Source organism: Streptosporangiales bacterium (genome assembly GCA_009379955.1).
Lineage (GTDB): Bacteria > Actinomycetota > Actinomycetes > Streptosporangiales > WHST01 > WHST01.
Window position 1 is genome coordinate 1 of record WHST01000050.1, and the last position, 42,095, is coordinate 42,095.

Below are 42,095 nucleotides of genomic sequence, written 5' to 3' on the forward strand. Positions count from 1 at the left end.
CCGTCAACGCACCCCACCTCGTCGCCCTCGTCCGAACAGGAGCGACCTTCAAGAAAGGCAAACTCGTCGAACGACCCGACGACCAACCGAGTCAGCAGCAAGCTGCATGACACACCTATCCACAGGTATTGACAATTGCTCATGGAGCAGCGGCGCGTAGTGCATCAACGCGACGCGGCAGCGGCTTTCGATCCCATCTCCGTACCTCTCCTCACGGCCCCGTTCGCCGATGATCGGGGCGTCCGGATCGCCAAGCAGGATCCGCACCCGGCAGCCGCTGCCGGCCTTGCCTCGGAGCACGTCGGTGAAGCCGGGCCACTGCTCGTGCAGGAATGCGCCCGCGTAGACGAGGACACCGATCTCCCGCTCGGCCTTCTCGAACAGGGCGCGCCACAGGTCGAACGGTGCGTCGGCGCGTGTCGGGTGGACGGCGACGAGATCGGGGTGCGCACCGCGACGCCGGCGGCCCCTCTCGATCGAGGGCCATAGGTGACTCAGGTCCTCGCGGAGCACAATCGCGGCACGATGCGCCTTCGCGCGGTGCGGGGTTCGTCCGGTGCTCACCCACCGCTCGACGGTCTTGGCGTCGACTTCGACTGCCTCGGCGAGGTCCTGGTAGGTCAGGCCCACACGTACGAGCGCGGCGCGAAGCCGCTCGTTCACAGCCATAGGGACGTTTATACGCTACATAAGACGTCCTCGCGTCGTCCCGGTCCGTGGTTCAACCGTCCTTGATCCGTGGCTAAGGCTTAGCCTCGATCCGTGTAGCCGCTGAGGTGATGGCTTGGTCGCGGGCAGGTGGTGGTAGTTGCCGGTTGGGCAGGTCGTGGCTGCTGGTCTGCCCAGCTTTCCATTTGGTTCTCCGGTCGGGCCTGTGCGGCGGTGGTCAGGTCAGGCGGCTCGTGGTGGTCCGGTGGCGTGGCCGAACACGTTGTGCCAGAAGGTGTTCCAGTGATCGGCCCATGGCCAGTGGGCCGGGAGGTGCAGCATGGGGCGGCGTTGTGGTCGGGCGATCCGGGCGGGGACGGTGACGATCTGGCGGCGCAGGGTCGCGCCGCGGGCGCGTGCATGCTGGTCGCTGGTGAGGGTGCCGGCGGCGCGCAGCAGGTTGTGGGTGATCGCGGCGCAGATCGCCCACGCGCTGTTCGCGGCGAACCGGCCAGACGGCAGGTGCGCCAGCGGTCCGTCGATCAGGTCGGCGAACACGGTCTCGATGATCGCGTGGCGGCGGTGGGTGATGTCGGCCTGCGCGGTCGGCTCGACGCTGTTGGTGAAGAACGGGTGGTACCGCCAGACCGGGAACAGCTCGGCTGCCTTGGCGCGGTCGCGGACTCGGCGCACCACCAGCCGCGCGGTGACCGGGTGGCGGGTGGAGGCGAACGCGGTGAACTCGACTTCGGCGACCTCGGCGTCGGAGATCAACTCGCCGATGTCTGGGTCGACGACGGCACCGGGATAGTGCACCGGTGTCCACTCGGTCTCGGCGATGGTGCCGATCGCCCGGTTCACCGGGCGGTTCTTGGTCAGCACGACCGAGAATCGCGCCCCTGCTTTGATGCAGGCGCGCACGATGGCGTTGGTGCCATATGCCGAGTCGCCACGCACCAGGATCTGCCCGCTGGCCCCGGCGACACGGGCGACGCCGATCGCCTCGCGCACCATCGACGCCGCGCCCTTGCCGGAGCCGGCGCGCCCGGCGCGTAACCGGATCCCGGCGACCACCGGCGCACCCTCGCTCGTGCTGATCGTGGTCGCCAACGGCGACAGGCCCTTACGGAGCACCTGCCGCCCGGCGATCTTCGTGTGTCCATAGCTGGCGCCCTGCTTGGCGTGTCCGAACACCGGACGCAGCAGCGAGTCGACGTCGATGAACGCCTGTTCGGCCAAGCCGGGCAGCAGGTTACTGTGCTCGACGAGGTTCACCAGGTGCGCCCGGGCGACCGACGCCAACTGCAGGCCATGGCCGTGCGTGAACTCGCGCAGGAACTGCCCCACCGTGGCCGGCGCATACACCTGGTCGAACAGCCGCGACATGCCACCGGAACGGACCACGTCCAGATCATCGATGCAGTCCGCACCCGCGGCCATCCCCGCGACGACCGAGGTGAGCTTGCCCGCCGGGTTCACCGCCGCCGACTTCACCCTCGTCGCCCTGATCGCAACCCTGTCCGAGACCAGCTCCGACAGGCCCGCCCGCTCGGCCAGCGCCATCACCGGCACCAACCCCGCGCACGACACCAGACGCTCGTCATCGAAGATCGGCGTGCCATGTGACCACCCATGCGATAGTTTCACCATCAGTGCCTTCTGGATCGGGCCGGATCAGGACATCAACACTCCAGATTCTCCCGACCCAGAAGGCACTTCCTCCATCACCGCGCCGAACGATCAGCTACTCGGTCCGTCAAGTCGGCCTGGGGCGCGGTGCCGGGGTTGCTCCCGGCCCGTTTCCCCAGGCCGCTCGCCGAACCCGGCGTGCGTGTCTCCACGCACCGGGCTCTCCACGGATATTGTCGTTATGCGGGAGTCAAGGCCCACGGCGATGGGATGTTGTTGCTGCGCCAGCGATAGCGGGTCACGGGGACCGCTTCGAGGTTGAACAACGTGGTCCCATTGGCGGACAGCGGTTTCCATGTCCCTTGCGGGGTGGTGAACCGGCGTCGGAAGTCCTTCCATCCCCACCGGTGCAAGGTCCGCAGCCAGCAGGTCACCCGCCACCAGACGAAGTGGGCCAGCCGACCGAAGGTGTGCTTGCACACGGCATGCCGGAAATAGTTGGACCAACCGCGGATGACCTGGCCAAGCCGGGTCAGGACGGTCCCTGGGTCCTGCTGTGACGTCCTGTTCGTCAGTGCACGGATCTTCGCCTTCAACGACCGGATGGGCCGGTCAGCGATGAAGGTGTAGACGTGCCAGGTGTTCGTGCCTGGTTTGCGGCGCCACTGGATGCGGAACCCCAAAAACTCGAACCCCTCGGCCAGGTTCACCACCCGGGTTTTCTCCTCCGAAAAGGACAGTCCCATGGTGGCCAGCACGGCCGCGACATCTTCGCGCAGGTCATGAACATCGTCCTCGGTGCCATGCACGAGTACGGCGAAGTCGTCTGCGTACCTTACGATCCGCCAAGTCGGCAGGCCCTTGGAACGACGCCATGCACGCCGTGAACTGGTGGACATTGTCCCGCCCGGTTGCCACGGCCGGTGAACATGCTCATCGAGCACGCTCAGGGCGATGTTGGCCATCAACGGCGACAGAATCCCGCCCTGCGAGGTGCCGGTGTGGGTGTCCTGAAACCGACCGGACTCGGTCATGATCCCGGCCTTCAGAAACGCCTTCACCAACGCCACGACGCGTTTGTCCTTGACCCGTGCCCGCACCCGATCCAAAAGAGCGGAGTGTGAGATCTGGTCAAAACACGCCTCGATGTCCGCGTCCAGCACCCACTGATAGCCGTGGGTGCCGAACTGGTGTATCTCAGCGATCGCGTCCTGAGCCCGCCGGTTCGGCCGGAACCCATAGGAGACCGGCACGAAGTCGGCCTCAAAGATCGGCTCCAGCACCAGCTTAAGCGCAGCCTGGACCACCCTGTCGGCGATGGTGGGGATGCCCAAACTTCTCAGTTTCCCCGACCCGCCGCGCTTAAGGATCATCCGCTGACGCACCGGCACCGGACGAAACGATCCGTCCTTGATCGATGCGCGCAGATCGTCCAGGAACCCCGGGACACCGATGCTCTGCTCCACGGCGGCGGCAGTGAGACCGTCGACCCCGGGAGTGTTCGCACCGGTATTGCCGGCGACCCGAGCGAACGCCATCAGCAGCGTCGCCGGGTCGTGCACAAAGTTGAACAGGTCGTCGAACCGGCGACCGGGATCGGCCACCGCCCAACGGTGAAGCTTGGTCTGCATACCCGATACCCTGTTCCAAGGTTCACGCCCTGGAGCAGGATCGCCAGGATTCCCTGGCGCGTCTTTCGGCATCGCAGTGTCCTTCCCTTCTCATACCCACTGCCGCCCTTCCCCATGTGACCGGCTCTCCCGGCCTCGGAGTACTACGACGGCTCCGCCCCTTCCCGACCCGATCGGTCGACGGTGGACCCAGCCCGTCCGACCCGCGCTGGCAGCACGGACGGCAGGCAGCATCGGGAAGGTTCCCGTGTTCACTGCTGCTCGCTCGACGAAGGAGGAGCCCAGTTGTGCCCCTGCGGCATCGCCACGGCTAACCCGCAGCACTTCACCGTGGCCTCCCGGCAGCCATCCACAAGACCACCCAGGAGTTCCCCACCGACCAGACCTTCGGTCCGACCAACAGGTGCGCACCGCACCCGGCCCATATCCACCAGATTTGAGCCGGCAAGCCTTTAAGGGACGTAGAAACTGGTTCCTGTCCGTACTCCTCTCCATCACGCTCGCCGGACCCGCACCATCTGGCAGTGCTGACACGTCCCGGCTTTGTCAGGGCTGCTCCCACCCACCCCGGCACCTCCCGGAGCAGGCTGCCCTCAGCTTCACCGCCCTGCTGCGACAGGGTCAGCGGCGAAGGCCTCTCACCTCCTACACAAAACAGCAGCGCCTCACGGCGCACACGGATCGAGGCTTAGGCATGCGACGCGATCTGGTGTGGGAGTGATGAGGATGCACGCGATGGACGATCTGGCTACCGACGACGACCTCGATGCCCAGCAGCTCGCGGCGATGCAGTCTCTCGACGAGGCCCGTCGCGCCGATGAGGTTACGGCATCCGACGCCGTGGTGATCGAGCGAAAGATCCGCATCGGACGAGTCGCCGGAGCGCGTAAGCGCCTTACGGCGGCAAGGCGCCGCACCTGAACCGGTAGGTCAGCCTCGGGGATGACCGGCCCACCGTAGGGCCGCGGGCGAGGCGGTCCCGGCGGGGGAGTGCCGCAGCGGAACGAACGGGTCGCGGCGATGCTGCAGTGGCTCGTCAGGGCACCGGCAACGCCGCGGCGGTGCTCGGTGACGAGATGCTCGCTGTGGCGCATGATTGGTGCAGACCAGGGCGGTCGGCGGGAAGACGTGCGGTGTCGGGCGTGTGGCCGGCCGTGCACGGAGGCGGAGTACTTCCTGGCGGTGAAGCGGCGGCTCGAAGAGAAGGCGGGGACGGCGTCGTGACCGAGCTCGTGGAGTTCTTGCTGGCCCGTGGGCCCGATGACGGCCTGCCGAATTGGGTCGGTGAAGTCGGTGGGCTCGTGGGTACCGGTCTCAGCCTCGTCGCGATCATCATCTCCCTGCTTGTTCGCCACGACAACAGACGCCACACGGAAGAAGCACCAGCAAGGCAGCGGTTGCAGGCCCGGCTCGACGACGTCACGAGGGAGATGGCGGATCTGGTTCCAGCGGTGCAGGCAGCGGGAAGACTCCTCCAGGAGGAGGACGATTTCGCGGCGGCGGTAACGGGGCTTCGTGAGTCCGCAATGACGATCCGGCGATGCGTGGGGGCAATGAGGGAGTTGACCATCCCCCCTCTCAGCCCTCAATTAGAGTCTCTCGGCGCTGCGACGGTTGATCGGGGCCCGGACGGTGAGCCCAGCGTCGCGGACGGGCTGGTCTCCGCCGCTGCGTGGATGGAGCGTGTGGTCAGGTTGCGCAGGGACGTCGAGGACGGCTCGGGCGGCACAGCCAAGGTCCGTGACCTCATGCAGGCGAGTCGAGGCTTGGAGACGACATCACGTCACTTGGGTGTGAAGGTTGGCCGGGCCGAAGAAGCGGCCCTTGTCGTCAGTGACAGTGTCCGGCAGCTCGAGTCACGCGGAATGGGGAAGCTCCCTTGACCGGTTGACCTGCAGCCCGCATGATCCGCGACAGACGGGCAGCACCATTGATGCACAGCCGCATCCGTCGCTTCGTACGATCGTTCACCACCGACTGACAGACCCGAAGCGGCAGGAGGTCGAATGGGTACCGCGGCGCTGGTAATCGCGATCTTGAGCCTCGTCATCGCCGTGTTCTCGTTGGGCTGGCAGGTCGCCGCCTGGCTCCTGGAAACCGGACGCGTCCGGGTGAAGTTGCAGCACGGCGTGGTCGGATGGAATGGGATCGTCGTCGGCGACGTCCACCGGGACGGTCGCCCTCGCGACCTAGCCCCTCTACGCAGTCAGGGCGCCGAGGGCCCCGAGATTCTTGCCATCAAGGTCACGAACGTCGGCCGAAGCCATGTGACCGTCACTCGGTACGGAACCCGAGCGCCCAAGTCCAAGAACGAACTCGTGCCAGTAGCGGACGTGATGGGACCGTCGTTGCCGCACCGCTTGGAACCAGGCGAGAGCGAGACGTGGTGGATGAACATGGACGGGGTGCGCGCACTCGTCCACGCATCTAAGGTCCTCGCGCCACGCGAACGGAGGGTGGACATGTTCGTCGAGACCGGCTTGGGCAGAACGCTCTACACGTCGCGTCGTATCGTGATCAAGTGACCGGAACGACGGCCAGGCTGGGTGTCGATGCGTACGTGCTGGCGGCGTTCCTGTGGCCGGACGAGCAGCCCGAAGTCGGGGCGGCGCGGATCCGGCAGTGGGCACAGCGCGGACACGTCGAGGTCGTGGACTACGCGAGGGCCGGGCGGACGCGGCGGGCGCTGTTCGATCCGGCGGCGGTGGCTCGACACGCCGCCCAGAACCGCACTGCTTGACGATCATGAAACGGGCTGTCACAGTGCGCGTGGATCAGTGCGCCCCGAATCTGGGCACTAGTCCCGTCGTTTGAGCATATACAGGATCACGGCGTACAACAGCCCCAGGCTTCCGTACACAACCGCTGTCTCGAAGACGTCGATGACGCCGTGTACTGAGAGTGCCGCGGTTATGAACGGCGTGGCCAGCAGGAGCCACAGAACTGTCTCCTCGATGGGATCGATCCGGCGCTCGCGCTCACCGTCCGCCTCGTCCCCCGATATCGTGGGGTCCTCGACAACGCGTTCCTGCAGCAGTGGCTCACTCGCGGCCGTCAGCTGGTCGACAAGCTCCTGTACCGCGGTCCCGGTTTCAGGGTCGGACAGCACGTCCTCAGCGACTTCGTTGAGCAGGTCGACGTCGACGTCCTGCACCAGGGCTTCCAGATCCTCCGCGACATCATCGGCATGGTCTGCGAGTGTCGAGAGTGTGCTGGGGTCCTCGCGCAGCGCGGTCCCGATCGTGCGGAGGGCGTTCACCCGGTACGTGGTGCTGAAGACGGAGAGCGCCGTGCCGCTGGAGAGCACCTGGTCGCGGTTGTAGGCGGACATCGCGGTGGAGATGCGGTCCAGTCCAGCGGCGCGCACGGCCATCGAGCTCGTGATCGCCGCAGCGTGTCGCCCGATCGCCGTGATATCTCGGAACTGCGACTCGAAGATCTTCGTGCTGAACGCCTTGTGCGCCATGCCGGCAGAGGCAATGTTGGTCGCCGCGAGGGCTTTGACCTCGGGCATGACGGGGCCGACGATGTGGGACCACTTCGCCAGGTCGAAACCCGACGACTTGTATAACCTCGTCGCGTCGATCCCGAGCATCCGCGCGTATGAATGCCGCCATGGCGCGATGTCGCGTGCGAACTTGCTCGCGATGTCCGCGCCGATCCTCTGGCTGCTTCGGGTCACGTCAGCCGACCACGTGTCGTTCGTCGCCGAAGTCCGCGACGACCCGGAGCCGGCCGCCGAGGGCCTGAACGTATGACTGGATCGTCGCGATCTCCGACCGGCTGAGCTGCCCTCGCTCGATCTGCGACACGCGGCGCTGCGATACGCCCATCTGCTCGGCGACGTCAGTTTGTGTGAGGCCCTGCCGGTTGCGGAGCTCGGCGAGCCGGTGCAGACGGACCTCGGCGAGCATGCGGTCACGCTCGGCGGCGACGGCGTCCTCGTCGACGTCGAGTTCGGCGCGGATCTCGTCCCAGCTGCGAGTGGTCATCGTGTCCTCCTCAGGTGCTCGTCGTAGCGGTCGTCGGCGATGGGGACGTTCTTGCGGTACCAGCGGTCCCAGTTCCCGGCCTTGTCGCCTGCGACGAGCAGGACACCTTGGCGGTGTGGGTCGAATGCGAACAGGATCCGCATCTGGGATCGCCCTCCGCTGCCTGGTCGTAGCTCCTTCATGTTGTGGTGGCGGCTCGTGGTGACGCGGTCGGCGAGCGGGCGGCCGAGCTGCGGGCCCTCGATGCGGAGGACCTCGATCGCAGCGACGACTTGGACGCGCGTCTCGGGGTCGAGGCCGACGAGCCACTGCTCGACTTCCTTGACCGCGAGAACCGTCCACATGATCAGATTCTAGAACGTATGCGTAGTAGTAGTCAAGCATTCTTAGAGTCTGATGCAGAACGCCCGGGGCATCGATCACAACTCCACCCAGGAGACCCCCGTGCCGATCACTGACGTCGACATCCTCTACAAGCTGTTAGCTCTGTGGCGAGATCGGGTGCGGCCATGCTGGCTCGTTCTCGTAATCGAAGTCTGCCGAGAATCTGCCATCGCTCGTGAATCGCAGCCTCGCGGTTAGCCACCCTCCCTTACCCGGTCGGTAGGTGCGTTCGCGGAGCGTCTCCAGCAGGTCATCGAGTTCGAAGCCAGGACTACCGACAGACTCCGCGCGAGCTAAGGCGGACAGCTGGTTACGCGGTAGCGTCGGTGGACGTGAGTTGCTCACACCATGCTCACGGACGCACCAGCACCTATGCGGATCCGGCGGCTTGCCCCAGCACCCAAGTCAGCTTCTGACCTGCGGGGATGTCATTTTCCGGCATCGGGAGGCACGTCCTGAGACGTCTCAGACGTGACTTTTAATCCGCGGGTTCTGGGTTCGATCCCCAGGCGGCCCACCCATGACCTGCACAAACGCCTAGGGTTGTTCTTGGGTGTCTTGATTCGCACTGGTGGTGGTGCCGCTCGCCCGGCTCACCTGGGCCGTCACGATCAGTGGCGCGACCGCGGCTGCGAGAGCGAACGGCACCCTTCCCGTCCAGGTCGTGGCTGTCGTCTGCGTCATCTCCTCGCACGGTTGCTCGTATCCGTGGCCGGCCGGACCATGGTCCGGCGTACTGGTTGCCACACGGTTGCCATGTGGTTGCCGGCATCGGGGCAGGGTGTCGTGCGGTGACGTCGAGCGCCGGCCGCGCCCTGTCGTCAGACGTGGAAGAGTTTTCGATCCATCCAATCCGCGGCGACCTGGAGCGCGCCGCTGCGGAGGCAGGTCGCTCCGAGATCGGAGTAGACGATCCTGGTGTCGCTGTGGAGGGCCGGGGCGAGCGCCTTGCGGAACGCGTCCATGAACACGTCGCCGGCGTTGACGACCTCGCCGCCGACGACGATCACCGGTGGATCCAGGACCAGCAGCTCGCGGACCAGCTCGGCGATGTCGGCCGCGTAGCGGGTGACCAGTGTGCGGGCGCGTCCGCGCTTGGATCTCGCGGCTGCGAAGACGTCGGTGAAGGTCAGCGAGTGCTCCCTGGCATGGCTGCGGATCTCCGCGTTGGTGCCGACCCACGATCTCGTCCGGTCGTCGCCGAAGAACTCGCCGGCGGCGCCGTGCGCCCCACGGTAGAGCTCCCCGTTGAGCACGAGCCCGCAGCCGATGCTGTCGTCGATCAGCAGTCCGACGACATCGGCCGGTCCGGAGAGGTTCCTGTGCTCGGCCAGGGTCGCGAGGTTGGCGTCGTTCTCCACCAGGACGGGGCACCCGAACCGTTCCCGCAGCCGATGGTGTACCTCGTCGCCGACGAGCGAAGGCAGTTCGCCGGAGTTCTGGACCACACCGTCGGCCGACACGACACCGCGCACGCCGGCCACCACGACCTGGAGCTGGTCCGCGGTGAAGGAGAACTCGGCCACCGCGCGGTCGACCGCGGCACCCAGGCACTCCACCGGGTCGGGCTCGCGGTTGAAGTCGGCGAGGCTGACCCGCGACTCGCCGACCACCCGATCGCGAAGATCGGCGATGACCACGGACAGCTCGTGGCTGGTCAGCGTGACGGCCGCAATGCAGCCGGAGCCGGCGGCGAATCGGAACTCGCGCGCAGGTCGGCCGCCGCGGGGCGAGCTCGGATTCTGCGCGGTCTCGATCACCAGGCCGCGTTCGGTGAGGTCGCTGAGGGCGAGGTCGACGGTGGGACGGGACAGTTCGGTCGCCTTGGCGATCGCGGAGATCCCGTGCGCTGCGCCGCTGACTCGGAGGTATCGCAACACCTCGTTGCGGTTGAGGTGCCGCAGCAGGGAGGACTCGGCGCCGTAGACGTCGATGGCCTGCTTGAGCGTCATGGTCGATTGCGCGATCGGCTTTTCGTCCTTCATGGTCGGCGTGCCTCCAGCAGCGAGAGACAGGCGATCGACGTGACGAACAGGTTGTCCCAGTCGCTGTCGATGACCAACTTCAGGTATCGAGCCGGAGTGACCGGGAAGGTCACGGTGTGGGCGGGCTGCTCGTTGGGCAGGATCCCCGACCACACCTGGTGCCAGTCCTGCTGTTCGTCGGCAAGCATGATCCGGATACGTCGAGCCCGCGCCCGGGTGTGGTGGAAGTCCTCGATCACGCCACCGTCCTGGCGCGGCCAGATCGCCAGACCGGCGAGCGGTCGTGGGCCACCGACGTCGATCACGACATGATGTGGCGCGATCGCCAGGTCGCGGTGCTGGGTCACCCACTGCGTCTGCGGGTCAGGACTGAGCACATGGTGAACAGACCCGTCCTCGGCCTTGATCTCCTCACTGCTGACCTCGATGACGCGGCAGGACCGTGCCGAGACCGCGGTCAGGTTGTCGTCGGCGGCTCCGATCACGTCGGCGCGCTCGTAGAACGTCGCAGCCGACGACGCCGGTGGGCCGCCCCAGGTTCGATCCGCGAGGACCTGCAGTGGGCGGTGCGAGAAGAAGTGCACCCACCCCGTGGTCCGTGCCTCCGCCTTGTCCATCCATCGGCCCAACCGGTAACCGAGGAGCAGGTCGTCACTCGGGTAGTCGTCTCGTTCGTAGACGCGCTCGGCGGGCATGTATCCCTCGAAGCCCTGGGGGGACGAGCCGCCCGGCGTGGTGCTGTAGCCGGGGGTGACGTAGTTGCTACCCCAGTTGACGCCGACGGTCTGGTAGCCCTGACGGGAGAACTCGGCCGGGTCGCCGTCCAGCCACTTGCTGATCCTGATGTCCTTGCTCGGTGCGATGCTCACCGGCTGACCGCCGTAGCACCACCACTCCCAGATCTCCGCCCGCTTGCCGCGCTCGCGCAGGGCCACGGCGAGGTCGTTGACGAAGTCGACCAGCACGTCGCCGGCATAGCGCAGGCCCTTGGAGTGTGCGTACGCGAGCAGCACCGGATCCTGGTTCTCGCTGGTCTGCAACGGGAGCTCGTCACTGCCGATATGGATGAACTCGCCGCTGAAGACGTCGGCGAGCTCCAGGACGAGCCGCCGGACGAAATCCCGAGCGAAGTCCGAGGTCATGTCCAGTGTCCAACCGCCGCCCTGACCGCCGGGCCAGCCCGCGTAGTCCATCGCCGGTGACCGCAGCCGGAGCCGCGGCTCGTAGCGGGTGAGCCAGACGGCGTGACCGGGAAGATCGATCTCCGGGACGATCCGCACGCCCCATTGTGCCGCGTAGGCGTCGAGTTCACGCAGTTCCTGCTGCGTGTAGTGATCGACCGATGCCAGACCTGGGAACTCGAGGCTCTCGAATCGGAATCCGTTCCACTCGGTCAGGTGAAGATGCAGGCTGTTCAGCTTCATCCAGGCCATCCGACGGACCTCGGATCGCAGGTACTCCATCGGCAGGAACTTCCGGCCCACGTCGATCATCTGCCCCCGGACCGTGCAGCGCGGATAGTCGAACGCCTCACCCTGTGGCAGTGCTCGTCGTTCGGGATCCTGCTTGAGGAGCTGGACGAGCGACTGGCAGCCGTACAGCAGTCCCGACCGGCTGGACGCGACGATCAGGACCGTGTCGTCGATGTGGAGCCGGTATCCCTCCTCCGGGATGTCGTGGCGCTCGGTGTCGAGGACGATCCGGACGACGCAGCCGGACGTCACCGCGCCGGAGACGACCCGGGGACGGTGTCCGCACAGCCGTTCGAGATCGCCGGCCAGCAGCCCGGCCACCTCGCGAGCGCTCTCACCGGAGCAGCTGATCGTGAACGGTGGCTCGAGCAGCAGCCGTCCCGGACGCGGGGTCCAGTGGCGGAGCGACGGTAACGTCGCCGGGCGATCCGGCGGGTCGAGCAGCGGCCCGGGCTCGGTCCGATCGCCTGTCTTGCCGTCCGAGTGAGACACACGACTCCTTACTCGATCACTGGATTGCGCAGGTGGATCCACGCTTCGACCAACCCCCACGAAGCCATGGAGCGGGCGTAGTGATGACCGCATTCGACTTCGTCGAACGGGTTTCGCCGTCGTCCGTCGTAGCGATCCCGGACATCGACGACCGTGCGGTGCGCGAGGTCCTGCTCGCCCTCTAGCAGCAGCCCGATCGCCGCGGAGTACTCGAGACCGGTCCACACCTCGGCCCAGTAGGGAAAGGGAAACGGCAGCTCGCGTCCTCGTGGGTAGCTGGCGTTGACGAGACCGCGTTCGTCGCCCAATGCGTAGCAGCGCCGCGGGTTGACGTGGTCGGCGACGCCATCGAGGCGGTTGTGGTGGGCGATGCAGCGCAGTGCGGTCGCGATGTGATCGGGATCGAGCGGGATGCCGAGACCGCTGAGCTTGGCCATGGTGACGCCGGCCAGCTGACCGCTGGTGCAGCCCGTGCCGATCTGATAGTGCGGCTGCAGGGGATCGGAGCCGCCGGGAGTATCGGTCTCCATCCGCAGTCCGTTCGCGATCCGCGAACCCGGGGCGGGTGGCATGATCGCCTGCTGGTAGTACTCGCCGTTGAAGAGGTGCTCGTCCATCCAGCGGCAGCCCGAGGCCAGCAGTCGCCGGCAGTACGAGGCGAACTCGGGCTCGGCCATGACGGTGGCGAGCTCGGCGGCCGCGGCGAGTGCGGCCAGGTACCACGACTGCACCTCAGGCGTCGGACCGTAGTACTCGACGTCCATGGTGTTGTGCTGGCAGCCCTCCATCACGCCGTCCCGGTCGGCGTCCCACCCGCCTTCGACCCAGGCGAACTCGAGGGAGCGGCGGACCGCGGGCCAGAGCTCACGGGCACGGGAGTCGTCGCCGGAGCGGCGCCAGGTGCGGTAGAACCGCAGGATCGAACCCATCTGCCCGTCCGCGGCCGCGAATCCCCAGGTCGCTCCCTCCAAGTGGCGGGGGAGTCCGGCGCGGAACGCCATCAGGCCTTCGTCGTCGAGCGAGTCGACGAACTCTGTCTCGCGCATCGACCACGCCAGGTCGGGGAACAGGGCGATGGTGGCGTACTCGTAGTTCCAGACGTGGGTGCAGTTCCCGTGGCAGCTTCCGGCGTCGTCCTCGGTCCCCTCCCAGCCGTAGAAGCGGCCGTCGGCGCCGCGGAAGACGGTGTTGGACTTGAGCACGGAGAGATTGGAGAGCGCTGCGTCGGCCATGGCCGGCGGCATGCCCAGGGCGATGACGGATCGAACGAATCGGACCGACTCGTGCAGGAGATCGGGGAGTGCTCGTCCGAAGTTCCTGGCGCACTCTCCCGCGTCGGCCGCCCGAGTGGCGTAATGGTTGCCGACGAGGTGCTGGCTGGGACGGTCGGTCTCCCGCAGTCCGTGCGTCCAGGCACGACGGTACGGGAAGTGCCAGGCGATGACGAAGTCCAGTGACGCTCCGGCCCCCGGCTCGAGAACGTCGGTCAGGACGAGTGAGCCGACGGGATCACGATCATGGCGTACGTGGTCGCTGACTGCGCCGTCGTGACCGAAGTCCTCCCAGAACTCGGCCAGCGCATCGCCGGATGGGGCGTCGAGCCATCGGGTGCGGAACGAGTCTGCCTGCCTGCCCGGCGTATGCAGTGCGATGGTGCCGTCGGCGGGGGAGCCGTCGCGCCGGGGGTTGCTGCCGAGGAGGACGCTTCCGTCTCGGTGACGGTCGTGCTCGAACCGGGTGCCGGGCCAGGCCGGGGAGTTCAGGGTGGCGCCGATCAGGTTGGGCATGTTGCCGACGACCGCCACCGTCTGGCGCACACGGGTCGGGTTGGTCAGCCGCACCCGGTAGAGCAGGGCGGGGTGGCCGGATGCGTCCGCGTCGCCGGGAACCAGGGGATTGGCGACCTCGACCGCCACTCGGAGCGGAACTGCCGGATCGGCCAGCTCGATGCGTGCGAACGGGTACGCCGCCGAGAACGTGCAGTCGTGGAAGCGCGGGAGCCCGGGCTGGGGGCTCGGACTGCCGTGCGGTCCTTCGTATTCGTGGTCGAACAGCCGTCCCTCCAGGACGCGGGTGTCGACGGTCCCGTCGGCGCCGGCGACGTGGAGCGCGAAGAACAGATGCCTGGGCGTGAACCCGTGGGCTGCCGTGTTGGCGACCTCGACGTCGACGAGCCGGCCGCGGCCGTCGACACTGATCGCTCCGGTGCCGAGCCCGCCCACCGGGAATCGGATCCGCCGCCGAGCGTCTCCCCGATAGTCCCGGACCGTGGGCCAGTCCGAACCGACCCGCCCGGGATCGGCGGGGTACCTGTCAGCGCTGTGCTGTTCGATCGGCATGGGACTCGGCTTCTGGTATCGGGCGGATGATCTCGTGCTGTCCACCGCCGACGATCGTGCGGTGGCCGTCGGGCGTCTCGATCGTGCATCGCGATTGCGGAGGAATCTCCACCTCCAACTGGAAGGTGTCACCGTCGATCGTCCAGCTGCTGGCGAACGTTCCATGTGCGGTTCGGTAGCTCGCCTGGGCCGCGGTGATGCCGCCGCACGGTTGCGGGCGGACGATCAGCTCGCGGAAGCCACGGCTGGTCGGAGCCTGTCGCAACCCGGCGACATGGGAGTAGAACCAACCGTCGACGGCGCCGAGCATGAAGTGGTTCTGGCTGATGCCGTACGTCGGCCCGTCCCAGGTCTCGGTGAGCGAGGTCGCGCCGTGACGCAACATGTAGCCGTAGCCCGGCCGGTCCGACTGGCACGCGAACCGGTAGAGCGTCTCGTGGCGATCGTGTGCCGCCAGGACATCGATCAGGGCCGGGAGACCGACCTCGCCGACGTCGACGAAGAACTCGTCGGAGGCGATCCGCTGTTCGAGCCGGTTCACGACCGCGACCGTCCGGTCCGGTGGCACGATTCCGTACCGCAGCGCGACGGCGATCTCGCCGACCGTGTCCGTGCCGACGGTCGAGTCGTCGTCGTTCCAGAACTCGGTGCGGACGCGTGCGGCGATGCGGTCGGACTCATCGCGCCAGCGCGCGCTGTCGCCGAGGTGGCCCAGCTCGCCGGCGACCTGCGACAGGACCGACAGCATCCGTGCCAGCGATGCGGTCGCGACCAGCGGGACGGCGCGCGCCTGCGTCCCGTCCCAGTCGCCGAGGCCGTACCGCACCAAGCCGTCGACGCGGGAGTCGAGCAGGTGTCGTGCGTATCGGGTCATCGCTTCGTAGTTGTCGTGCAGGACGGAGAGATCGGCGTAGCACAGGTGGAGCTGCCAGGGCACGTGGACGACGGCGCCGCCCCAGTTCACGTCACCGCGCCAGGGGTCGGGGAACGGGTCCCATTCGGGGACGTACAACGGCAGGTGGCCGTCGGGTCCTTGGGCCTCCCTGATCAGCAGCATCGTGTTCGTCAGGAGCGCCTGTACGTCGTAGTTCCACTGCAGTACGGGGAACGCGAGGTGGAGCTCCTCGAGGAAGCAGAGCTTCTCGCGGTGCGGGCAGTCGGTGAAGACCGAGTACATGTTCGAGGTGACGGCCCGGTGCACGATGCGGTGGATCCGGGTGAGGGTGGGATCCGAGCACGAGAACTCGCCGGTGGCTCGCGCGTCGGCCGAGATCACGAGCCCACGCACGTCCTCGACGCCGAGCGGCTCGTCCTGGCCGGAGACCTCCAGGAAACGCATGCCGTTGTAACAGAATCTCGGGTGCCATGTCAGTGGGCGTGGCCCGGATCGGACGGCGTGATACACGGGGTCCCATCCCTCGGTCCGGGCGTCGATCGTGCCGTCGTCGTGGAGGAGCTCCGCCGGCCGTAACGTGACTCTGGAGCCGGCGGGGAGATCCACCTCGGCCCAACCGGCGAAGTTCACACCGAAGTCGACGATCTGGGTACCCGCGGCGACGTCACGGATACCGATCGGATCGATCACCTCCCGTACCCGCAGCGGCGGTGTCGTCTTCGCGCTGACCGTGATGCCCGCGGGTGTCGCGGCGGCGACGGCTCGCGGCCAGGCGCGCACCCCGGCGACCGAGGTGTCCAGGGGTACGCGCGCGTCGAAGTCCTCGCCGCCGGTCCAGTTCGACGACCGGGTCTGTCCGAGGGTCGCCCCCCACTCCGTGTCGGTGACGACCTCGCGCGTCGTTCCGTCAGGGTAGGTCAAGGTCAACGAGGCGCAGGCGGCGAGGTCGCCGTGGTCGCTGATGATCTTGGTCCACCGGTCGTCGTGCCGCTGGGAGCGGTACATCCCGGTGCCGAGCTCGATGACCACGACGTTCTCGCCCTCGGTGACCAGAGGGGCGATGTCGTAGGTGCAGTACTCGACGCGCTTCGCGTAGTCCGTGTAGCCCGGCTCGAGCAGATCGGCGGATACGGGATGGCCGTTGACGCAGGCGACGAAGACACCGAGGCCGCTGATGCGGAACGTGGCGGAGCTCGGCTGTCCCGTGCAGGAGAAGCCGGCTCCGAGCACCGGAAGCGGACCGGCCGGATCGGCCTTCCACTGGGCCGAGGTGATCCAGACGGCTCCGAGCGTCGGCGGACCGTGAGCTTGCGTGTCGCTCACAGGTCCGCCTCGAACTCTTTCCGGATCTTGTCCCCGCCCCTGCTGCGCCAGCGCTTCCGCCATTCGCCGAGCTCCTTGACGGACCGCCGCCCGGTGATGATGCCGTACAAGTAGTCGTTGTTCAGCTGGTCGAGCGCCGCCGCCTGGCGCACAGCGGTCTGGGAGACCAGGCTGCTGGTCGGGTTCTTGATCGACAGCGGCACGGCCTTCTCGATGCTCGCCTGCGCCGCAGCCGCGGCCTTGGTGTCGCCAGGAAAGAAGAGGACGCCCTCCAGCGGCTGCACCAGGTACGAAGGGCCGGCGACCTCGGTCAGCGGTCGGTCGCCGTCCACGGCGGTCGGAGTGCCCCGGTCGTCGTAGGTGAAGTGACGTCCCTCGATCCCGTAGTTGATGAAGGTGTGCTCCTCGCTGCCGAACGGCGCGCACCAGTAGTCGATGATCCGGAGGAGCTCCTCGAGACGCTTGGTGTTCTTGCCGACGGCCGAGGGAATCGCCGCGATCCCGAAGTATCCGGCGGCCTGATGGACGACGGGATCACCACCGTCGTGGCCCGAGAGGGCAAGCGGCGCCACCTCGACGTCGGGATCGTTCTTCCGCAAGGTCGGCAGCATGTTGCGGTAATGGGGGGCGATGCCGGCCGGCATCAGACCGATCCGGCCGGACATGAAGAGATCCTGCGCGTCGAGGACGGGATACGTGGCTGCGTCGGGGTGGAACGCCCCGGCCTTCCACAGCTCGACGAGCCAGGCCACCGCCGCCTCGTACTCGTCGGTCTCGATCTCGTGGGTCAGCCTGCCGTTGTCATCGACGCGCCAGTCGTTGGGGACCCGGAACATCTGCGTGGCCAGGATGACGCCATGGTCGAGCCTGGCAAGGCCCCAGGTGCGGCCTTCCTTCTTGCCGCGGTGAGATCCCTTCGTATAGGCGGCGAGCAGCTCCTTGACCTCGTCGGCATTCTGCGGAGGATCGGTGTATCCCAGGTCCGATGCCCAGTCGGTGCGATACATCTTCTCCTCGTTGACGAGAGGAAGCACCCGCGGGACACCGAGGATCCGGCCGTTGATGCTGGCGTTGCGCCAGGCGTAGGTCGGGATCCGGGCCAGGTTCGGGTACGCGTCGACACCCGACCCCGCGAGAGTCTCGCTGAGGTCGGTGAAGGCGTTCTGCTGCATCGTCTTCACGACGCCGGGCGCGATGCTGCGCTCGATCCACGCGATGTCGGGAAGATCGCCGCTCGCCATCAGCGTCTGGACCTTCTGCCCGTACGAAGGGCCCGCGGCGTAGGCCGGGCGGAGCTGGACGCCGAGCCGCTTGTTGAACTCGGCGAGCCACGGGTTGTCCGATGGCGGCGGTGCCTGCTCCAGGACCTGGAAGGTCGAGACCTCCCCTCCGCGCCCCGGCGTCTTCGCGACCGACCGAACCTGCTGCCGCGGATACTGGCTGTAGGCCGGCGATACGCCCTCGATGTCGCTGATCCTGGCGCCCGCGATCTTGTCGGGGGGTCGGTAGTTGGGCGCGGTGAACCTGGAAGTCCCGTTCGAAGCCTCGCCGGTGCCCGGTGCCTGCGTGCGGCACCCACTGACCAGCGAGAGCCCGACGCCGGCGCCGAGTGCCAGCAGAGTGCGTCGGCTGAGGTCTGCGCTGGATATCGATGTGTGCTTGGTCATTGCCACTCCTGCTGGTCCGGCGATCAGCCCTTGATCGCTCCGGTGAGAACGCCCTTGGTGAAGAACCGTTGGAGGAACGGGTAGACGACGAGGATCGGAAGGGTCGCCAGGACGACGACCGCCATCTGTACCGACTTGGCGGGTGGGGGCGGTGCAGCCGGGTTCTGCAGCTGGGTCAAGGGCGTCCCTTGCAGGACGTACTGGTTGAGCACCAGCTGCACCGGCCACTTGCCGGTGTCGTTGAGGTAGATCATCGCGTTGAAGAAGTCGTTCCAGTACGCGACGCCGTAGAAGAGGGCGACGACGGCGATCACCCCCTTGGACAGGGGAACCATGATCTGGCTGAGGATCCGCCAGTCACTGGCCCCGTCGATGCGGGCGCATTCGAGCAGCTCGCGCGGGATGCCCTGGAAGAAGTTGCGGAGGACCACCATGTTGAAGGCGCTGATGGCTCCGGGGAGGATGAGCGAGGCATAGCTGTCGAGGAGGCCCAACCCCTTGACCAAGAGGTAGTTCGGGATGATGCCGGCACCGAAGAGCATCGTGAACAGCACCACGTACAAGATGACCTTGCCGCCGGGCACCTCCCTGGTGTTCATCAGCCCGTAAGCCAGCAAGATGGTCAGCACGACGCTGAGGAGCGTGCCGACGACGGTCACTCCGACACTGACCATCATCGCCCGGAGCACGATCCCACCGGACAGCACCGAGGCGTACGCCTCGAGCGAGAACCCGGACGGGATGAGCCCTCCGACACGCGAACGGCCGTGAGCCTCGGCGAAGCTCTGGACGATCACGTACAGGAGCGGATAGACCATCACGACGACGGTCACGGCGAGGACGACCGTCTTGAGCACCGTGGATGCCAGCGACGGCTGGTTCCACCTGGGTCGGGTCAGGACCGGCACGCGTCGGGCGCCCATCAGAAGGCACCCTCTCCACCGAGTCGCTTCGCCGCCCAGTTGGCGCCGAGCACCAGTACGGTCCCGACCAGACCCTTGACCAGGCCGGCGGCCGTCGCGAGACCCCAGTCTCCGCCGAGGACCCCGCGGTAGTACACGAAGGTGTCGAGGACCTGGGCGACGTCGGCGCCGACGGCGTCCTGCTGCAGGATGATCTGCTCGAATCCGACCGTGAGCACCGAGCCCAGACGCAGGATGAGCAGGAGGACGATCACGGAGGTGATCCCGGGGAGGGTGATATGCCACATGCGCCGCCACGCTCCGGCCCCGTCCACCGCGGCTGCCTCGTACCGCTCGACAGGCACCAACGTCATGGCGGCGAGGAAGATGATCGTTCCCCAGCCCACCTCCTTCCAGATGACCTGGGACGTGATCAGCAGCGCGAAGGTGTCGGGGTTGGTCATCAGGTTGGCGGGGTCTCCTGTCACCCGGGACAGCAGGTCGCTGATCGCACCGGTCCCGCCGAAGAGCGCCTGCCAGATGGCGACGACGATCACCCAGCCGATGAAGTGCGGCAGGTAGACGACCGACTGGATGAACCGCTTGACGCGGTCGCTGAGGATGCTGTTGAGCAGCAGGGCCAGGAGGAGCGGCGCCGGGAAGGCGAAGACGATCTGCAGCACGCTCAGGACGAGGGTGTTGACGAGTGCGTCGGCCACCTCGGGGTCGGTGAGCAGTCGGGCGAAGTTGTCCCATGCGACCCAGGGACTCCCCCTGATCCCGAGGAAGGGACTGTAGTCCTGCCAGGCGACCGCGTTACCGAGCAGTGGGACGTATCGGAACACGACGAAGTAGATGAGCCCGGGCAGGATGAACAGATAACGCCAACGGGCTTGCCAGAGTCGCCGCCTGAGCTCCCGTTTCCGACGCGGTCTCTGCTGCACGCCCCGCCCGGCCGTCGACGCCCGAGCAGGTGATGGCGCACCGGCATACACGGCAATCCTCTCGGCCGAGGTCTCTCGTGCGTGCCCCATACAACAGGTGAGGGGTGAGGATAGTCAAGACGGTTACATATCCGGTCTTCATTTCACGGGAGGAGCTCGTCCCGAGAGTTCTCACCACTCCCGTGCCTGCCGGTTTGAGGTGACGGTTTGCCAGTCGCGCAGATCAGAAGGCCGAACCCTTCAACGAGGTCTCCATCGCGTCCAGCATTCCGTTGACGCCAGCTATCGCCTCGGTGTGGTCGCCGCCAGTCCCGACGTTGCGGTAGCTGAGCCGGGTATGACCCTCGCCCAGGTCGTCGAGGGTCAGCGTCACCTCCTCGGGCGGGTCGGTGAAGAGGAACCGCACCATGCGGTCGGGCTCGATGTCGCCGTACCGCGCGGCGAACGGGATCTCGTCACCGTTCTCCGGGGAGACGAGCACGCCGGCGATCGCGCCTCCCGGCCGGGGGTCGAGGCTGATCTTGGCCGCGGGGGTGTCGAAACCCGGCACCACGAACCAGCGGGCAAATAGCTCCGGCCTGGTGAAATGGACGAACACCTCGTCCGGCCCAGCGGGCAGCTCACGGGTCACGACGAAGCCGTCGGCGCTGATCATGGTCTGCCCGTGATGACGGTCGGATCTCCGGTGAACCAGACGCAGTCGATGGAGACCTCGCTCATCCGCCACAGCTTGTCGTCGCGGCGGGCATGGACGGCGTACATGTTCTTGAGCAGGGCGTGACGCGAGTGATCGCCGGTCGGCAGATGCTGCGCCTCAACGAGTGCGGTAAACGATGCGATGCCGTCGTCGATCTGCACCCGGGTGTTCGTGACGACATGTGTGGTGTCGATGTGAGTTCCGGGATCCATGATGATCGAGGTGATCATGTCCCTACCGGTCATCAGAGGCACCTCGATGCCGCACTTCGCCGCTGCAGCGCGGAAGTCGAGCACGGCGTCTTCGGTGAACGCCGACTCGAACAGTTCGCGAGCGCCTGCGTCATACCGACGATCCTGGGCCAAGCCGAATCGCAACAGCGCATCGACCACCGCGCTTGCCTGGGTGATGTCCGGTCGCGTGGTCGTCGAGGTGGTGATCTCGGGGTCCAGTCGAAACATCGTGACTCCTTCACGTCGATTGGCGATGCCTGTGGTCCGATGGCACGATAAAGGTGTGCACCGGTGTCAAGGTCAACCGATGGCAGGAGGGCTATGCGGGTTCAAGAGCTCGCCGAGCTGACAGGAGCCTCAGCTCGCTCGGTGCGTCACTACGATCGCGCCGGTCTCCTGGCCTCGCGCCGACTGGCGAACGGGTACCGCGAGTTCGATGGCGCGGCGATCCAGCAGGTTCGCACCATCAGACGGCTGATCGCTTCCGGCCTGACCATCGGCGACATCGTGACGCTCCAGCCGTGCCTGACCGCGCGGGGTGAGTTCGACGGCTGCGACGATGCCCGCCGCATACTGGACTCCCACATCGACCGTCTCGAACGCTCACTCGAACGCGATCGGCGCACCCTGCGGCTACTCGACGAACGCCGGCGGAACATGGCGCCTCGGCACGTGCTCCAGTCATAGCAACCCCCCGGCCTCGTCACTGGCCTACCCCTTTCCGTCGATGCACTCGCGCAACGCGAAGGGTGCCTGCCCGTCGGAGTGATGCTCGACGTCGAGGTCGTGGCCGGCGGTCGCGACCGCTGGCGGCAGCAGGGCAGGCATTCATCGGGGCCGCGGTGAGCGCGACACGGCGGCGTCGGACTCGTGCTTGGCTGACCGGCCGTCTACCGTGCATCAGACCCACGTGGCCGCGTCCCAGGACCGTCGGCGTGGTCGGCGAGGTCGGCGAACGGGAGCGGACAGTGTGGACTGTCGGCGCAGGTGATCAGGTCGTCACAGCCGGCGTCCAAGGCGGCGCGTAACCGGTCACCAATGAGCTGCAGGTCGGCGATCTTGGCCTCGACCTCGGCGAGCTTGTCCCGTGCCCGATCCTGGAGGCCCTCACCGGTTTGGTCGCGGCGGCGGCGATGGTGGTGGTGCATGCCGATGGTGAGCAGGTCGGCGACCTCGTCGAGGGTGAACCCGAGCCGTTGGGCAGCCTTGATCACCCGCAGCAGAGTCACGGTCTGTGGCGGGTAGTCCCGGTGTCCGCCGATGGTGCGTTCGGGCGCGGTGAGCAGGCCGCGTCGCTCGTAGTAGCGCAGGGTCTGTCGGTTGATGCCGACCGCCTGGGCGACCTGTCCGCTACGCATCCTCGCCACCGGCGTCGCGGGCCAGTGTCATTGCTCGGGCGGCGAGCGCGTCGAGCATCTGACGGTGGCCGGCGGCCACGGTGACGTCGAGATGCAGTGTTCCCGCGGCGGCGGTCAGGGTGAAGGTGAAGAACGAGCAGCACCCGGTCTCGCGGACCGTCAGGTCGGCGACGCGTGCGGCGACCGCTGCCGTGGCGTCCAGTTCGAACCGCAACCGGGTGTCGTCGATCTGCTCGAGGTGCTGCACCGCCTGGGCGAACACCTCGTCGAACTCCGCTGTCCGTACTGGCTGTTCGACGGTGGGCAGCGTGCAGCTGTGCGGGACCCACGATCCGGAGATGTCCAGTTCTGAAGAAGTCATGTCTCGACGGTAAACGTGTACCCAGGTACCAGATGCAAGTCCCCTGAACGCTGCCATGCAGCCTGTCACGCTGCCTGGCCCGGCGGCCCAGGGAATCCACGTCGCTCGTACACGTTGGCAATGACGTGGAGACGGACGGAACTCAGGCGAGGCTGCATCCGCTGCTACGCAGTCGCTGGAGCCCCATGACATTCGACCTGGCGCACGAAGCCGACCCCGAGGACGTGGAGGTCCTGCTCGAAGCCGCGCGCTGGGCGCCCTCGGCGGGCAACTCTCAGCCCTGGGCGTTCATCACCGCTCGCCGCGACGATGCCATCCACCGATGCCTCGTCCGCCACCTGGCCAAGAGCTCCGCACGGTGGGCGCCGTCGGCGAGCATCCTGGTCGTCAACCTCAGCCACCGCTGGGTACAGGACACCGACTGGCCCCACTCAGAGTTCTCCCACTACGACCTCGGACAAGCGGTCGCCCACATGACACTCCAAGCACAAGCAATGGGACTCGCCTCCCGCCAGTTCCGCGCCTTCGACCGCGACGCCATCGCCAACGAGTACAACGTGCCCGAGCACTGGGAGGTCACAACGATGACCGCGATCGGACGAACACCGCGCGGCATCACACCTCACGCCCCGGTCCTTCCCGACGGGAGAGGAGGCCCACGAACACGTCGAGGGGCAACCGAACTCGTCTGGCACCGAACGAACACCCCCGGCATCTCCTGATGTCCGTTGTGGCCGCGAAGGAGGCATCATCTAGTGTCCTGCGTCGCGTCCGTATGGGAGAGGAGGACTTTCGTCACCGGCGCCACGCACACCACCGACGGCGGGTTCACCGCGAGCCGACCTGTTGACGAGGATGCCGGCATGGATCTGCATATGCATCTGGGTGAGGAGGGCGGGCTGGCCGAGCAGATCTACACACAGCTGCACGAGCGAATCAGCACCGGCGCCTTGCCCGCAGGAACGGTGCTGCCGTCCTCCCGCGAGCTCGCCGCGCGGCTGTCGGTGTCGCGGGCGACGGTGGTAACGGCCTACGAGCGGCTCGCCGCGCACGGGTTGATCCGCCCGCGCGCCGGGATCGGATCGTTCGTCACAGGGCGACGCGCGGCCGCGGCGGCCGTGCCGGCCGCATCCCCGCTGCGGCCACGGGCGATCTGGCGCGCCGAGCATCTCGCCGTTCCGGATCTCACCGTGCCGGCCACCGAGTTCAACTTCGCGCCCGGCGTCCCCGCGCGCACCCGGTTCCCGTTCGCACGGTGGCGAGCGCTGCTCAATGACCAGGTGCGCACCCGCACCGAGGTCAACTACGGCGACCCGGCGGGCTCGGCCCGGCTACGTCACGCGCTCGCACGGCATCTCGTCGTGAGTCGCGGTGTCCGAACCGCGCCCGAGCAGCTGGTGATCACGACGGGAGCGCAGCAGGCGTTCGACATCGCCGCGCGCGTTCTGCTCGAACCGGGCGACACGGTGGCAGTCGAGGATCCCGGTTACCTGCCGGCCTACCGTGCGTTCCTCGCGTACGGAGCCCGCGTCGTCGGCGTGCCCGTCGACGGCGAGGGCCTGGTTGTCGACCAGCTTCCGGCCGGGACGCGGATGGTGTACGTGACGCCGTCGCACCAGTTCCCGCTCGGCATGCCGATGTCCGAGTCGCGCCGCACCGCGCTGCTCGCGTGGGCCGCCCGGCACGACGCGGCGATCGTCGAGGACGACTACGACTCCGAGTACCGCTTCACCGGACGTCCGCTCACGCCGCTGCAGGCGACCGACAGGGAGGGTCGCGTCCTGTACGTCGGCTCCTTCTCCAAGACGCTGCTGCCGGCGCTGCGGGTCGGGTTCCTCGGCGTCCCGGCGACGCTGGGTGAAGCCGCGCGCCGCGCGAAGTTCGTCGCCGACTACGGCACAGCCGGGCACGTGCAGGCCGCGCTCGCCGCCTTCATCGAGGAGGGCGACTTTGCTCGCTACATCCGGCGGATGCGGCGCTCGTACGAGCGTCGGCACCACCTGCTGGTCGGCACCCTGCGTGAGCTTTTCGCCGGCCTCCTCGAACCGATCGAGTCCAGCGGCGGGACGCACATGGCCGCACTGCTCACGCCCGGACAACCGCATGACGCGACACTCGCCGCGCACGCGCTCGCGGAGGGAGTGAACCTCGGGACGATCTCGCGCTGGGGTATCGAGCGTCCAGGTCCGAACGGGTTCGTGTTCGGCTACGGCGCCATCTCGACCGACCGGATCCCGGACGGACTCGCCGCGCTGCGTCGCGTTATCTGATCGAGATTGGACTGGCGCAGATCACCTCGAATCGGCGCCGCCACCGGGCCGGCACCGTTCCTAGGCTGCCGCGGACACCCCTCGACAGGAGGCTCGATGAGATCCCTGCGCATCACCGCGATCGCCGTCGCCTGTGCCGGCGTCGTCGTCGCCGGCCCGTCCCAGGCCTACGCGCACCCCCGCTGCCAGCCCATCGACGCGACGATCTACGACAAGGTCGTCTCGGAGGGCTGCCCGCCCCCGAACGAGGCCTGCGTGGTGGGCACCGTCCGCGGTAAGCACGGATTCAAGGGGACGACCGTGTTCGTGCTCGGCTCCCGTGCCGATCCGCCGTCGACGTCACCCGGCTACCGCGCGGTCAGCGGGACGATCACCTACACGTTCAAGGACGGGTCGACGCTCACGGCGCTCGAGACGAGCATCGGCAATGTCGACACCGCCACCGGCCTCGGCCACGCCGGCGGAACCCAGGAGTTCACCGGCGGCGTCGGCCGCTACGTTGGCGCGACCGGGTTCACGTACCTCGATCAGCACTTCGAGGTCGACCACTTCGTCACCCAGATCCGGGGCGAGGTCTGCGGCGCGGAGAGTTAGGCTCCGCGTCATCGGCCGGTCAGCACGCTGTCGTCAGTCCGCCACGGTTGCGTTGACGGCTCAGGTCCTATACGTGGGCAGCACGGAACCGGTCGCGGTAGTCGGAGGGGGCGATGCCGACAAGACGGTGGAAGGTGCGGCGGAGGGTCTCGGCCGTGCCGAAGCCGTAGCGACGGGCGATGCTGTCCACCGGGTCGTTGCGTTCGGCGAGTGCCCGTTGTGCGGCTTCGATGCGGACTCTCTCGAGGTAGGCGGCGGGGGACATGCCGATCTCTTGGGTGAACCGGCGTTGGAGGTGGCGTGGGCTCAACCCTGCCACTGTCGCCAGTTCGGGGATGCTGTGGCGGTGGCCGGGGTTGGAGTGGATCGCTTCGATTACCTTGCGAAGTACGTCTGTCTCCGGTTGCGCCGACCAGAGCGGGATGCTGAACTGTGACTGGCTCCCGGGCCGGCGCAGGTACAGCACCAGCTCCCTTGCGACACCGAGCGCGGCCTCCCACCCAAGGTCGGCCTCGACGAGGGCGAGCGCGAGGTCCATCCCAGCCGTCACGCCGGCTGAGGTCCAGAACCGTTCATCCCGAACGAAGATCGGCTCGCGGTCGACCTTGATCGACGGGTACTCGCGGGCGAGTCGGTCGGCGTCCCTCCAATGGGTGGCCACCCGCCGTCCGTCCAGCACCCCGGCCTCGGCGAGCAGGAACGCCCCGCTGCACACCGATGTCGCCCGCCGGGCGGAACCGGCTGCCGCGCCGACCCAGTCCACGAGCTCCCGGTTGGTTCGGGCCGCGAAGATGCCGTCCCCGCCGGCCACGACCAACGTGTCGATGTCTTTCGGATCCACCTCGCCGATGCTGTGGTCGGCATGAACCCTGAAGCCGCGGCTGGACCGGGTCCCCTCGGCGTGCGCCGCCACGATCCGACACTGGTAGCCGGCCATGGCGAACACCTCGTACGGTCCAGCCAGGTCGAGCGTCTGGTAGTCGTCGAAGATCACGAACGTGACAGTGCCGGGTTCCATGACACTCACCTTGCCGCCGATCGCGCCGCGTCGTCTACGACAGATTACCCACAGATTGCGACATCAACGGCCCCGTCGTCGGCGGTGATCCTCGATGACGCGCGACAGGAGCACCCCTGAACCGCCCAGGCTGGGCATGGTCGGGCTGGGGTTCGGCGGGTCGCGTGGCGTGATTTGTGGGTTGGCTGTCGTGGACGCCGACAGCGTCTGGTCCGCAGGGTTGACGCATGTCCCACGGAGGCGTCCTCCTTCGAGATCGACCGCCGTCGCGGCGGCGGCTGATCGCGATGCTGGCGCGAGGTCGGTGGCCGCAGCTGGCCGGGCTGGGCATGTTGCTGCTCGCCGGTTCCGTGCTGCCGCTTGCCGGACCGCAGCTGCTTCGCTTGTTCATCGATCAGGTGGTGCTTGGTCGGCCGTTGTCGGCGCTGGCCGTGATCGCCGGCGCGTTCCTCGCGGTCTCGTTCGCCAACCACCTCCTCACCGTCGCGGTCGGATACGCGACCACTCGCCATGCCTGGGTCGCGACGAACGCGCTGCGGGAGGACGTGGCACGTCATGCGCTCGGGCTGGACCTGTCCTTCCACGAGGGGCATTCGCCCGGGCAGATGATCGAGCGGGTCGACGGCGACGTGTCCGCACTGTCGTCGTTCGTGTCGTCGTTCGTCGTCCAGGTCGTCGGGAGCACGCTGACGCTGCTCGGTGTGCTCGTCGTGGTCTTCGTCGAGGACTGGCGCATCGGGCTCGGCGCGGTCGGATTCGTGGTCGTGTCCGCGGCGACGCTCGCGCGCCTGGGCAACTTCGCCGTCCCGCTCGCGACCGAGCGGCGAAGGGCGTCGGCCAGGCTCTTCGGCGAGATCGAGGAGCGGCTGCACGGCGCGGAGGATCTTCGCGCGAACGGGGGAGGCGCCTATGCCGTGAGAGGGTTCCAGCGCACGCTGGCGTCCTTCATCCGGGCATCGATGCGTGCCTCGATCGCGACCCGGACGATGTGGGTCGCCACGACCGGGGTCTTCGCCGTCGGCGGGGTGCTGGCCCTGCTGGCCGGGACGCTCATGTTCCAGGCTGGTGTGGTCAGCCTCGGCACCGTCTACCTGTTGTTCCGCTACACCAGCCTGCTTCAGGAGCCGCTGGAACAGATCTCCGAACACCAACGGGCCGCCCAAGAGGCGATCGCCGGCTTCGCGCGCATCCAGCAGCTGCTCGACGAGGAACCGTCGATCCGTGACACCGGAAGCGTCGCTCTGCCCGCTGGCCCGCTCCCTGTCGAGTTGGACGGCGTGCACTTCGCCTATGCCAACGGGGCGGAGGTTCTGCACGGCATCGACGTGCGCCTGCGGCCGGGCACCGTGCTCGGCCTGGTCGGCCGTACCGGCAGCGGCAAGACCACGATCAGCCGGCTCCTGGTGCGGCTGCTCGATCCGACCGCGGGGGGTTTGCGGATCGGGGACGTCGACGTTCGCGAGGTGGGTCTGGCCGAGCTCCGACGGCACGTTGCGCTCGTGACTCAGGACGTGCAGCTGTTCGAGGCGGACCTGCGGGACAACCTCACGTTGTTCGGCGCGCACCCCGCGGACGACGGCAGGCTCGTGGAGGTGCTCGACAGCCTCGGTCTCGGCGCCTGGTACCGCGCCCTGCCGGACGGGCTCGACACGTTGCTCGGTCCCGGTGGCGCCGGCGTCTCGGCCGGGGAAGCGCAGCTGGTCGCCTTCGCCCGGGTGTTCCTGCGCGACCCGGGTCTGGTGATCCTGGACGAAGCCACCTCACGGCTCGACCCGGTGAGCGAGGAACGGCTCGAGCACGCGATCGACAGACTCCTCGCCGGCCGGACCGCGATCCTGATCGCACACCGGCTCAGCACGCTGGAGCGGGTCGACGAGATCGCGGTCATGGAGCGGGGCCGGATAGTCGAGCGGGGCCGCCGCCGTGACCTCGCCGACGACGCGAGCAGTCGTTTCGCCGGGCTGCTCACCACGGCGTCGGACGGGGTGCTCCGATGAACGTGCGACAGTCGTCGACGTGGCGAATGGCTGGACGCCTCGCCCGCTACCGACCCGGCTTGTTCGCCCTGTGCGTCCTTCAGGTGGTCGCGTGGAACGGCTCGACACTGCTGATCGGCTGGCTGCTCCAGCTGCTCCTGGACGCCCTGAGCGGCGAGGCCGCGGTCGGGTTCGGCGTGTACGAGATCCTCGCGGTGCTGGTGGCAGCCGAGGTCACCAACCTCGCCGTCGTCTGGGCCGGCGTGGTCCGGACTCGCTGCTGGGAGTACATGCGCGGCCTGGTGCGGCTCAACCTGCTGCGTGCTCAGCTGCGCAGCGGTGGGCCCGAGGCCGGAGTGCCGGCCGGCTCTCCTGGCGAAGCGGTGAGCCGGTTCCGAGACGACGTCGATGACTTCCTCGGCTTCGTCGAGACCGGGTTGCACACTGCGGGAAAGGTCGCACTGCTCGATGGTCATCATGGTCTCGATCGAGCCGGTCATCGCGATCGCGGTCGTGCTTCCCCTGCTCGCGGTCGTCGTCGCCACCAGGCTTGTCACCGGGCGGATCCGCGAGAACCGCGCGACCTTCCGGCGCGCCTCGGCAGCGGTGACGAGCCTGCTCGGTGAGATGTTCGGCGCGATCGTCGCAGTCAAGTCCGCTCAAGCGGGCTCGGGCATCCTGGAGCGACTGGCGCGGTCCAACGAAAGCCGTCGTCGTGCCGGGCTGCGGGACGAACTCCTCACGCGCCTGCTGGGCACGTTCAACCGCGCCACCATGGACATGAGCGTCGGAATCGTCCTGCTGCTCGCGGTGCCGGCCATGCACGGCGGCGACTTCACCGTCGGCGAGCTCGCGTTGTTCGTCACCTACGTGGGCAGGCTCGTCTGGCTCCCGGTCTACGGCGGTCGGCTGCTCGCCAAGCAGCGACAGGCCGCTGTGGCGGTCGAGCGCATGGCGGCACTGCTCCCGCAGACCTCGCCGACCACCCTGGTAGCTCACCGACCCATTGGCGTCCCGGAGTCGCCGGCACCCATCGAGCGTCTCGAGAAGCGGGCCATGGAGTGCCTGACCGTGTCCGGCCTCACCGCCACGCATCCGAACTCGGGACGAGGTATCCACGACGTAAGCCTTGTCCTGGAACGCGGAACGTTCACCGTCGTCACGGGACCGGCAGGAGCAGGCAAGACCACCTTGCTCCGCGCGATCCTTGGGCTGTTGCCCGCGCATGCCGGGATGCTGTCATGGAACGGCGTCGCCGTGGACGACGCTGCGGAGTTCCTCGTCCCGCCGCGATCGGCGTTCGTGCCCCAGGTGCCGCGGCTGTTCAGTGAGTCGCTGCGCGACAACCTGACACTTGGTGTCCACGATCCGACCGAGCTGACACAGGCAACACGAACGGCCGTGCTCGACCAGGACATCGCAGCGATGCCGGACGGCCTGGACACCGAGGTCGGCGCACGTGGTGTACGCCTGTCCGGCGGCCAGGCGCAGCGGGCGGCGATCGCGCGGGCACTGGTCCCGCTCTCGGAACTACTCGTCCTCGACGACGTCTCCAGTGCGCTCGACGTGGAGACCGAACGCCGCCTGTGGGACCAGCTGCAGGCCCGCGTCGACCAGACGCTGCTGGTGGTCTCCAACAGGCCCGCGACCATCGCGCGCGCCGACCAGGTCGTCCGCCTGGACCATGGCTGGGTCCAGCCTCGCTCGCTCGTCCTGCACGCGGCGGCGGACGGTGACGCGGCCTGAGCACGCACTCGTCCCGCATGGCGCCGGATCCGGCTCAGGCGAAGTCGAACACGAGCGGGAAGGCGAGGACGACTGTCCAGGCCCAGACGGCGTACACGATCAGGTAACGGGTCTGCCAGCGTTCCAGGCGGGCGAAGGGCATGCGGCCACGGACGAAGCCGAGGAACAGCCACGCCGACCACGCCAGGTTGGTGAGCAGGATGACGTTCTCGCCCAGGGCCGCGGTCTTGTTGGCGCTGAAGCCCCATTCGGTGATCCGGCCGGTGATCGCCAGCAGCACCATGACGTCGATGACCAAGGCGCTGACGACGAGCACGAGCTGCAGGCGGTCGAAGTGACCGGCCCGGGCCGTACGGTCACGGGCGGAGATGGCGTACAACAGCAGGCCCAGCACGATGACGAGCAGTAGGTCGAAGAGGATGAGCGCCTCGCGCTCGACGTCGATGCCGTTGTCGGTCAAGACGGTGGCGACCAGGAAGGCCAGCAGCGTGGCCGCGAAGAGCGGCGTGAAGACGCGGGTCAGCACCGGCGCCATGTTCTCGATGACGCTCTGCTTGGCCTCCACCAGCCATGCCGCGACGATGACCGCGGCCACGGCGCCGCACGGCAGCAGCCACGACTGGATGAATCCCTCGGCGTCGAGGCCGATCGCGTCGAAGGTGCCGAACATGAAGGCGGTGAGAACCCCGCCGCCCAGGCCGATGAGGACGAAGTAGATCAGCCACTCCCCGGTGAACCGGATGAAGTCCATCCGCCGCTGCTCGGAACGCCAGTCACCGCCCGTGTAGGCGACGCCGACGACCAGCCACAGTGCGAGCGGGAGGTGGATCGCCGTGAGCAAGAGGCTCTGCGAGCCATCGGCCAGCGGATACGCGTTCGCGGCGACCGCGCCGAGAACGAACAGCGACGCGAGCACCGCGATGACGCGAAGACGGACCCGGCGTTGCCAGGCGAAGTAGGCGGCCAGCGCCGGCAGCGCGAAGAGGCTGGCGTTGCGTACGTAGAACACGGCGTCGTCGTCACCCGCGATGTCATACCCGAACCACGCCGGCACCTTGATCGCGAGTGCCGCGACGGCCGCACACAGCACCATGACAGGCAGATCGCGGCGGGAACGGGCGGCGGGCGCGTCCGGCTCCCCGGGCAGCACGAGCTGCTTCCACAGCCGCTCGTAATGCTCGCGGGCGAACTCCCGCGACAGCTCGTCGAGGCTGCCCATGCGTTTGACGGCGATGAGGAACGCCTCGTCGGCTCGCAGGCCCGCCTCGGTCAGCTCGGTGATCCGGTTGCGAAGGTGGTCCTCCAGCTCCTCGGCATCGGTGTGGTGCAGCTCCCGGCGGCGGTGCATGTAGGCCCGCCACTCGGCGATCTGGCTCTCCAGATCGTTGTCGCTGCCGACGGTCACCGTCCCGCCTCCCAGGCCGGTGTCGTGATCGGCTTGATGGACTGTGACGACCTCCAGACGCCCCGCAGGGCGTCGACGACCGCGGCCCACTGGCGGCGCTGTTCGACGAGCTCGGCCAGGCCCTGGTCGGTGATGCTGTAGTACTTGCGGCGGCGTCCCCCGGGCGGAGTCTCCCAGGCGGACTCGACGTGACCAAGCCGCTCCAAGCGGTGCAGCAGCGGGTAGAGCAGGCCGTCGGTCCACTCCAGCTGCCCGCCCGACAGCTCGTTGACCTGCTTGAGGATCGCGTAGCCGTAGCTCTCGCCTTCGGTGAGGATCCCCAGCACGAGCGGCGTCGCCGAGGCCGCCACGAGGTCTTTCGTGATGTGCATGCGACCACCTAACCCTAGAACTGCAATGCATGATAGTCCTAGGTATGCCGATCGCGCTATATCAGGTTCCTGACGCGAGTCCTCGAGGTGCGGTCAGGCCGTTGCCGGTAGGTGACACGCCGGATCAGCACCTCGAAGGGTCCGCGACGCCCCGTTCTTCGCATCCAGTCGGCCAGCGCCACGGTGACGAGCCACGTGGTGGCGGCCAGGAGTGCCGTGGTCGTGACGGTCAGGTCGTCCGAGAGATCGAGCAGGAACGGGGTGAAGACGACGGCCCAGACCACTGACTGTGCCAGGTAGCAGGTCATCGACCGCTGACCGACGGCGGCGATCGCGTCGACCAGCGGCCGTCGGCGCGCCTGGAGCCGGGCGGCGATCAGCGACAGCAGGCAGGCGTAGCCGAAGCCGCCCAACGTCCCGGTCGAGTCGTGCAAGGGGCCCAGTAGTTCGAGCGTCTGCTGGCCGGGGGGAGTGACCACGCCGGCGAGCATCAGCGAGATCGGTTGGGCGCCGAGCACGGCGGCGCCGATCCCGACCGACGCCCCGGCGCGCAGCAGCGTCCGGTGTCGCTCCGGCTGTTCCAGGATGCGCCGGCGCCCCGCCCACAACCCGACCACGAACGGGCATACGAAGCCGAGGGGGCCCAAGAAGGCGACGAAGGCCGACGCCTTGGCCCGCGCGACGACCATGGTGCCGACGTCGGGCGGGAGCATCGAGATGTCGGGCGGTTCACTGCTGATGGTCATCGAGCCGTCGCCCGGCAGCGAGCCGAGAACGAAGAACAGGAGGGCTATCAGCAGCAGCCAGTGGTCCTTCCAGCGCACCAACCACACGCCCACGAACAGCAGCAGGCCGTACGCCGTCAGGATGTCGCCCGCGTAGAGCAGCACCGCGTGCAGGACACCCACGAGCACCAGCATCAGGCTGCGTCGCCACAGCAGCCGGCGTACGGCCCGCGGCCCCAACGCGTCGTGTCGGCGCACGATCTGGGCGACGCCGTACCCGAACAGCAGCCCGAACATCGGGAACGCCCGACCGTCGACGAAGGTCGCGATGAGCCACGTAACGGCCGAGTCGAGACTCGAGCCGTCCTGCGGGTAGCCGCCGAGCACCGATCGGCCGGGCAGGAAGTAGTGCGAGTTGGCCAGGGCGATGAACAGCAGCATGAGACCGCGTGCCAGGTCGGGCCCCAGGGCCCGCGCCTCGAGGGTGGTCGGTCGGGGCAGGTTCACCGTCATCGGATCAGTCAAGCGGCATGCAACCGGTGGGTCTATCGGCCGAAGGTCGCCCGGCCGTCAACCTTGGTCGCCGGTACGACAGCAGCCGGGACCTGCTAGAGATCCCCACAGTCGTCGACCGGGGTGGCTCGGATGTCGTTGGAGCCCGCGGCCCTGTCGTCCATCATCAGCGGGATCACCGACGACGGCGCCTGCCACATGGGGACGAACGCCTCGTACGCGGCCTCGCTCGTCGGTTGTGTGCGGACGTCCCACAGCTCGGTCCATACCGCACGGTGCGCCACCTGTGCCTCGGTGAGGAGGTAGCCGCAGGGGACCCGCATGATGTAGTCGCTCGGGAGCGGTGGGTCCGGCGACTCGGAGTTGCCGGTGAAGAAGTACGGGCCCTGCTGGGTGTAGCCCATGTCGATGTTGCGCCGCTTCGCGTTCGCCGCGGCCTCGACCATGCGCTCCTTCTGGAACCCCTGCTGGCGCAGGGTCTCGCCGATCGTGATCCGCTGCACCTCGACCCGTCGCAGCTGCGACGTCTGCGTCGTCTCGCCGGCGAGCACCGACGTGTTGGTCTCCGAGATCACGCCGTTGAGCTCGCGGAACATGGAGGCGTTGGTCAACGTCATGTTCTCGCCCGTGCCCGGGTTGGCGAGGTAGGGCCCGGTGGAGTAGCCGGCGGCCTCGGTCCGCGGCCGCACCAGGTCGTCACCCCAGGCCTCGCCGAACGCGCGCACCTCCTCGTCGATGCCGAGGTGCCGCCCCCAGACCACCTCGAGGTCGGGGCGGTCCTGGCCGCCCATCTCGTGGAGGTCGTGGACGGTCTCGGGCCGGGCGTCGCGCATCACCTCGGCGAGCATCCGGGTCTCCGGCTCCTCCAGTCGCAGGTGGTCGCGGTTGAGGTCGACGCCGTGGGCGTTCTCGCGGGTGTCGGCCATGCTGCCGTCGGGGTTGGCGGACGGCACGACCAGGACGGTGTTGTCGGCGAGGTAGTCGCGTGTCCGCGTGTCGGAGGTCAGGCTCAGGCGGCGCGCCTCCTGAAGGCACGCCTCGCGCCCGGACGGCTCGTCGCCGTGTTGCGAGCAGACGAGCAGCACCGCGTCACCCTCGATGTCGGCGAGCGCCGGCGGCGACGGCGACCCGATCCGCAGCAGGTTGTACGGCAGGCCGTTGACGGACTCGCCGAGGACGGAGACGGCGGCGCGGGGCGACGCGGACTCCAGGTCCGCGATGAACGACTGCTCCTGCTCGAAGTCCGTCCATGCCGTGCCGTCGCTGGACTCGAAGCCGGTCGGCAGGCCGTGGTCCTCGATCGTGACACCGGACCGTACGCGATCGCGCGCCACGACCTGGCCGTCGTCCGCGACGAGGCTGACGCGCACGGTGTAGTCGCCGGGCGACGCCTCCACGGGCGGCTCGGCGACCGCGGTGACCGCACCGGGACGGACCGCCTGGTTCGGCAGCTCGGTGGCGAGCGTCAGCGGGATCCAGCCACCACCGGACCGGCCGACCGGTCGGATGTCGGCCTTCAGCGTGCCGCTCCGCGACGCCTCGACGTCGATGTCGAAGCCCTCCTCCACCTGTGCTGCGGCCGGCCCCGACGTGGTCGGGTACGTGACCGCGAACCTCTCGGCTGCCGGCTCCGCGGCTCCGGCCGCCGAGGCGGGGGCGGTCAGCGAGCCGAGCGTGAGCACTGCGGCGCCGAGGATCGTCAGCGGTCGTCGTCGGGTTGCACGGCTTCCGATGTCACTCATCGTGAGCAGGTCCTTCGTGGTCGTGGCGGCGGGCGGTTCCCGGGTCCCGACACCGTCCGTCACCGAGCGGCACGAACCCGGGTGAGGCACGGGCGCTGCGCCCCTCACGGAACGTCACGATGACTTTGACGATTCTTGACTCAGGTAAAACATTCCTATTACGTCTCTCCTCACTTCCACAAGGACTCCTACGGTGCGGGGTAACAGATGACCCAGGCGAGCGCTCCTGACACCTCGATGGCCCCGGGCGGCGAGACCCGGCTGCGCCGGACCCTGAGTCAGCGGCAGCTCGTCTTCATCTGCCTCGGCAACGTCATCGGTGCGGGGATCTACGGCCTGGTCGGCGACATGGCCGGCCAGGTCGGCGGTGCGATCTGGATCCCGTTCCTGGTGGCACTCGTGCTCGCGGTGCTCACGGTGTTCAGCTACGCGGAGCTGTCGAGCAAGTATCCGCGCGCGGGCGGTGCGGCGACGTACGTCCTGCAGGCGTTCCGCAACCCGTTCCTCACGTTCATGGTCACGTTCGCGATGGTGGCCTCCGCGATCAACTCCGCGTCGACGCTGTCGCTGGCCGCGGGCGGTTACGTGGCCGAGATCCTCCCGATCCCCGCCGTCGTCACCGCCGTCGTGCTGGTCGCCGGGCTCGGCGGCGTCACCATCCTGGGCGTGCGGGGGTCGGCGAGGTCCAACACCGTCCTGACGTTCGTCGAGCTGGGCGGACTCGCGCTCGTGATCGTCGCGGCCATCGCGGCGATCGCGGTCGGCACCGGCACGACGGCGAACCTCACCGACTTCGACGCGACCGGGTCGTCCGCACCCGGAGGCGGTGCGGTGGTGGCGGTGATCGCCGCCACGAGCCTCGCGTTCTTCGCCTTCATCGGGTTCGAGGACGCGGCCAACATGGCCGAGGAGACCAAGGACCCCGCGCGTGCCTGCGCGCGGGCGCTGGTGATCGCCATCCTGGTGGCGGCCGGCGTCTACCTCACGATCTCGGTGCTGACCTCGATCGTCGTCGGTGGCGACGACCTCGCGGGCTCCAACGCTCCGCTGCTCGAGGTGGTGCGTAACAGCCCGCTGGGCGTTCCCGACACACTGTTCACCGCCATCGCCGCCATCGCGGTCGGCAACAGCGTCCTCATCAACCTGATGTCGAGCTCGCGGCTGCTCTACGGCATGGCGGACCAGAAGGTGCTGCACGCCAAGCTGGCGACCGTCCACCCGACCAGGAGGACGCCGTGGGTTGCGTCGCTCGTCGCCATCGGCGCGGCGATGGTCTTCGTCTTCACCGGTGAGGTCGCGGTGCTCGCGACGACGACGGTGACGCTGCTGCTGGCCATCTTCACCCTCGTCAACGTCTCGGTGCTCGTCCTGCGCAGGGAACGCGTCGAGCACAAGCACTTCAAGGCGCCGACCGTGCTGCCGGTGCTCGGCGCGCTCGTCTGCGTCGCGCTGCTCACCCAGCAGGAGCCCGCGGTACTCCTGCGGGCGGGCGTGATGCTCCTGATCGGGGCCGCGCTCTGGGCGGTCAACCACGTCGCGGTGCGCCGACGCCGCTGACGGTGGCGTCCGTACGTCACGCGAGTGCGGTGAGGAGGAACGCGGCGAGGAAGCCGAGGGTGGTGACGAGCCCGACGGCGCGGCCGCCGTTGTCGAACGCCTCGGGTGCCATGGTGTCGGCGAGCATGGTCAGGATCGCGCCGCCGGCGAAGGCGTTGACGAACGCGACGACGCCGCCCGGGGCGGACTCCAGGAGCACGGAGCCGAGCAGCGCGGCGAGACCGCTTGCCAGCGTCACCGCGACCCACAGGCCGAGCACCGGTGCCGCCTTCCAACGACGGGCGCGCAGGCCGACGGTGGCGGCAACCGCCTCGGGCAGGTTCGACAGGAACACCGCGGCCAGGACCGCGAGCCCGACCGTGCCGTTCGTGACCACGGTCAGCCCGAGCACGATCGACTCGGGGACGCCGTCGAGCACGATGCCGAGGACGATGGCGGGCGCGGCGGAGTTCGCCGGGTGTCCCGTGGTGCGCTTGCGGTTGTGGCCGCCCATGCGGTCGATGAGCGTGTCGCCGGCGTAGAACGTCACGGCCCCGCAGAGCAGGCCGAGCCCGACGCCGACGGCCGAGTGCTCGAACGAGTCCTCCACCAGTTCGTACGCCACGGCGCTGGTGAGCACGCCGACGCCGAACCCCATCACGAGTCCGAGCAACCGTCGCGGGATCGTGAGCCACTGCGCCAGCAGCCCGCCCACGATCAGGGACGACGCCGCGAGCGTCCCCCACCAGAACGCCGCCACTCGCTTCCTCCTCCGTTCACGGGAGCCACCGACCACGATCGCCGGAGAACCTAGCCTAGGAGCGATCGGTCGCCGTCGCCCGTGTCGTGGAGGCGGCCCGGACGATGAGGAGCTCAGGATGAAAGACGACGGCACCGTGCTCGTCCGCTACATCGTCGACGACGTCGACGCCGCAGTCGCCTTCTACACCGCACACCTGGGATTCGGCGTGGTGATGCACCCGGCTCCCACCTTCGCCATGTTGTCCCGTGGTGCGCTGCGGCTCGCACTGTCGGAGCCCAGCGGACAGGGTGGCGGCGCACAGGTCATGCCCGACGGCCGGCGACCCGAGCCGGGCGGCTGGAACCGCATCTCGTTGCCCGTCGACGACGTCGAGGCCGACGTCGACCGGCTGCGCGCGGCCGGCGTGCGCTTCCGCAACGACGTCGTCACCGGAGTCGGTGGCAAGCAGGTGCTGTTGGACGACCCCTCCGGCAATCCCGTGGAGCTGTTCCAGTCCACCCGGTGAGTCAGCTGTGCCCGCCGGGCAGGTGGGCGGCGAGCCAGATCGCGACCTGTTCCAGCAACTGCGGGTCGACCGGGCGGCGGTACTGCTTGCGGTAGGTCCGCAGCGAGCCGTGGCCTGACACCCGGCGCAGGACGTGGGTGAGGTCGGGGACGGCGCACGCCTCGACCGGGCCGGGGACGACTCGGGTGATCGTGGCGAGATCGGCGGGATCGACCTGCCGGTCCTTGGTGCCGGTGAGCGCGAGCACCGGCACCCGGATCGCGGCGAGGTCCGGCAGCGGGTCGTGGCCGAGGTACTCGCGGTAGGAGGGCGGCATCCGGATCCCGTAGACGCGGGTCACCCGGCCCGTGCTCGCCTCGATCCGGTCCGCGATCCGACCTGCGGTCTGCCGTGGCGATCTGCCCAGCAGCCGCAGGGCCAGTCGGCCGGGCGGCGGGACCTCGTCCTCGTACCACCGCGAGATCGCCCACGCCAGGACGTCCCGACCAGTCCGCGCGGGACAGCCGAGCAGGACGACCGCGGCGGCGTCGGCGTGTGCGGCCAGCCACGCGGCGTGCAACGCGGCCTCGCTGTAGCCGATCGCGCCCACGGTGCTCACCTCGGGACGCGCGGCCACCGCACGCAGCACCGCCGCGGCGTCGTCGCGTTGCCGGTAGAACCCCATCGCCTCCGGGTCTCCCGGCGTCCGTCCGATGCCACGCCGGTCGAACCGGTAGCACGCGACACCCTGGGCGGCCAGCGCGCCCGCCAGCGCCCGACCCAACGCGGTACGGGCTCTTCGCGAGTCGCCCTCCCGGTCGAGTGTGCCGGGACACAGCAGCACGACGGCCGGGTGCGGCCCTTCGCCCGCCGGAACGCTCAGTGTCCCCGCGACGAGCAGACCGTCGTCCGCGGGCACCGCCAACTCGGTCTCCCGCATCGCCTGCGTGACGTCCCGCCGCATCGCTCCTCCTTCCTGGGTACCGATCATCGGCCTCCGGCCGGCGTCGAGACGGTAGCGTCGACTCCATCCCCCGGAGAGGCCAGCCGAAATGCCCGAGTTGCAAGTGATCGCCCGCTACACGATCTCCGCCGGCAGGGAGGCGGAGGTTCTGGCGCTGCTGCCGACGATCGCCGCGGCCGCCCGCACCGAGCCGGGATGCCGCGCCTTCGACGCCTTCCGTCAGCTCGACGACGACCGCAGGATCGTCCTGCTCGAGCGGTACGTGTCGGGCGACGCCTTCGACGCGCACCGCGAGACGACGCACTTCAAGGAGCTCGTCCTCGACCAACTCGTCCCGTTGCTGGACAGTCGCGTCATCGAGGTCTACGACGTCGCGGAGTAGTCGGCATGACGTTTCGTGAGCTCCACGACGGAGAGCTGCCGCTGCTGCTGCCCAACGCCTGGGACGTCGCGTCGGCGCTCGCGTTCCTCGACGCCGGGTTCCCCGCGATCGGCACGACCAGCTTCGGCGTTGCCGCGAGCGGTGGCCACCCTGACGGTGGCCGGTCGACCGGGGGCGCGACCCGCGACCTCGCCCGGCTGCTCTCGGCCCTGCCCTGCTACGTCTCGGTGGACGTCGAGGACGGTTACGCCGACGATCCCGTGCCGGTGGCGGAGTACGTCGCCGGCCTCGGCGTCGCCGGCGTCAACATCGAGGACAGCACGGCGGAGCGGCTGATCGCCCCGCAGGCGCATGCGGCGAAGATCGCGGCGATCAAGGAGCGCAGCCCCGGCGTGTACGTGAACGCCCGCGTCGACACGTACTGGCTGGGTCACGACGCCACCGTCGCCGCGACGCTCGACCGGGCCAGGGCCTACGTCGACGCCGGTGCCGACGGGATCTTCGTTCCCGGTGCGTCCGACCCGGACGAGCTCGGGCAGCTGACGGCGGGCATCCCGGTTCCGGTCAACGTGCTCGTCGTGCCCGGCCTGTCCCTCACGCAACTCGCGGAGCTCGGCGTGCGGCGGGTGAGCACGGGGTCGTTGCCTTACCGTGCCGCGATCGACGCCGCGGTCGAGGTGGCCGCCAACGTCCGCGACGGCCGGGCCGCGCCGTCGGCGACGCCGTATCCGGACATGCAGGCACGGCTGGTCCGGTTTCACGAGCTCGTCACGCGGCGAGACGCGTAGGCGGCGACCGGCACCTCACGAACCAGGGCTCACGGGCGTCTACGCAGTGAGGCACCAACGTGAGGAGGACCGATCATGGCCACACGGCACACCCGGATCGACACCGAGCTGGGGAGGCTCACGCTCGTCGCCGACGGCGGCAGGCTCACCGGCCTGTACTTCCCGCATCACCGTCGCAAGACCGCCGGAGGCAGCAGGCACTGGTACCGCCCGTTGGACGAGGCGTTCGGATCGTTCGTGGACGCAGAGACCGATCCGCTGTTCGCGGAGGTCGCCGCGGAGCTCGGCGACTACCTCGCCGGCCGGCGCACGTCGTTCGACGTGCCGACCGCGGCCGCCGGTGACGCGTTCCAGCAGCGCGTGTGGGCGCTGCTCGACGAGATCCCCTACGGCACGACCACCACGTACGGCGACCTCGCGGAGCGGCTCGGCGACAGGTCGCTCGCCAGGGACGTCGGGCAGGCCGTCGGACGCAACCCGCTGTGCGTGATCGTGCCCTGCCACCGCGTCGTGGGGAAGGGCGGCACACTCACCGGATACGCCGGTGGGCTCCGGCGGAAGTCGTTCCTCCTCGCGCTCGAGGACGAGGCGGCGGCGAAGGTGATCCGGTGAGCGCGCGGACCACGGTCGGCGACACCTGGCGGGAGCGCGTCGACTCCGGCGACTGGGACGCCATCACCGACGAGGTGAACGAGTACGGGGGAGCGCTCCTCCCGCGCCTGCTGAGCGACGGGGAGGCGCGCGAGATCCGGGGACTGTACGGCGACTCGCGCGACGTGTTCCGCACGACCGTCGACATGGGCCGCCACCGCTTCGGGGAGGGCGAGTACCGGTACTTCAACGCCCCGTACCCGGAACCGATCGAGCGGCTCAAGCAGGCGCTGTACCCGCGCCTGCTCCCGATCGCCAGGGACTGGTGGCGCAGGCTCGGCCGGTCGACCCCGTGGCCGGACACGCTCGACGAGTGGCTCGAGATGTGCCACGAGGCCGGCCAGACCAAGTCGACCGCGATCCTGCTGAAGTACGGCGAGAAGGACTGGAACGCCCTGCACCGTGACCTGTACGGCGACCTCGTGTTCCCGCTGCAGGTGGTCGTCAACCTCAACGAGCCCGGTGTCGACCACACGGGCGGGGAGTTCCTGCTCCTGGAGCAGCGGCCCCGCGCCCAGTCCCGCGGCACCGCTACGTTGCTGCCGTACGGCCACGGCTACGTCTTCACGACGAGGGACCGGCCGGTCGAGTCCAAGCGGGGCTGGTCCGCGGCGCCCGTCCGGCACGGCGTGTCCGCGATCCGCTCCGGCGAGCGGCACACGCTCGCGCTCGTGTTCCACGACGCCGCCTGAGTCCCTCGGGTCATGATGGGTGCGTGACGTTCCAGACCAAGCGTGTCTACGACGACGCCGATCCCGGCGACGGCTACCGGGTCCTCCTCGACCGGATCTGGCCGAGAGGCGTGTCCAGGGAACGTGCCGCGGTCGACCGGTGGCTGAAGGACGTGGCCCCGAGTCACGAGCTGCGGACCTGGTTCGACCATCGCGCCGACCGCTTCGCCGAGTTCTCGGACCGGTACGCGGCGGAGCTCGACGGCAACCCGGCCGTCGACGAGCTGCGGGAGGCCGCGCGCACCCACCCGACCGTGACGCTGCTGTACGGAGCCAGGAGTCCCGAGCTGAACCAGGCCGTCGTCCTGGCCGCGTACCTGTCGCGTGACCCGGATGCCGGAGAGTCCTAGTAGTACTTTGTTATGTCGAGTCTGCGGGGGTGGGTGGGCGTGGCAGGACGGGTTGCAGGCAGAGACGGCAAGCGCCGGTCCAGACGCCGAGTAGGGCCTGGAGTTCGCGGAGGACGGCGTAAAGAGTCAGGCCG

At 68.4% G+C, this 42,095-nt stretch carries 41 protein-coding genes and 1 pseudogene; 18 read left to right on the forward strand and 24 right to left on the reverse strand.

Going from position 1 to position 42,095, the window contains the following annotated elements; all coding sequences use genetic code 11:
* Positions 1–48 precede the first annotated feature (48 nt).
* The 3 genes from GEV10_16060 to ltrA all read right to left on the reverse strand — a co-directional run bounded on the left by GEV10_16060 (position 49) and on the right by ltrA (position 3,980).
* A complete protein-coding gene (locus GEV10_16060; GenBank protein ID MQA79972.1) occupies positions 49–669 on the reverse strand; it encodes a hypothetical protein in 621 nt (206 codons plus the stop codon).
* 222 nt (positions 670–891) lie between these two features.
* Positions 892–2,295, reverse strand: coding sequence for an IS1380 family transposase (locus GEV10_16065; protein MQA79973.1), 1,404 nt, complete (start codon positions 2,293–2,295; stop codon positions 892–894).
* 221 nt (positions 2,296–2,516) lie between these two features.
* Positions 2,517–3,980, reverse strand: coding sequence for a group II intron reverse transcriptase/maturase (gene ltrA / locus GEV10_16070; GenBank protein ID MQA79974.1), 1,464 nt, complete (start codon positions 3,978–3,980; stop codon positions 2,517–2,519).
* Positions 3,981–4,432: 452 nt separating this feature from the next.
* On the opposite strand from ltrA, the pseudogene GEV10_16075 reads away from it, so the two are divergent.
* The 5 genes and pseudogenes from GEV10_16075 (at position 4,433) to GEV10_16095 (ending at position 6,648) form a co-directional block, all read left to right on the forward strand.
* A pseudogene (locus GEV10_16075) lies at positions 4,433–4,516 on the forward strand (transposase).
* A 127-nt stretch (positions 4,517–4,643) separates the two neighbouring features.
* Positions 4,644–4,829: a hypothetical protein gene (locus GEV10_16080; GenBank protein ID MQA79975.1), complete on the forward strand. Its 186-nt coding sequence runs from the start codon at positions 4,644–4,646 to the stop codon at positions 4,827–4,829.
* A gap of 299 nt (positions 4,830–5,128) precedes the next feature.
* Positions 5,129–5,791 carry a hypothetical protein gene (locus GEV10_16085; protein ID MQA79976.1) on the forward strand — a complete coding sequence of 221 codons (663 nt, stop codon included), beginning with the start codon at positions 5,129–5,131 and terminating at the stop codon, positions 5,789–5,791.
* A 123-nt stretch (positions 5,792–5,914) separates the two neighbouring features.
* On the forward strand, positions 5,915–6,433 hold the full coding sequence (locus GEV10_16090; GenBank protein MQA79977.1) for a phosphoribosylamine--glycine ligase: 519 nt from the start codon (positions 5,915–5,917) through the stop codon (positions 6,431–6,433).
* Complete coding sequence (locus GEV10_16095) at positions 6,430–6,648, forward strand: hypothetical protein (GenBank protein ID MQA79978.1); 219 nt, start codon at positions 6,430–6,432, stop codon at positions 6,646–6,648. Before GEV10_16090 ends, GEV10_16095 begins: the two co-directional genes overlap by 4 nt.
* A gap of 57 nt (positions 6,649–6,705) precedes the next feature.
* Here GEV10_16095 and GEV10_16100 read toward each other — a convergent pair whose 3' ends face one another.
* From GEV10_16100 to GEV10_16155, 12 genes are all read right to left on the reverse strand, one after another.
* Positions 6,706–7,590, reverse strand: a complete 885-nt coding sequence (locus GEV10_16100; protein ID MQA79979.1) for a hypothetical protein — start codon at positions 7,588–7,590, stop codon at positions 6,706–6,708.
* A gap of 1 nt (position 7,591) precedes the next feature.
* Positions 7,592–7,900 (reverse strand): helix-turn-helix domain-containing protein, encoded by a 309-nt coding sequence (locus GEV10_16105; GenBank protein ID MQA79980.1) that lies wholly within the window; start codon positions 7,898–7,900, stop codon positions 7,592–7,594.
* Positions 7,897–8,244: a diaminopimelate decarboxylase gene (locus GEV10_16110; protein ID MQA79981.1), complete on the reverse strand. Its 348-nt coding sequence runs from the start codon at positions 8,242–8,244 to the stop codon at positions 7,897–7,899. Before GEV10_16110 ends, GEV10_16105 begins: the two co-directional genes overlap by 4 nt.
* Before the next feature lie 861 nt (positions 8,245–9,105).
* Complete coding sequence (locus tag GEV10_16115; protein MQA79982.1) at positions 9,106–10,269, reverse strand: ROK family protein; 1,164 nt, start codon at positions 10,267–10,269, stop codon at positions 9,106–9,108.
* The gene (locus tag GEV10_16120; protein ID MQA79983.1) at positions 10,266–12,326 is read right to left on the reverse strand and encodes a family 20 glycosylhydrolase; all 2,061 of its coding nucleotides are present in this window, start codon (positions 12,324–12,326) and stop codon (positions 10,266–10,268) included. The genes GEV10_16115 and GEV10_16120 overlap by 4 nt, the downstream gene beginning before the upstream one ends.
* Positions 12,242–14,737: a hypothetical protein gene (locus GEV10_16125; protein MQA79984.1), complete on the reverse strand. Its 2,496-nt coding sequence runs from the start codon at positions 14,735–14,737 to the stop codon at positions 12,242–12,244. Before GEV10_16125 ends, GEV10_16120 begins: the two co-directional genes overlap by 85 nt.
* The gene (locus GEV10_16130; GenBank protein MQA79985.1) at positions 14,547–16,853 is read right to left on the reverse strand and encodes a Bacterial alpha-L-rhamnosidase; all 2,307 of its coding nucleotides are present in this window, start codon (positions 16,851–16,853) and stop codon (positions 14,547–14,549) included. The genes GEV10_16125 and GEV10_16130 overlap by 191 nt, the downstream gene beginning before the upstream one ends.
* Positions 16,787–18,457: an extracellular solute-binding protein gene (locus tag GEV10_16135; GenBank protein ID MQA79986.1), complete on the reverse strand. Its 1,671-nt coding sequence runs from the start codon at positions 18,455–18,457 to the stop codon at positions 16,787–16,789. The genes GEV10_16130 and GEV10_16135 overlap by 67 nt, the downstream gene beginning before the upstream one ends.
* Positions 18,458–18,480: 23 nt before the next feature.
* Positions 18,481–19,365 carry an ABC transporter permease subunit gene (locus tag GEV10_16140; protein ID MQA79987.1) on the reverse strand — a complete coding sequence of 295 codons (885 nt, stop codon included), beginning with the start codon at positions 19,363–19,365 and terminating at the stop codon, positions 18,481–18,483.
* 14 nt (positions 19,366–19,379) lie between these two features.
* Entirely contained in the window at positions 19,380–20,393 is a 1,014-nt protein-coding gene (locus GEV10_16145) for an ABC transporter permease subunit (GenBank protein ID MQA79988.1), read from the reverse strand.
* A gap of 133 nt (positions 20,394–20,526) precedes the next feature.
* Positions 20,527–20,958 (reverse strand): hypothetical protein, encoded by a 432-nt coding sequence (locus tag GEV10_16150; GenBank protein MQA79989.1) that lies wholly within the window; start codon positions 20,956–20,958, stop codon positions 20,527–20,529.
* Positions 20,955–21,461, reverse strand: a complete 507-nt coding sequence (locus GEV10_16155) for a nuclear transport factor 2 family protein (protein ID MQA79990.1) — start codon at positions 21,459–21,461, stop codon at positions 20,955–20,957. Before GEV10_16155 ends, GEV10_16150 begins: the two co-directional genes overlap by 4 nt.
* A 93-nt stretch (positions 21,462–21,554) precedes the next feature.
* Here GEV10_16155 and GEV10_16160 point away from each other — a divergent pair, with 93 nt between their 5' ends.
* Complete coding sequence (locus GEV10_16160) at positions 21,555–21,920, forward strand: MerR family transcriptional regulator (GenBank protein MQA79991.1); 366 nt, start codon at positions 21,555–21,557, stop codon at positions 21,918–21,920.
* 203 nt (positions 21,921–22,123) lie between these two features.
* Here GEV10_16160 and GEV10_16165 read toward each other — a convergent pair whose 3' ends face one another.
* Both GEV10_16165 and GEV10_16170 read right to left on the reverse strand, forming a co-directional pair.
* Positions 22,124–22,591 (reverse strand): MerR family transcriptional regulator, encoded by a 468-nt coding sequence (locus GEV10_16165; protein MQA79992.1) that lies wholly within the window; start codon positions 22,589–22,591, stop codon positions 22,124–22,126.
* Positions 22,584–22,952: a hypothetical protein gene (locus GEV10_16170; protein ID MQA79993.1), complete on the reverse strand. Its 369-nt coding sequence runs from the start codon at positions 22,950–22,952 to the stop codon at positions 22,584–22,586. The genes GEV10_16165 and GEV10_16170 overlap by 8 nt, the downstream gene beginning before the upstream one ends.
* A gap of 185 nt (positions 22,953–23,137) precedes the next feature.
* Here GEV10_16170 and GEV10_16175 point away from each other — a divergent pair, with 185 nt between their 5' ends.
* The 3 genes from GEV10_16175 to GEV10_16185 all read left to right on the forward strand — a co-directional run bounded on the left by GEV10_16175 (position 23,138) and on the right by GEV10_16185 (position 25,816).
* Positions 23,138–23,674, forward strand: coding sequence for a nitroreductase (locus tag GEV10_16175; protein MQA79994.1), 537 nt, complete (start codon positions 23,138–23,140; stop codon positions 23,672–23,674).
* A 141-nt stretch (positions 23,675–23,815) separates the two neighbouring features.
* On the forward strand, positions 23,816–25,222 hold the full coding sequence (locus tag GEV10_16180) for an aminotransferase class I/II-fold pyridoxal phosphate-dependent enzyme (protein ID MQA79995.1): 1,407 nt from the start codon (positions 23,816–23,818) through the stop codon (positions 25,220–25,222).
* 96 nt (positions 25,223–25,318) lie between these two features.
* Positions 25,319–25,816, forward strand: coding sequence for a hypothetical protein (locus GEV10_16185; protein ID MQA79996.1), 498 nt, complete (start codon positions 25,319–25,321; stop codon positions 25,814–25,816).
* Positions 25,817–25,883: 67 nt separating this feature from the next.
* Here the strand turns inward: GEV10_16185 and GEV10_16190 are convergent, their stop codons facing one another.
* A complete protein-coding gene (locus GEV10_16190; protein MQA79997.1) occupies positions 25,884–26,834 on the reverse strand; it encodes a helix-turn-helix domain-containing protein in 951 nt (316 codons plus the stop codon).
* 227 nt (positions 26,835–27,061) lie between these two features.
* On the opposite strand from GEV10_16190, the gene GEV10_16195 reads away from it, so the two are divergent.
* Positions 27,062–28,831 (forward strand): ATP-binding cassette domain-containing protein, encoded by a 1,770-nt coding sequence (locus tag GEV10_16195; protein MQA79998.1) that lies wholly within the window; start codon positions 27,062–27,064, stop codon positions 28,829–28,831.
* A 387-nt stretch (positions 28,832–29,218) separates the two neighbouring features.
* Positions 29,219–30,556: an ATP-binding cassette domain-containing protein gene (locus GEV10_16200; protein MQA79999.1), complete on the forward strand. Its 1,338-nt coding sequence runs from the start codon at positions 29,219–29,221 to the stop codon at positions 30,554–30,556.
* A gap of 34 nt (positions 30,557–30,590) precedes the next feature.
* Here the strand turns inward: GEV10_16200 and GEV10_16205 are convergent, their stop codons facing one another.
* From GEV10_16205 to GEV10_16220, 4 genes are all read right to left on the reverse strand, one after another.
* The gene (locus GEV10_16205; protein ID MQA80000.1) at positions 30,591–31,976 is read right to left on the reverse strand and encodes a hypothetical protein; all 1,386 of its coding nucleotides are present in this window, start codon (positions 31,974–31,976) and stop codon (positions 30,591–30,593) included.
* Positions 31,958–32,332, reverse strand: coding sequence for a PadR family transcriptional regulator (locus tag GEV10_16210; GenBank protein MQA80001.1), 375 nt, complete (start codon positions 32,330–32,332; stop codon positions 31,958–31,960). Before GEV10_16210 ends, GEV10_16205 begins: the two co-directional genes overlap by 19 nt.
* A gap of 56 nt (positions 32,333–32,388) precedes the next feature.
* Positions 32,389–33,570, reverse strand: coding sequence for a DUF418 domain-containing protein (locus GEV10_16215; protein ID MQA80002.1), 1,182 nt, complete (start codon positions 33,568–33,570; stop codon positions 32,389–32,391).
* Positions 33,571–33,665: 95 nt separating this feature from the next.
* A complete protein-coding gene (locus GEV10_16220) occupies positions 33,666–35,312 on the reverse strand; it encodes a hypothetical protein (GenBank protein ID MQA80003.1) in 1,647 nt (548 codons plus the stop codon).
* A 237-nt stretch (positions 35,313–35,549) separates the two neighbouring features.
* Here GEV10_16220 and GEV10_16225 point away from each other — a divergent pair, with 237 nt between their 5' ends.
* The gene (locus GEV10_16225; GenBank protein MQA80004.1) at positions 35,550–36,869 is read left to right on the forward strand and encodes an amino acid permease; all 1,320 of its coding nucleotides are present in this window, start codon (positions 35,550–35,552) and stop codon (positions 36,867–36,869) included.
* 16 nt (positions 36,870–36,885) lie between these two features.
* Here GEV10_16225 and GEV10_16230 read toward each other — a convergent pair whose 3' ends face one another.
* Positions 36,886–37,608, reverse strand: a complete 723-nt coding sequence (locus GEV10_16230) for a ZIP family zinc transporter (protein MQA80005.1) — start codon at positions 37,606–37,608, stop codon at positions 36,886–36,888.
* A gap of 118 nt (positions 37,609–37,726) precedes the next feature.
* Between GEV10_16230 and GEV10_16235 the strand changes: the two genes are divergently transcribed.
* Entirely contained in the window at positions 37,727–38,116 is a 390-nt protein-coding gene (locus GEV10_16235; protein ID MQA80006.1) for a VOC family protein, read from the forward strand.
* A 1-nt stretch (position 38,117) separates the two neighbouring features.
* Here GEV10_16235 and GEV10_16240 read toward each other — a convergent pair whose 3' ends face one another.
* Entirely contained in the window at positions 38,118–39,035 is a 918-nt protein-coding gene (locus GEV10_16240) for an alpha/beta fold hydrolase (GenBank protein MQA80007.1), read from the reverse strand.
* A gap of 112 nt (positions 39,036–39,147) precedes the next feature.
* Here GEV10_16240 and GEV10_16245 point away from each other — a divergent pair, with 112 nt between their 5' ends.
* The 5 genes from GEV10_16245 to GEV10_16265 all read left to right on the forward strand — a co-directional run bounded on the left by GEV10_16245 (position 39,148) and on the right by GEV10_16265 (position 41,961).
* Positions 39,148–39,441 (forward strand): antibiotic biosynthesis monooxygenase, encoded by a 294-nt coding sequence (locus GEV10_16245; protein ID MQA80008.1) that lies wholly within the window; start codon positions 39,148–39,150, stop codon positions 39,439–39,441.
* 5 nt (positions 39,442–39,446) lie between these two features.
* Entirely contained in the window at positions 39,447–40,229 is a 783-nt protein-coding gene (locus tag GEV10_16250) for an isocitrate lyase/phosphoenolpyruvate mutase family protein (protein ID MQA80009.1), read from the forward strand.
* A 75-nt stretch (positions 40,230–40,304) separates the two neighbouring features.
* Positions 40,305–40,841 (forward strand): methylated-DNA--[protein]-cysteine S-methyltransferase, encoded by a 537-nt coding sequence (locus GEV10_16255; GenBank protein MQA80010.1) that lies wholly within the window; start codon positions 40,305–40,307, stop codon positions 40,839–40,841.
* Positions 40,838–41,572: a proline hydroxylase gene (locus tag GEV10_16260; protein MQA80011.1), complete on the forward strand. Its 735-nt coding sequence runs from the start codon at positions 40,838–40,840 to the stop codon at positions 41,570–41,572. Before GEV10_16255 ends, GEV10_16260 begins: the two co-directional genes overlap by 4 nt.
* Before the next feature lie 23 nt (positions 41,573–41,595).
* Complete coding sequence (locus tag GEV10_16265) at positions 41,596–41,961, forward strand: DUF488 family protein (GenBank protein ID MQA80012.1); 366 nt, start codon at positions 41,596–41,598, stop codon at positions 41,959–41,961.
* Positions 41,962–42,095: the final 134 nt, after the last annotated feature.

Bases quoted from the DNA above. Each gene is read 5' to 3' on its own strand.
- GEV10_16180 (MQA79995.1), top strand. From the start codon at position 23,816: ATGGATCTGCATATGCATCTGGGTGAGGAGGGCGGGCTGGCCGAGCAG.
- GEV10_16175 (MQA79994.1), top strand. From the start codon at position 23,138: ATGACATTCGACCTGGCGCACGAAGCCGACCCCGAGGACGTGGAGGTC.
- GEV10_16130 (MQA79985.1), bottom strand. From the start codon at position 16,853: ATGGCGGAAGCGCTGGCGCAGCAGGGGCGGGGACAAGATCCGGAAAGA.
- GEV10_16235 (MQA80006.1), top strand. From the start codon at position 37,727: ATGAAAGACGACGGCACCGTGCTCGTCCGCTACATCGTCGACGACGTC.
- GEV10_16200 (MQA79999.1), top strand. From the start codon at position 29,219: ATGACTTCCTCGGCTTCGTCGAGACCGGGTTGCACACTGCGGGAAAGG.
- GEV10_16105 (MQA79980.1), bottom strand. From the start codon at position 7,900: ATGACCACTCGCAGCTGGGACGAGATCCGCGCCGAACTCGACGTCGAC.
- GEV10_16120 (MQA79983.1), bottom strand. From the start codon at position 12,326: ATGCGGTCATCACTACGCCCGCTCCATGGCTTCGTGGGGGTTGGTCGA.
- GEV10_16255 (MQA80010.1), top strand. From the start codon at position 40,305: ATGGCCACACGGCACACCCGGATCGACACCGAGCTGGGGAGGCTCACG.
- GEV10_16160 (MQA79991.1), top strand. From the start codon at position 21,555: ATGCGGGTTCAAGAGCTCGCCGAGCTGACAGGAGCCTCAGCTCGCTCG.
- GEV10_16155 (MQA79990.1), bottom strand. From the start codon at position 21,461: ATGTTTCGACTGGACCCCGAGATCACCACCTCGACGACCACGCGACCG.
- GEV10_16060 (MQA79972.1), bottom strand. From the start codon at position 669: ATGGCTGTGAACGAGCGGCTTCGCGCCGCGCTCGTACGTGTGGGCCTG.
- GEV10_16220 (MQA80003.1), bottom strand. From the start codon at position 35,312: ATGAGTGACATCGGAAGCCGTGCAACCCGACGACGACCGCTGACGATC.
- GEV10_16250 (MQA80009.1), top strand. From the start codon at position 39,447: ATGACGTTTCGTGAGCTCCACGACGGAGAGCTGCCGCTGCTGCTGCCC.
- GEV10_16225 (MQA80004.1), top strand. From the start codon at position 35,550: ATGGCCCCGGGCGGCGAGACCCGGCTGCGCCGGACCCTGAGTCAGCGG.
- GEV10_16215 (MQA80002.1), bottom strand. From the start codon at position 33,570: ATGACGGTGAACCTGCCCCGACCGACCACCCTCGAGGCGCGGGCCCTG.
- GEV10_16110 (MQA79981.1), bottom strand. From the start codon at position 8,244: ATGTGGACGGTTCTCGCGGTCAAGGAAGTCGAGCAGTGGCTCGTCGGC.
- ltrA (MQA79974.1), bottom strand. From the start codon at position 3,980: ATGCCGAAAGACGCGCCAGGGAATCCTGGCGATCCTGCTCCAGGGCGT.
- GEV10_16245 (MQA80008.1), top strand. From the start codon at position 39,148: ATGCCCGAGTTGCAAGTGATCGCCCGCTACACGATCTCCGCCGGCAGG.
- GEV10_16080 (MQA79975.1), top strand. From the start codon at position 4,644: ATGGACGATCTGGCTACCGACGACGACCTCGATGCCCAGCAGCTCGCG.
- GEV10_16210 (MQA80001.1), bottom strand. From the start codon at position 32,332: ATGCACATCACGAAAGACCTCGTGGCGGCCTCGGCGACGCCGCTCGTG.
- GEV10_16135 (MQA79986.1), bottom strand. From the start codon at position 18,457: ATGACCAAGCACACATCGATATCCAGCGCAGACCTCAGCCGACGCACT.
- GEV10_16185 (MQA79996.1), top strand. From the start codon at position 25,319: ATGAGATCCCTGCGCATCACCGCGATCGCCGTCGCCTGTGCCGGCGTC.
- GEV10_16190 (MQA79997.1), bottom strand. From the start codon at position 26,834: ATGGAACCCGGCACTGTCACGTTCGTGATCTTCGACGACTACCAGACG.
- GEV10_16145 (MQA79988.1), bottom strand. From the start codon at position 20,393: ATGGGGCACGCACGAGAGACCTCGGCCGAGAGGATTGCCGTGTATGCC.
- GEV10_16165 (MQA79992.1), bottom strand. From the start codon at position 22,591: ATGCGTAGCGGACAGGTCGCCCAGGCGGTCGGCATCAACCGACAGACC.
- GEV10_16195 (MQA79998.1), top strand. From the start codon at position 27,062: ATGTCCCACGGAGGCGTCCTCCTTCGAGATCGACCGCCGTCGCGGCGG.
- GEV10_16115 (MQA79982.1), bottom strand. From the start codon at position 10,269: ATGAAGGACGAAAAGCCGATCGCGCAATCGACCATGACGCTCAAGCAG.
- GEV10_16090 (MQA79977.1), top strand. From the start codon at position 5,915: ATGGGTACCGCGGCGCTGGTAATCGCGATCTTGAGCCTCGTCATCGCC.
- GEV10_16150 (MQA79989.1), bottom strand. From the start codon at position 20,958: ATGATCAGCGCCGACGGCTTCGTCGTGACCCGTGAGCTGCCCGCTGGG.
- GEV10_16240 (MQA80007.1), bottom strand. From the start codon at position 39,035: ATGCGGGAGACCGAGTTGGCGGTGCCCGCGGACGACGGTCTGCTCGTC.
- GEV10_16170 (MQA79993.1), bottom strand. From the start codon at position 22,952: ATGACTTCTTCAGAACTGGACATCTCCGGATCGTGGGTCCCGCACAGC.
- GEV10_16125 (MQA79984.1), bottom strand. From the start codon at position 14,737: ATGGAACGTTCGCCAGCAGCTGGACGATCGACGGTGACACCTTCCAGT.